Origin of the sequence: Jannaschia marina (assembly GCF_013404595.1) — a bacterium.
Lineage (GTDB): Bacteria > Pseudomonadota > Alphaproteobacteria > Rhodobacterales > Rhodobacteraceae > Jannaschia > Jannaschia marina.
Window position 1 is genome coordinate 1 of record NZ_JABVAX010000013.1, and the last position, 56148, is coordinate 56148.

The 56148-nt window shown below is 66.9% G+C and carries 53 protein-coding genes and 2 pseudogenes (1 of these 55 only partly in view); 34 read left to right on the top strand and 21 right to left on the bottom strand.

Going from position 1 to position 56148, the window contains the following annotated elements; genetic code table 11:
- The first annotated feature begins 148 nt into the window (after nucleotides 1–148).
- Nucleotides 149–1879 (top strand): S8 family peptidase, encoded by a 1731-nt coding sequence (locus HSX43_RS15960; protein WP_179381135.1) that lies wholly within the window; start codon nucleotides 149–151, stop codon nucleotides 1877–1879.
- Nucleotides 1880–1895: 16 nt separating this feature from the next.
- Here the strand turns inward: HSX43_RS15960 and HSX43_RS15965 are convergent, their stop codons facing one another.
- Both HSX43_RS15965 and HSX43_RS15970 read right to left on the bottom strand, forming a co-directional pair.
- Nucleotides 1896–3119 (bottom strand): helix-turn-helix domain-containing protein, encoded by a 1224-nt coding sequence (locus HSX43_RS15965; RefSeq protein WP_179381136.1) that lies wholly within the window; start codon nucleotides 3117–3119, stop codon nucleotides 1896–1898.
- Nucleotides 3107–3427, bottom strand: coding sequence for a type II toxin-antitoxin system HigB family toxin (locus HSX43_RS15970; protein ID WP_208454640.1), 321 nt, complete (start codon nucleotides 3425–3427; stop codon nucleotides 3107–3109). The genes HSX43_RS15965 and HSX43_RS15970 overlap by 13 nt, the downstream gene beginning before the upstream one ends.
- Before the next feature lie 101 nt (nucleotides 3428–3528).
- Here HSX43_RS15970 and HSX43_RS15975 point away from each other — a divergent pair, with 101 nt between their 5' ends.
- The 6 genes and pseudogenes from HSX43_RS15975 (at nucleotide 3529) to HSX43_RS16010 (ending at nucleotide 9739) form a co-directional block, all read left to right on the top strand.
- The gene (locus tag HSX43_RS15975) at nucleotides 3529–4239 is read left to right on the top strand and encodes an HIRAN domain-containing protein (RefSeq protein WP_179381138.1); all 711 of its coding nucleotides are present in this window, start codon (nucleotides 3529–3531) and stop codon (nucleotides 4237–4239) included.
- A 359-nt stretch (nucleotides 4240–4598) separates the two neighbouring features.
- Entirely contained in the window at nucleotides 4599–4940 is a 342-nt protein-coding gene (gene speD, locus HSX43_RS15980; RefSeq protein WP_208454641.1) for an adenosylmethionine decarboxylase, read from the top strand.
- A gap of 95 nt (nucleotides 4941–5035) precedes the next feature.
- Nucleotides 5036–6250: a rhomboid family intramembrane serine protease gene (locus tag HSX43_RS15985; protein WP_179381140.1), complete on the top strand. Its 1215-nt coding sequence runs from the start codon at nucleotides 5036–5038 to the stop codon at nucleotides 6248–6250.
- Nucleotides 6251–6451: 201 nt separating this feature from the next.
- Complete coding sequence (locus HSX43_RS15990; RefSeq protein WP_179381141.1) at nucleotides 6452–6850, top strand: hypothetical protein; 399 nt, start codon at nucleotides 6452–6454, stop codon at nucleotides 6848–6850.
- 76 nt (nucleotides 6851–6926) lie between these two features.
- Nucleotides 6927–8495, top strand: a complete 1569-nt coding sequence (locus tag HSX43_RS15995) for a polyamine aminopropyltransferase (RefSeq protein WP_179381142.1) — start codon at nucleotides 6927–6929, stop codon at nucleotides 8493–8495.
- A gap of 175 nt (nucleotides 8496–8670) precedes the next feature.
- Nucleotides 8671–9739 (top strand): annotated as a pseudogene (locus tag HSX43_RS16010) (LacI family DNA-binding transcriptional regulator).
- 41 nt (nucleotides 9740–9780) lie between these two features.
- Here the strand turns inward: HSX43_RS16010 and HSX43_RS19955 are convergent.
- Complete coding sequence (locus HSX43_RS19955; protein WP_328795454.1) at nucleotides 9781–10002, bottom strand: hypothetical protein; 222 nt, start codon at nucleotides 10000–10002, stop codon at nucleotides 9781–9783.
- Here HSX43_RS19955 and HSX43_RS19960 point away from each other — a divergent pair.
- The 7 genes and pseudogenes from HSX43_RS19960 to HSX43_RS16040 all read left to right on the top strand — a co-directional run.
- Nucleotides 9913–10158 (top strand): annotated as a pseudogene (locus tag HSX43_RS19960) (hypothetical protein); the annotation flags it as partial. The gene HSX43_RS19955 and the pseudogene HSX43_RS19960 overlap by 90 nt on opposite strands.
- Entirely contained in the window at nucleotides 10071–11081 is a 1011-nt protein-coding gene (locus HSX43_RS16015) for an ABC transporter substrate-binding protein (protein ID WP_328795443.1), read from the top strand. The pseudogene HSX43_RS19960 and the gene HSX43_RS16015, both read left to right, overlap by 88 nt.
- A gap of 149 nt (nucleotides 11082–11230) precedes the next feature.
- Entirely contained in the window at nucleotides 11231–12412 is a 1182-nt protein-coding gene (locus tag HSX43_RS19965; RefSeq protein ID WP_328795444.1) for a carbohydrate ABC transporter permease, read from the top strand.
- The gene (locus HSX43_RS16025) at nucleotides 12409–13641 is read left to right on the top strand and encodes a carbohydrate ABC transporter permease (RefSeq protein WP_179381143.1); all 1233 of its coding nucleotides are present in this window, start codon (nucleotides 12409–12411) and stop codon (nucleotides 13639–13641) included. The genes HSX43_RS19965 and HSX43_RS16025 overlap by 4 nt, the downstream gene beginning before the upstream one ends.
- A gap of 5 nt (nucleotides 13642–13646) precedes the next feature.
- Nucleotides 13647–14918: an MGH1-like glycoside hydrolase domain-containing protein gene (locus HSX43_RS16030; RefSeq protein WP_179381144.1), complete on the top strand. Its 1272-nt coding sequence runs from the start codon at nucleotides 13647–13649 to the stop codon at nucleotides 14916–14918.
- 25 nt (nucleotides 14919–14943) lie between these two features.
- Nucleotides 14944–15996, top strand: a complete 1053-nt coding sequence (locus HSX43_RS16035) for an ABC transporter ATP-binding protein (protein ID WP_179381145.1) — start codon at nucleotides 14944–14946, stop codon at nucleotides 15994–15996.
- A 7-nt stretch (nucleotides 15997–16003) separates the two neighbouring features.
- A complete protein-coding gene (locus tag HSX43_RS16040) occupies nucleotides 16004–16690 on the top strand; it encodes a D-lyxose/D-mannose family sugar isomerase (protein ID WP_179381146.1) in 687 nt (228 codons plus the stop codon).
- A 176-nt stretch (nucleotides 16691–16866) separates the two neighbouring features.
- On the opposite strand, the gene HSX43_RS16045 is transcribed toward HSX43_RS16040, so the two are convergent.
- On the bottom strand, nucleotides 16867–19431 hold the full coding sequence (locus HSX43_RS16045) for an HWE histidine kinase domain-containing protein (RefSeq protein WP_179381147.1): 2565 nt from the start codon (nucleotides 19429–19431) through the stop codon (nucleotides 16867–16869).
- The gene (locus HSX43_RS16050) at nucleotides 19428–19973 is read right to left on the bottom strand and encodes a heme oxygenase-like domain-containing protein (RefSeq protein WP_179381148.1); all 546 of its coding nucleotides are present in this window, start codon (nucleotides 19971–19973) and stop codon (nucleotides 19428–19430) included. The genes HSX43_RS16045 and HSX43_RS16050 overlap by 4 nt, the downstream gene beginning before the upstream one ends.
- A 365-nt stretch (nucleotides 19974–20338) precedes the next feature.
- On the opposite strand from HSX43_RS16050, the gene HSX43_RS16055 reads away from it, so the two are divergent.
- The 13 genes from HSX43_RS16055 to HSX43_RS16115 all read left to right on the top strand — a co-directional run bounded on the left by HSX43_RS16055 (nucleotide 20339) and on the right by HSX43_RS16115 (nucleotide 34670).
- Complete coding sequence (locus HSX43_RS16055) at nucleotides 20339–21397, top strand: C4-dicarboxylate TRAP transporter substrate-binding protein (RefSeq protein WP_235962701.1); 1059 nt, start codon at nucleotides 20339–20341, stop codon at nucleotides 21395–21397.
- 62 nt (nucleotides 21398–21459) lie between these two features.
- Nucleotides 21460–21987, top strand: coding sequence for a TRAP transporter small permease (locus HSX43_RS16060; protein ID WP_179381149.1), 528 nt, complete (start codon nucleotides 21460–21462; stop codon nucleotides 21985–21987).
- The gene (locus HSX43_RS16065) at nucleotides 21987–23324 is read left to right on the top strand and encodes a TRAP transporter large permease (protein ID WP_179381150.1); all 1338 of its coding nucleotides are present in this window, start codon (nucleotides 21987–21989) and stop codon (nucleotides 23322–23324) included. Before HSX43_RS16060 ends, HSX43_RS16065 begins: the two co-directional genes overlap by 1 nt.
- Entirely contained in the window at nucleotides 23324–24142 is an 819-nt protein-coding gene (locus HSX43_RS16070; protein WP_179381151.1) for an IclR family transcriptional regulator, read from the top strand. Before HSX43_RS16065 ends, HSX43_RS16070 begins: the two co-directional genes overlap by 1 nt.
- Nucleotides 24143–24152: 10 nt before the next feature.
- A complete protein-coding gene (locus HSX43_RS16075) occupies nucleotides 24153–26231 on the top strand; it encodes a 3-hydroxyacyl-CoA dehydrogenase NAD-binding domain-containing protein (protein ID WP_179381152.1) in 2079 nt (692 codons plus the stop codon).
- Nucleotides 26232–26233: 2 nt separating this feature from the next.
- Nucleotides 26234–27409, top strand: coding sequence for an acetyl-CoA C-acyltransferase (locus HSX43_RS16080; protein WP_179381153.1), 1176 nt, complete (start codon nucleotides 26234–26236; stop codon nucleotides 27407–27409).
- A 12-nt stretch (nucleotides 27410–27421) separates the two neighbouring features.
- Entirely contained in the window at nucleotides 27422–28615 is a 1194-nt protein-coding gene (locus HSX43_RS16085; protein WP_179381154.1) for an acyl-CoA dehydrogenase family protein, read from the top strand.
- A 1-nt stretch (nucleotide 28616) separates the two neighbouring features.
- Nucleotides 28617–29723: an acyl-CoA dehydrogenase family protein gene (locus tag HSX43_RS16090; RefSeq protein ID WP_179381155.1), complete on the top strand. Its 1107-nt coding sequence runs from the start codon at nucleotides 28617–28619 to the stop codon at nucleotides 29721–29723.
- Complete coding sequence (locus tag HSX43_RS16095; RefSeq protein ID WP_179381156.1) at nucleotides 29720–30163, top strand: PaaI family thioesterase; 444 nt, start codon at nucleotides 29720–29722, stop codon at nucleotides 30161–30163. The genes HSX43_RS16090 and HSX43_RS16095 overlap by 4 nt, the downstream gene beginning before the upstream one ends.
- Nucleotides 30160–30951 (top strand): oxepin-CoA hydrolase, alternative type, encoded by a 792-nt coding sequence (locus tag HSX43_RS16100; RefSeq protein WP_179381157.1) that lies wholly within the window; start codon nucleotides 30160–30162, stop codon nucleotides 30949–30951. The genes HSX43_RS16095 and HSX43_RS16100 overlap by 4 nt, the downstream gene beginning before the upstream one ends.
- Nucleotides 30948–31958: an NAD(P)H-dependent flavin oxidoreductase gene (locus HSX43_RS16105; RefSeq protein WP_179381158.1), complete on the top strand. Its 1011-nt coding sequence runs from the start codon at nucleotides 30948–30950 to the stop codon at nucleotides 31956–31958. Before HSX43_RS16100 ends, HSX43_RS16105 begins: the two co-directional genes overlap by 4 nt.
- Entirely contained in the window at nucleotides 31955–33445 is a 1491-nt protein-coding gene (locus HSX43_RS16110) for a class I adenylate-forming enzyme family protein (RefSeq protein ID WP_179381159.1), read from the top strand. The genes HSX43_RS16105 and HSX43_RS16110 overlap by 4 nt, the downstream gene beginning before the upstream one ends.
- A 10-nt stretch (nucleotides 33446–33455) precedes the next feature.
- On the top strand, nucleotides 33456–34670 hold the full coding sequence (locus HSX43_RS16115; RefSeq protein WP_179381160.1) for an acyl-CoA dehydrogenase: 1215 nt from the start codon (nucleotides 33456–33458) through the stop codon (nucleotides 34668–34670).
- A 179-nt stretch (nucleotides 34671–34849) separates the two neighbouring features.
- Here the strand turns inward: HSX43_RS16115 and HSX43_RS16120 are convergent, their stop codons facing one another.
- Complete coding sequence (locus tag HSX43_RS16120) at nucleotides 34850–36529, bottom strand: chloride channel protein (protein ID WP_235962702.1); 1680 nt, start codon at nucleotides 36527–36529, stop codon at nucleotides 34850–34852.
- Nucleotides 36530–36606: 77 nt separating this feature from the next.
- On the opposite strand from HSX43_RS16120, the gene HSX43_RS16125 reads away from it, so the two are divergent.
- Nucleotides 36607–37980, top strand: a complete 1374-nt coding sequence (locus tag HSX43_RS16125) for an FAD-binding oxidoreductase (protein ID WP_179381161.1) — start codon at nucleotides 36607–36609, stop codon at nucleotides 37978–37980.
- A gap of 12 nt (nucleotides 37981–37992) precedes the next feature.
- On the opposite strand, the gene HSX43_RS16130 is transcribed toward HSX43_RS16125, so the two are convergent.
- From HSX43_RS16130 to cobS, 6 genes are all read right to left on the bottom strand, one after another.
- The gene (locus HSX43_RS16130) at nucleotides 37993–38334 is read right to left on the bottom strand and encodes a DUF427 domain-containing protein (RefSeq protein WP_179381162.1); all 342 of its coding nucleotides are present in this window, start codon (nucleotides 38332–38334) and stop codon (nucleotides 37993–37995) included.
- A gap of 55 nt (nucleotides 38335–38389) precedes the next feature.
- Entirely contained in the window at nucleotides 38390–40168 is a 1779-nt protein-coding gene (locus HSX43_RS16135) for an aminopeptidase P family protein (RefSeq protein ID WP_179381163.1), read from the bottom strand.
- Nucleotides 40169–40422: 254 nt separating this feature from the next.
- The gene (gene cobT, locus HSX43_RS16140) at nucleotides 40423–42297 is read right to left on the bottom strand and encodes a cobaltochelatase subunit CobT (protein ID WP_179381164.1); all 1875 of its coding nucleotides are present in this window, start codon (nucleotides 42295–42297) and stop codon (nucleotides 40423–40425) included.
- 48 nt (nucleotides 42298–42345) lie between these two features.
- The gene (locus HSX43_RS16145) at nucleotides 42346–43020 is read right to left on the bottom strand and encodes a hypothetical protein (RefSeq protein ID WP_179381165.1); all 675 of its coding nucleotides are present in this window, start codon (nucleotides 43018–43020) and stop codon (nucleotides 42346–42348) included.
- A gap of 11 nt (nucleotides 43021–43031) precedes the next feature.
- Nucleotides 43032–43487 (bottom strand): hypothetical protein, encoded by a 456-nt coding sequence (locus HSX43_RS16150; RefSeq protein ID WP_179381166.1) that lies wholly within the window; start codon nucleotides 43485–43487, stop codon nucleotides 43032–43034.
- On the bottom strand, nucleotides 43484–44470 hold the full coding sequence (gene cobS / locus HSX43_RS16155; protein WP_179381167.1) for a cobaltochelatase subunit CobS: 987 nt from the start codon (nucleotides 44468–44470) through the stop codon (nucleotides 43484–43486). Before cobS ends, HSX43_RS16150 begins: the two co-directional genes overlap by 4 nt.
- Before the next feature lie 149 nt (nucleotides 44471–44619).
- Between cobS and HSX43_RS16160 the strand changes: the two genes are divergently transcribed.
- Complete coding sequence (locus tag HSX43_RS16160) at nucleotides 44620–45786, top strand: DUF2235 domain-containing protein (protein WP_179381168.1); 1167 nt, start codon at nucleotides 44620–44622, stop codon at nucleotides 45784–45786.
- 9 nt (nucleotides 45787–45795) lie between these two features.
- Here HSX43_RS16160 and HSX43_RS16165 read toward each other — a convergent pair whose 3' ends face one another.
- Nucleotides 45796–46410 (bottom strand): J domain-containing protein, encoded by a 615-nt coding sequence (locus HSX43_RS16165; RefSeq protein ID WP_179381169.1) that lies wholly within the window; start codon nucleotides 46408–46410, stop codon nucleotides 45796–45798.
- 85 nt (nucleotides 46411–46495) lie between these two features.
- Between HSX43_RS16165 and HSX43_RS16170 the strand changes: the two genes are divergently transcribed.
- Nucleotides 46496–46753 (top strand): BolA family protein, encoded by a 258-nt coding sequence (locus HSX43_RS16170; RefSeq protein ID WP_179381170.1) that lies wholly within the window; start codon nucleotides 46496–46498, stop codon nucleotides 46751–46753.
- A gap of 5 nt (nucleotides 46754–46758) precedes the next feature.
- Here HSX43_RS16170 and HSX43_RS16175 read toward each other — a convergent pair whose 3' ends face one another.
- The 5 genes from HSX43_RS16175 to gatB all read right to left on the bottom strand — a co-directional run bounded on the left by HSX43_RS16175 (nucleotide 46759) and on the right by gatB (nucleotide 50164).
- The gene (locus HSX43_RS16175) at nucleotides 46759–47184 is read right to left on the bottom strand and encodes a DUF4177 domain-containing protein (RefSeq protein WP_179381171.1); all 426 of its coding nucleotides are present in this window, start codon (nucleotides 47182–47184) and stop codon (nucleotides 46759–46761) included.
- 83 nt (nucleotides 47185–47267) lie between these two features.
- The gene (locus HSX43_RS16180) at nucleotides 47268–47405 is read right to left on the bottom strand and encodes a hypothetical protein (RefSeq protein WP_179381172.1); all 138 of its coding nucleotides are present in this window, start codon (nucleotides 47403–47405) and stop codon (nucleotides 47268–47270) included.
- A gap of 83 nt (nucleotides 47406–47488) precedes the next feature.
- On the bottom strand, nucleotides 47489–48169 hold the full coding sequence (locus HSX43_RS16185; protein WP_179381173.1) for an alpha/beta hydrolase: 681 nt from the start codon (nucleotides 48167–48169) through the stop codon (nucleotides 47489–47491).
- 65 nt (nucleotides 48170–48234) lie between these two features.
- Nucleotides 48235–48543: a DUF4177 domain-containing protein gene (locus tag HSX43_RS16190; RefSeq protein ID WP_179381174.1), complete on the bottom strand. Its 309-nt coding sequence runs from the start codon at nucleotides 48541–48543 to the stop codon at nucleotides 48235–48237.
- 106 nt (nucleotides 48544–48649) lie between these two features.
- The gene (gatB, locus tag HSX43_RS16195; protein ID WP_179381175.1) at nucleotides 48650–50164 is read right to left on the bottom strand and encodes an Asp-tRNA(Asn)/Glu-tRNA(Gln) amidotransferase subunit GatB; all 1515 of its coding nucleotides are present in this window, start codon (nucleotides 50162–50164) and stop codon (nucleotides 48650–48652) included.
- Between the two features lie 133 nt (nucleotides 50165–50297).
- Here gatB and HSX43_RS16200 point away from each other — a divergent pair, with 133 nt between their 5' ends.
- The 4 genes from HSX43_RS16200 (at nucleotide 50298) to HSX43_RS16215 (ending at nucleotide 52713) form a co-directional block, all read left to right on the top strand.
- Complete coding sequence (locus HSX43_RS16200) at nucleotides 50298–50669, top strand: hypothetical protein (protein ID WP_179381176.1); 372 nt, start codon at nucleotides 50298–50300, stop codon at nucleotides 50667–50669.
- Nucleotides 50666–51181 (top strand): TetR/AcrR family transcriptional regulator, encoded by a 516-nt coding sequence (locus HSX43_RS16205; protein ID WP_179381177.1) that lies wholly within the window; start codon nucleotides 50666–50668, stop codon nucleotides 51179–51181. The genes HSX43_RS16200 and HSX43_RS16205 overlap by 4 nt, the downstream gene beginning before the upstream one ends.
- On the top strand, nucleotides 51178–51702 hold the full coding sequence (locus tag HSX43_RS16210; RefSeq protein WP_179381178.1) for a hypothetical protein: 525 nt from the start codon (nucleotides 51178–51180) through the stop codon (nucleotides 51700–51702). The genes HSX43_RS16205 and HSX43_RS16210 overlap by 4 nt, the downstream gene beginning before the upstream one ends.
- Nucleotides 51703–51840: 138 nt before the next feature.
- Nucleotides 51841–52713, top strand: a complete 873-nt coding sequence (locus HSX43_RS16215; protein ID WP_235962703.1) for a lytic transglycosylase domain-containing protein — start codon at nucleotides 51841–51843, stop codon at nucleotides 52711–52713.
- A gap of 123 nt (nucleotides 52714–52836) precedes the next feature.
- Here the strand turns inward: HSX43_RS16215 and HSX43_RS16220 are convergent, their stop codons facing one another.
- The 3 genes in view from HSX43_RS16220 to HSX43_RS16230 are tightly spaced (at most 57 nt apart) and all read right to left on the bottom strand, a layout consistent with a single transcriptional unit that may run on beyond the window.
- On the bottom strand, nucleotides 52837–53763 hold the full coding sequence (locus HSX43_RS16220) for an AEC family transporter (RefSeq protein WP_179381179.1): 927 nt from the start codon (nucleotides 53761–53763) through the stop codon (nucleotides 52837–52839).
- A 1-nt stretch (nucleotide 53764) separates the two neighbouring features.
- A complete protein-coding gene (locus tag HSX43_RS16225) occupies nucleotides 53765–54559 on the bottom strand; it encodes an MBL fold metallo-hydrolase (RefSeq protein WP_179381180.1) in 795 nt (264 codons plus the stop codon).
- Nucleotides 54560–54616: 57 nt separating this feature from the next.
- Nucleotides 54617–56148, bottom strand: partial view of an SLC13 family permease gene (locus HSX43_RS16230; RefSeq protein ID WP_179381181.1) — the 3' portion only. It continues 247 nt past the right edge of the window; the window shows 1532 of its 1779 coding nt (coding positions 248–1779); the start codon falls outside the window, past its right edge; its stop codon occupies nucleotides 54617–54619.

The window sequence follows — 56148 nt, forward strand, 5'->3', positions numbered from 1 at the left end:
GACGGACAACCACCGGACGTGGTCTACCGCGCCGGCACGACGATCATGCAACCCGACCAGGAGGCCCAGAGAGTAGCTTAGAAAACGCCAGATCCTGTCCAAGGATCGGGGAGCACCTCCAGGAGTCCCAATCGATTTCGTCGAGGGGTTGGAAGCAGAAGAGCAGGCTGAATGGGTTCAGGATGTCCTCGGGCGCACCCAGTATGGTCCAGTCGATCAGCAAGCAGCGTCATATATCACACTTTTGGACACAGGCATCACTTTGGCCCACCCCCTTCTTCAGCAAGCACTGGATGCCGCCGACCGACATGCTGCGGTTCCAGGCTGGGACCTGGAAGACCTTGATGGACACGGCTCCAGGATGGCGGGGGTGGCGCTCTATGGCGATCTGAGATCGCATTTGCAAAGCACCTCGGCCATCCATGTGCCACATCGCCTGGAGTCTGCGAAAGTGATCCCAGATGCGGGACAAAACCCGCACCACCTTCTGGGTGACCGAACTCAGAAAGCCATCAATGCTGTTGAAGTTGAACCGGATCGGCTCAGGACGTTCGCGTTGGCAACGACAACAGATGACGACACACCCCATAGTGGTGCTCCCACGTCGTGGTCAACGGAACTTGACCAGCTTTCTGTTGGTCGTTCGGGTATCGTCAAACAGCAAAGGCTGATTGTTGTGTCTGCGGGGAATCTCTCGCCTCAGCACGACGGGACCAACGATTACCTTTCGAAGTGCGATGATGATGACGAGGCCGAAATCGAGTCTCCTGCCCAAGCTTGGAACACCATTGCCGTCGGTGCGATGACAGAAATGAATGGTGTTGGCGGGCCCACCCATGGCTCCACACTCGCTGCGCAAGGCGACCTGGCCCCGATGTCGCGCACAGCGAGTTGGACCAAGACCTGGCCAATCAAGCCGGACATCGTGCTGGAAGGCGGCAACTGGTTCAACGACGGGTATTCCACCACGCCGAACCAGCACTCTGACTTGATGCTGGTAACTACAAGCCGGAACTACCCAGCCCGTTCATTTACTCACATTGCCGACACAAGTGCCGCGACTGCTCTGGCAGCCCGTGAGATCGCAACTCTGCGCTCCTCATATCCCAACCTTTGGCCGGAAACGATCCGTGCCCTCTATGTCGGATCGGCAAGGTGGACCAATCAGATGTGGTCTTACATCGATCCGGCAGACCGGAAGAAGAAAGGTGCCTACGATGTCATGTTCAGTCGATACGGATATGGCCAACCAAACCTTGAGCGGGCCCTTAGGAGTGCAAGGAGCGCGGTCACACTGATCGCTGAGGACCGCATACGTCCCTATGAAAACAAGGGCTCAGGACGGAAGCTCAACGAAATGCGTTTGTTTGAGTTGCCATGGCCGACCGACGTGTTGCGTGGGATGGTCGGTCAAAGCGTGACCCTTCGCATCGCGCTCAGCACGTTCATCGAACCGAACCCGTCAGAAGTCGCCCGTGGCCGAAAGAACAGATATGCCTCTCACGGGCTCCGCTTCTCCTTGAAGGGCGCAGATGAGGATGTCGAAGCATTCACCCGTCGCGTTGGTCGAACCGCTGTTGATGATCTCCAGGACGACAATGGGCCAGACAGCGGGGAATGGGATTTCGGCTACAATCGCCGCAGCGTCGGGTCGATGCACATTGATACGTTGACCATTGCGGCAAGTGACTTGGCCCAGCGAGGTGTGATTGCTGTCTATCCTGTTGGAGGCTGGTGGAAAGAGAACCGCAACGTAAACCCTGAGCGGTGCGTGGCGCGGTTCTCATTGGTGGTTGAGATCGATGCCGATGAGGCCGACGTTCACCTCTATGCAGAGGTGCAAGCCAAGGTTCCCGTCGCCGCAGCCGTCCAGGTCTGATGCCGATGCCTGTTAGCTAAGGCCGAGCACATCCTAGGGCCTTAGCCACTTCTCCATGTCCGACTAGACTGGAGAAGTGGGTATAGCGTCCTGTCATCATGCGCACCTGACCTGCGATCACTGCACGATGGACATCCGCCCGTTCAGCGTATTGCCGGACCTTGGCTGCCGAAATGTTTCCAGCGATACGGGCCAGTTCATCGCGAATATCGTCAGGGACCAACGCGCTTTGTGCCAGGGTATTCGCCTCCTGTTCCATTTTGGGATCATTGCCGAACGCGCCTGTTGCACCTTCGGTCTCATCCAGGATGATCCGTTCGTCGGCCAGGTGCCGCTCCACGTGAACGCATTCATGCAGCAGCGTGAACCAGAAGTTATCCAACCTGTCGTGTCGGAGACTCACAGCGATTGCGGGTTTGCCACTTGGAAGGCTGAAACATGCACCGTCAATGTAAGTCTTCTTCAAGCACGGAACATAGACTGCTGTGACGCCGACATCGCCCAGTCGTGCAAACGCCCGTTTCGGTCCGTCTGAATACAGGCTGAGCTTTGCTACTTCTCTGCGAAAGCCGTGCCCAACCGCGTCGGCGTCGAAATCTTGATCAACTTCAGCATTAATCGCCTCACCCATAGCCTTCATCAGCCAGGCGTTGACAGAATAGGGGTTAGGCTCTTTGTTCTCTGCACCGCGAAAGCGCACACCAGCAAAGTGCGGAGTATCAACCCGTGCAGCGGACATCAGTTTGCGAATACAAACTTCGAAGTCCTCCGCCTTCGGTTTTATACGGCCCAGCCAGCCCAGTTTGAACATCTCTGCCATCGGAAAAGACTTCCAACTCACATCGGGGCATGGCTCAGGAAGCTTGGCTTCGACCTTCCCCAGAAGCACATCCGCCGGAATGTCGAGATGCTTGTGAAGGGCCCGCATCATATCCAGGGATGGGTTCCGCTTTCCATTCAGGACCTCCGATATACGTGACTTCGGGAAGTCGATGAGTTCGGCAAGCTGGGTGCGATTGACGCCCAGTTGGTCCATGCGGAACTCTATGGCTTCAACGGGCGTGGGTAAGGCGACGGGGAAGTGCTCACGCTCGTATTTTTCAACCAGGATTGCAAAAACCTCCAGAAGGCGGGTCTCGTCCTCGTCGAGTGTATCCTTCAACATCAGCGCATCAATCTGCTCCATGGCCCATGCATGGTCAGTTTCGGTTTTGATGGGTCTGATGTTTAGCTTTTCCATGTGACTGATCCTACGTCGATATCATCGTATTCCTTGTGCGTTCCGATGAACTCGATCTTGATGACTCCAGCTTGATAGTTAATGCGGACTACAAGTCTGAAATGGTTCCCCTTGATGTTGAAGATCGTAACCCCGTTTCCTTTTCCTATTGGGCGGGCTTTGGGATAACTCCTCTTTAAGTCGCCAGGGTTCTTCCAGTCGGCCGCTCTTGCCTCTCGATACCATGCTCGAAGTGCACCAGCGGCTTCCTTCCCTCGCTTGTTCGTGATGACGAAACTCTCGATCCTTTCTATCGATATGACTTTCATCGCTAGGTTACTCATATGGTAATTTTTTCGGATTACCAAAATGGTAACACTGGGCTTCTATCGCTTGTCGTCATACTTAGCAAGCAGGTATGACAACGCCGATGATCAATGATCCCGTCCATACACGTCGTGCGCACCTTGTCTGGCGAAACCCGCACACGGGTGACGGCGAACATCAGTATGTGGTCGGAGAACTAGAGCAGAGACCACATCGCCTGGGCTTTCACTATCTGCGGGAGGACCTGCTGGCCCCCGCCATTGCCGCAGGCTTCGAAGGCTATGTCGGGCTTCCACTTCACTCGACGGAGCTTGATTTCCTTGCATCGAAGGTTTTGATCCGCCGCCTTCCACCAATCGGTCGGAGCGACTTTCCCGAACTGCTTCGCCGTTTCGGTCTGCCAACAGATCAATCCTATCCAGACCTAACTCTCTTGGCATACACGGGTGCAAAGCTATCAAGCGATGGCTTTTCTATCTGTGAAACGTTCGATGGGTTCGAGGGTGCGTTCTCATATGTCTTCGATGTATCGCGGACCCGCAGCTTCCTTGATTTCAATGAACTCGTGATTGGCGAGACCATATTGTTCGAAAATGAACCGACCAATGAAGTGAGCCCAAACGCTGTCCGGCTTTCGCGAGAGGATTGGGAGGCGGTGGGTTACATCAACCAGTTACAAGCAAAGACCGTTTGTTCCTGGTTGCAGAATGGGATCGTAAATGCGACTGTCTTTCGCGTGAACGGTCGCCTTCACTATCCTAGCCTCTTTGTCCGTGCAGACATCGAAACGAATAGCCGCGCTGCTGCGGCTTGACCGCAATTCATCGGGTCAGGAGTGGGACACTTGAGGCCCAGAAATGCTGTCCCTCGCTGTCCCACTTTTCCCTAAGTCATTGAGAAGTATAGTCAGTTAAATCCCGCCCCCGGGCACCACAAGATCCAACTTAAAACCATGGATTTCATGCGGTCCGGTGAAGGTTGCTGTCATACCGGTCGGGCGCACGGCGAGGCGGCGCACGTGTCCGGGCAGGGAGGTCACAGTTGGTCGTTCCACGTCCTCGCGCGGTTGAAAGCCGTCGAGCCCCGTGTCTAGCGTCACGGTCAAACACCCAGGCAATTTCCAAGATGAAACAACTTCCGATTTCTCCGATTGTGACCCCGCAAGGGCGACATTTGCTCGTCGATTTCCATGGCGCGACGAACCTCTATGACAGGGAAGCGGCAGAGCCGGTCTTCCGCGATGCGGCCGAGGCGGCCGGAACGACCGTGCTCGACGTCATCTTCCACGATTTCGGGCAGCGCGCGGGCTTTACCGGTGTGGCCGTGCTGGCGGAGTCGCATATCTCGATCCACACGTGGCCCGAGACCGGCTACGCCGCTATCGACATCTTCATGTGCGGTGACTGCGATCCGACGATCGCCGTGGAACATCTGCGCGGCTACTTTCGCCCCGAGCGTGAAGAGATCGCGCAGCTTGTACGGGGGGTGCCGAACGCGATCTCGGTTTCCGTCTGACCTGTTTCAGCGATACGCCATGGGGCACGCTGATCCTTTGTGGTCTGCTGGCGGTGGGCCATGCGGCGCTCGGGCCTGTCCGCAATCCGGCCGCGTTGGCCGATCTCGGTGACGCGATACTCGGCGTGCTGCGGCACGGCGGGTCGGGGCATCTGCTTTTCAATCTTGTCATGATCGCGGTCGGCGGCGCGCAGACGGAGCGCGCGATCGGTTCCCTTCGGATGCTTGGGCTCGCGGCGCTTTGCGCCGGAGCGGGGACGCTTGCGCAATACGCCGTGACCGGTCCGGCCTTCGTCGGGGCCTCGGGGATCGCCTATGGTCTCGTCTGCCACGGGCTGCTCGCCGCGGCGGGGTCGCGCGCCCGGCTCTGGCTGATCGCGGGGATCATGGCCGTGCTGTTCCTGGAGGCGCTGTTCCTGTTTGACAGGGTCTCGGTCGTCACCCATGCCGTCGGTGCACTGATCGGAGGAAGTAACGTCATGTTCGGATCGCTGTTCGGCTCGAAGGGACCGGTGCTGAAGCCAATGAAGCTCACCCATGCGGGACGGGTCGCCGCGATCATCGAGGAGACCGACGAGGACGACGCGCTCGAGGCGGAGCAGGGGTTTCTCGCCGGCGACCTCGAGGGGATGTTCGTGCTGATGCGTGGCGGCGAGGTCATCGGGGTGACCGGCTACGCACTCGACGAACAGGTGCCGGATGTGGCCTGGCTCTCCTGGACCTATCTGACCGAGGCGGAGACGGGGGCGGGCCTCGGGGGGTGGATGCTCAACGCGCTCCTTGGAAAGCTCAAGGCTCTTGGCATCCGAAAGCTGTTTATCGCGACGAGCGACTATGCCGAGGACGGTGTGCCGATCTATGCAGCCGCACACCGTATGTACGAGGAGTTCGGGGCCGAGATCGAGTTGACCGTGCCGGACTACCACGCCCCGGGCGAGGCCAGGATCGTCTACGGCCTCGAGAATCCCGAATTCGAGCATAAGCCGGAACCCGGGGAGCATCCCGAGATCGGCCTGGCCATCACCGGGGCTGCGCGGGAACCCGAAACCGACGGCACCGCGGGCCTCATCTGGGAGGGGCGGCCGGCCGGCATCGCCGGGCTCGACGACCAGCTGGAGAAGGTGCGGCGCGACGGTGCGCGGATGGCGGTGCTCGTGTTGCCAAGCGACATCTCAGAGGCGAATGCAGCGGCATTTGAGTCACATGCCTTCGGGAAGTGCGGCCGTTTGTCCGATTATTTCGCCCGAGGTCTGCATCAGGACTGGTGGTCATGCTCTTTGGAAGCCGATAGGGCGGCTACGAAAAATTAGAGGAACTTCTGCGTGTTTCAACAACTCAAATAGATTGTTTTCCTGGCTGTCGGTGGTTTCATAGTCTATTCTGTCTTCTTCGCCTCCGAGGGGGAGCAGACGGCCGATCTGGGCCAGGTTCTGGATCGTACCGAATTCGCGCTGTCGAACTATGAGGGCTATCTGACGGAGAAAGGTATCGCCGAGGTCGGGCAGGAGCAGATGGACCAGTTTACGGCCTATTACACCCAGGTTCTGAACGCCGATCCGCGCTTCTATGACCGGCCGCTCGGCCTCGAGGTGCAGCAGGATGCCACCTTCCTGGGCTTCGCCGACGCCAATTCCAACGGCGTGCAAGATGCGGACGAGGGCAAGGTTTTCACCGTCGAGATCGACGAGGAGAACAACCGTCTGATCGCGACCGACGTGGCCGGCAACGCCTCGGGCCTGCGCTTCTCCGGGACGGGCTTCCTTGCCGGCGTTCTGCTCGGCAACCTTCTCAATCGCCAGCGCGCGGCCGGTGTGACCAAGTCGAGTTTCTCAAACCGCAATGTCACGTCGCGCGCCAGCTATCAGGCCCCGTCCTCGGCCCGCTCGGGCGGCCCGCGCACCGGCAAGTAAGCTCTATCGACACGTGGGGCCCGGTCGCACCGCCGGCCGGGCTTCTTTGCGTCAAATCCACCAGCGGAGACCCGCGATGACCGAGGTTCTGACCCCGTCCAACCCCGGAACCGACGATTATTCCGACCTGCCACAGCGACAGGCGGCGATCCTCCTCGGGTCCATTCTCGTCGTTGCGCTCTGCGGGATCGTCTACGAACTCATTATCGGGACGGTGTCGAGCTATTTGATCGGCGACTCCGTTCACCAGTTCTCGCTGACGATCGGGTTCTTCATGTTCGCCATGGGGATCGGTTCCTACGTGTCGCGGTTCCTCCACGGCAACCTGATCCAGATCTTCATCCGGGTGGAGCTCGTCCTTGCCGTGATCGGGGGGCTTTGCAGCATTTCGCTCTTCATGCTCTTCCCCTTCGCGCCCTGGTTCTACCAGACGGGGATGTTTCTTTTCATCTCGACCATCGGCTTCCTCGTCGGACTCGAAATTCCGCTCCTGACGAGGGTGCTCTCACAGCGCTCGAACATGCGGGAGTCGCTCGCCGACGTGCTGTCGCTCGATTACATCGGCGCGCTGATCGGATCGGTCGCCTTTCCGCTGTTGCTGCTGCCGTCGCTCGGCCTGATTACGGCGTCCTTCGCGGTCGGGCTGACCAACGCGCTCGTCGCGCTTCTCAATGTTTTCTGGCTGCGCGACTACCTCGATCGTCCGCGCCGGATGCTCGCCTATGTCGGGCTTACGATCGTGGTGCTCTTCGGGCTGACGCTCGTGGCCTCGCGGATCACGGCCTATGCGCAGGATCATCTTTACTTCGATCAGGTCGTCTGGAAGGCGCAATCCCCCTATCAGTCGCTCGTCGTCACCAACACCTGGCGGACCGACGACGTCCGCCTCTTCATCGACGGGCACCTCCAGTTCGCCGAGGTCGACGAGTACCGCTACCACGAGGCTCTGGTCCATCCGGTTCTTTCGTGGACGCCCGGAGCACCCAAGAGCGTGCTCATCCTCGGTGGGGGGGACGGCCTCGCGGTTCGGGAGGTGCTGCGCCATCCGTCGGTGCAGCGTATCGACCTCGTCGATCTCGACCCCGAGATGACACGGCTCGGCGCGGAATTCCCGCCCGTCCGGCAGCTCAACGGCGACAGCCTCGCCTCTGACAAGGTCCACGTTCACAACCTCGACGCCTTCCGCTACGTGCGCGAGACCGATCGGATCTATGACCGGATCATCATCGACTTTCCGGATCCGCACAACGAGGCGCTGTCGAAGCTCTACTCGGTGGAGTTCTACGCGCTCGTCCACGCGATCCTTGCCGACGACGGAACGCTGGTAACCCAGAGTTCCTCCCCCTTCGCGACGCGCAACACCTACTGGACCGTGGCGCGTACGCTGGAAGAGGTCTTCCCGGAGATCGTGAGCTACCAGACGTCGGTGCCGTCCTTCGGGATCTGGGGCTTCCACATGGCGTCGAAGGTGCCCGACGGGACGCTCGGGGCCCTGCCTGACAGTCTCCGCGCCCTGACACCCGACGCCTTTGAGGCGGCGCGGACGTTTTCGTCCGACCTCATGCCGACGAAGACGCTGGAGGTGAATTCGATCTTCAATCCGACGATTTATCGACGTTACGCGGAAGATCGCAAACGACTCTGACGGATCGATGCGGGATTAGCCCGGCGCGGGGTGGGTCTTGTATCCGGCGCTTGCGCGGGGCCGCGCCCGTGATCTCCAGAGATTCCGAGAAGGGCCGACAGGTTTCGATGTCATTCTGAACATGTGAAAGTTTCGAAATTTTCTCCAATACCGTTTTGGAAGGGAGGACGATTCGGTGGGCGAGAAATCGGTCAATCTGAAGGCTCTGGCGCGCTATCTCGGTCTGACGGTCAGCACGGTCAGTCGAGCGCTCAACAACTATCCCGACATCAGCCCGGCCACGCGCGAGCGGGTCAAGCGCGCCGCGGACCAGCTGGGCTATCGCGCCAATCAGAACGCCCGCCGTCTGTCGATCGGCACCCCTGAAACCGTCTGCTATTTGATGCCGCGCCAGGCGAGCGCGAACGCGCAGCCTTTCGTCGCCCAGCTTCTGGCCGGACTCGGAGAAGCCCTGAACGAAAGAAACTGGGATCTGCTCGTGTGCCAGGCGGATGCCTCGGTCGGGGATCTGTCCAATATCGAGCGGCTCGTGCGCTCGGGTCGGATCGCCGGGCTCGTGATTTCGCGGCCGCTCAAGAACGACCCGCGCGTCAAGCTGATGCAGCAGCTCAAGTGCCCCTTTGTCGTGCACGGCCGGACCGCCGAGAGCACGGACTACGCCTGGTACGACGTTGACGGCGAGGATGCCTTCGTCACGGCGGTCAACCATGTCGCGCGGTTGGGGCACCGACGGATCGGCTTCATCGGGGCCCCGCTCCAGTTCCATTTCGCGCAGGAGCGGCTGGACGGATTCCAGCGAGCGCTGGGCCACAACGGACTTGCGAGCGATCCGGATCTTGTGCAGATCGCGGAGTTCACCGACGGGGGGGGCAGCGGCGGCCGGCATTCTGATGGATCTGACGGATCCGCCGACGGCTCTCGTCTGCGTGACCGACATGATGGCGCTCGGCGCGCTCGAGGCTCTCCATGCGCGCGGCCTCGTGCCGGGGGAGGACGTGTCCGTGATCGGCTACGACGGCCTTCACTTCGGCAAGCATGCCAATCCGCCGCTCACCACGATGGCACAGCCCCAGTCGCATGCGGGACGGCGTCTCGGCGACATGCTCCTGTCGATCATCGACGGAGCCGATCCTACCGGATTTCAGGAATTGCAGCGCGCACATCTCGTGCGCCGGAAGACGGATGGACCCGCGCGGAGGAAGGCGGGTCCGACAGACGTTTCATCAAGGGAGGAAACACAATGAAACGGACAAGAACACTCGTCGCTGGCTTTCTGGCCTCGATGCTACTGGGCGGCGCTGCCTGTGCCGATACGATCCGCTTCTGGACGATGGAGGTACAGCCTGAACGGATCGCCGTGCAGGAAGAGATGGCCGCCGCCTTCGAGGCCGCGACGGGCCACACGGTCGAGGTGATCCCAGTCGAGGAGTCGGACATCCAGACTCGCGCCACCGCGGCTTTTGCCACCGGCGATCTGCCCGATGTGCTCAACCATACCGTCCAGCATCTGCTTCCCTATGCCGAGGCGGGTCTGCTCGACACGCCGCCGCGACCGAAGTCGTCGAGGATCTCGGCGTGGAGAGTTTCGCGGAAGACCCCGTGCGGATGGCGATGTCCGACGGGGAGATCGTTTCGGTGCCGAGCGACGGCTGGACCCAGCTAATCGTCTATCGTGCCGACCTCTTCGAGGAGATGAACCTGGAGGCACCGACGTCCTTCGATGCGATGAAGGTCGCGATGGAGAAGCTGCACAACCCGCCGGAGATGTACGGTTTCGTCGCCGCGACAAAGATCGATGAAGGATACATGATGCAACTGATTGAGCATCTGTCGCTGGCGACAGGCTATTCTCCGATCAACGCGGACGGGTCGATCAACGAGGACACGACCAACCTCGTGCAGTTGCTCGAGCTCTACAAGGCGATGGTCGAGAATTCGCCCGAGGGCGATCTCTACTGGTCGCAATCGCGCGAGCTTTACCTCGATGGCAAGGCCGCGATGGTGATCTGGTCCCCCTCGATCCTCGATGAGCTCGGCGGCCTCCGCGACAGCGCGCCGGTAACGATCTCGGACGATCCGACGACGAAGGAACTGGCGCAGGCGACCGGTTTCTCGACCGTGATCTCGGGCCCCGGAAATTCCGACGGAGCAGCCTATGCCGACGTCCGTTATCTCGGCATCACCGCCGATGCGAACACCTCGGTCGCCCAGGAATGGGTCAAGTTCGTGGTTTCCGAGGGTTATGGCGACTGGTTGAGCCAGGCCCCCGAAGGCAAATTCCCTGTCCGGCGCGGCACCGAGGCCGGCGACACGTCCTACGAGGCGGTCTGGGCGGCGCTCGACGTGGGTGTGGACCGCAAGGCCCCGCTCTCCGACATCTACCCGCAGCAGGTCATCGACGACATCGTCGCGGGCCTCTCGGTGGGCGATCGCTGGGGTGTGGCCGACGGCCAGCTCGTGAACGCATCGACGATCGTGAACAGCCAGATCATGTCCCGCGTCATCCGAGAGATGACCGATGGCGAGCTGACGGTGGAGGAGGCCGCCGACAAGATCGTGGCCGAACATAAGGCACTCGGCCTCTGATCGAAGCCGATGCGGCACGGATATCCCCCGCGCCGCATATCCCCCGAGCGGACCAAAGCCATGACGCAGAATACACCCCCGAAAGGTCTCGGCCCCCTGGCCAGGCGCGAGATGCGCTTCTGCTGCCGACATTTCTGATCGTCCTGTCGGTGGTCCTCTTCCCGCTCTTCGCCAATGTCTGGATCAGTTTCAAACCCGTGACACTGGGCGATCTGCGCGCGCCGTCGATCCTTGCGAACGAGCGTCTGATGGGCGACCTGGAAGTCGTCGGCGACGAGGCCGAGATCCGCTACCGTCTTCGCAATTCCTCACGCAAGAGTGGTATTGACGACGTTGTGATGGCCGATGTCCTGCCGCGTGATCTGGAGATCGTGTCGGTCGACGCGCGATGCACGCTCGCGGACCGTACGATCCGATGCGACCTCGGCGACTACGCGCCCGGACAGCGCGAGGACGTCCTCGTCGGGGTCGCGGCCACGTCGGCCTTTCTCGACGCGCCCGAGGACGTGAAGGACACCGATCCGGTTTTCGACTATGTGCCGGAAAATATCCTGACGAACGACGATTTCACGCTCGAGAACTTCCGCCGCGTCTTCAACGCCTCGGATTTCTGGACCGTCCTCTGGGCCTCCATGTACTATACCGTCGCGGGCACTGTCGGCGCGCTGGTCATGGGTCTCTTCGCGGCGCAGCTCATGAACATGGCATTCCCCGGACGCAGCGTCCTGCGCGGGCTGTTCCTGTCGCCCTATGTGGCCCCGGTCATCGCGGTGGCGCTGGCCTGGGTGCTTCTCCTCGATCCGGGGCCGGGCGGCACGCTGAACGCCCTGCTCGTGCAGCTCGGCGTGACGGATGGCCCGATCAACTTCCTTGGACAGCGGGCCGTCGATATCCGGTTTTTCGGGCTGACCTTCGAGTTTCCCGTCGCCCTGACCGTGGTCATCATCTTCGAGATCTGGCGTTATTTCCCTCTGGCGATGCTCTTCATCCTGGCGCGGATGCAGTCGATGTCGACCGACATATACGAGGCGGCCGAGATCGACGGCGCGACGCCACTGCAGCAGTTTCGCTTCATCTCCCTGCCGCAGCTGATGGGGATTATGGCCGTGCTCTTCCTGCTGCGCTTCATCTGGACCTTCAACAAGTTCGACGACATCTTTCTGCTGACCGGCGGTGCCGCGGGCACGCGGACGCTGACGGTGAACGTCTACGAACAGGCCTTCGCCGTCTCGAACCTCGGTGCGGGTGCGGCCGTCGCGGTCGTGGTGTTTCTCGTGCTCCTCTGCTTTTCGGTCATCTTCTTCAAGTTCTCGCCGGAGGACGAAGCATGACCCGTCCCGGCAATATCTTCTTTCTCTGTCTCGGCTTCGGCGCGCTCTGGGGGGCGATCTGGACGATCATCGTGACGCTGCTCGCGCTCTTTGTGTCGGGGATCGCGTTCCAGCCGCAGGTGACGTCGGGGGCGCTGGCGGGCCTCGTCGCCGCGATTCTCCTCGTATGGCACAGGCCAGCGCGCCGCACGCCGGCGCTGCGGATGCTGTCGGGGCTCGCCTTCGTGCTGGTGCTCGCTGCCGTGTCCGGCGCGGAGCCGCTTGGCCAGCCGCTGGGTCGATACGCCTTCGGTCAGCTCCTCTTCGTCGTGATCCTCGCCGCAGCGGTGGTGCAGTCTCTCCACATCACCGCCCGCGACCTCGGGCCGGGTCGGGAGAAGCGCTACAATGTCGAGGTTCTCTGCCTGCGGTTCCTCAAGGGCGGTGGGCTGGTCGCCTTTACCATCGCCGTCGCCTTGCCGTTTTTCGTCATGGTGATGATGAGCCTGAAGAATCAGCAACTCCTGCTCTCGAATCCGCTCGATTTCTCGATCGACTTCGGACTGGGGGCCGGCACGCTCCTGAGATCCTACATCGAGCTCTTCTCCGAGTATCGCTTCGGCACCTACCTGCTCAATTCGACGCTCGTTTCCATCGCGACGGTGGCGATTACGCTCTTCTTCGCAGTGCCCGGGGCCTACGCTGTCGCGCGTCTGCGCTTTCCGGGGCAGAAGTTCCTCAGCCGCTCTATCCTGCTGATCTACATGGTGCCGATGATCGTGCTGGTGATCCCGCTTTATGCGATCTTCTCGCAGCTGGGCCTGCGTAACACGCTCTGGGGTCTGCTCTTCGTCTATCCGGCCACGACGATCCCGGTAGCGCTCTACATGTTGCAGGGCTACTTCCGCGGCATTCCCGCCGAGCTTGAGGAGGCCGGTCTGATGGACGGGCTCGGCCGGTTCGACGTGATCCGCAAGATCACTTTGCCGCTGGCGCTTCCGGCGCTCGCTTCGGTCGCCCTCTACGTCTTCATGATCGCGTGGAACGAGTTCCTCTTCGCCTTCATGTTCCTCGACAACGTCGATCTCTACACCCTGTCGCGGGGGATCGCCGAGTTGAACTCCTCGGAAGTACCGCGCCAGCACCTGATGGCCGGGGCGGTGATCGCGACGGTCCCGGTGCTGGCCCTGTTTCTGTGGTTCGAACGGTTTCTCGTGGCCGGCCTGACGGCTGGTAGCGTGAAAGGCTGACCCCCATGATCCTGACCGAAAGAGCGATCGAGATCCTGAACCGGAACGACCGCGGCGGGTTCACCATCCCGACCGAGGGCCTCTATCCCTATCAGTGGAACTGGGACAGTGCCTTCGTCGCGCTGGGGATCGCGACCTACGACCCCGACCGCGCCTGGGCCGAGATCACCTCCCTCCTCGCAGGGCAATGGCCCGACGGGATGATCCCGTCCATCATCTTCCGCAGCAACGATCCCGACTACTTCCCCGGCCCCTCACGCTGGGGCAGCACACCCGGGCCGATCCCCTCGACGGGGATTTCGCAGCCGCCCGTGCTGGCGACCATCGTGCGCAAGCTCACCGGAGGGGCACAGGGACGCGCGCGACGGGCGGAGGTCTTCGACGCGATCCTGGCCTGGCATCGGTGGTTCCACGCGGCGCGCACTGTCGCCGGCATCGCCACCACGGTTCATCCTTGGGAAACCGGACGCGACAATTGTCCCGAATGGAACATCGGTCTTGACGGAATGGCGGCCGCCCCGGACCTCGAGCCCTATACGCGGATGGACAACAAGCATGTCGATCCTAAGTTTCGTCCAAGTCAGACGCAGTACGACAAGTACCTCACGATCGTACAGTTCGGCGCGAGCGTCGGTTGGGACCAGCGGCGACTGACCGACGAGGGTCCGTTCCTGATGGCGGATCCGAACATCCATTTCGTGCTCCTGCGCGCCGACAAGGATCTGCGGGCCATGGCCGTCGCCCTTGGTCTGCCACAGGCGACGCTCGATGAGATCGACGGCTGGATCGCAAAGGGCGAGGCTGCCACAGATACCCTCTGGAACGAAGAGATCGGGGCCTTCACCGCACGCGATATGCGCTCGGGCCGCTTCTCGCGGGGGTTCAGCAATTGCAGTGCGCTTTGCTTCTACGCCGGCACCGGCACGGTCGAACAGCGCGCGCGCACTCTCGCCCATATAAAGCGGATCGCCGCGCGGGTGGACCATATGCTGCCGAGCTGGGATCCCGATGCGCCCGACTTCGAGGCGCAGCGCTACTGGTGCGGCCCGCTCTGGCCCCAGATGAACTACATGACCGCACAGGGTCTTGCCGAGCAGGGAGAGGCAGGTATGGCGGCGCGCGTGCAGGACGACCTATGCCGGGTCATAGAGAAATCCGGGTTCTGGGAGTGCTTCAACCCGCTCACGGGCGAAGGCTGCGTCGGCAATCGCTTCTCTTGGACGGCGGCGATCTGGCTCTCTTGGCAGCACGAAAAGAAACTGAAGGGAGCCGCCTGAGCGGCTCGGCAAAGAGGACAGACCAGTGGGTGCGATAAGTCTCAAGGCCGTCGAGAAATGGTTCGGCGACGTGGAGGTCATCAAGGGCATCGACCTCGACATCCGCGACGGGGAACTGATTATCTTCGTCGGGCCGTCCGGCTGCGGGAAATCCACGCTCCTGCGGATGATCGCCGGCCTCGAGGAGACGAGCCGGGGCCGGATCCTGCTCGACGGTGCGGACGTGACCCACAAGGTTCCTTCCGAGCGCGAGTTGTCGATGGTGTTTCAGTCCTATGCGCTCTACCCGCATCTCTCCGTCGCGGAGAACATGGGGTTCGCGCTCAAGACGGCTGGCGCGTCGAAGGGGGAGATCGCCGAGAAGGTCGGGAATGCCGCCGACATCCTGAAGCTCGATGAATATCTGGAACGCCGGCCCAAGGATCTCTCGGGCGGGCAGCGGCAACGCGTGGCGATCGGCCGTGCCATCGTGCGCAAGGCCAAGGGGTTTCTCTTTGACGAGCCGCTGTCGAACCTCGACGCCGCCCTGCGGGTCGACATGCGCTTCGAGATCGCCCGCCTGCACAGGACGCTCGAGAGCACGATGGTCTACGTGACCCACGATCAGGTCGAGGCGATGACGCTCGCCGATCGCATTGTGGTGCTGAAGGGCGGCCGTATCATGCAGGTCGGCAGTCCGCGCGAATTGTACGAGGCCCCCGATAATGTCTTCGTGGCGCAGTTCATCGGGTCGCCCAAAATGAACCTCGTGTCCTGCACGACCGAAGGGGAGAACTTTTTTCTCGGAGATGGCGGCACCGGCCCGTTGCCCGGCCCGCACCAGTGCGGAGCTGTCCGGCTGGGCGTGCGTCCCGAACATATCGAGGTCGTAGCGCCAGGGCAGGGGCAGTGCGGCGGCGTGGTGCAGATGAGCGAATACGTCGGCGCGGATTACTTCCACTACGTCGATTGCGGCGAACTCGGCCGGATCACCGTCCGCTTGCCCGGGTCTGCGGCAGAGATCGAAGGGCAGCGGGTGGGCTTGCGGTTCGACACCGACCGGCTGCATTTCTTCGGGGCCGATGGACAGCGGATGTGAGGATCAGATGAAACGCTCCGAGATCAATACAATCCTGGCGCAGGCCGACGAGATGATGCGTCGCTTCGGGTTCGTGCTGCCGCCCTTCGCTCGCTGGAGCCCGGCGACCTTCGAGGCGAAGGCCGATCGTGCGCGCCACGTGATCGACGCGCGCTGCGGCTGGGATATCACCGACTACGGCGCGGGCGATTTCGGCCGGATGGGACTCTTTCTCTTCACGCTGCGCAACGGTCTCCTCTCCGACCTGACGCGGGGCGGCGGCATGTGCTACGCCGAGAAGCTCCTGATCTCGCGGCAGGATCAGCTGTCGCCGATGCATACGCATGTGTTGAAGGCCGAGGATATCATCAATCGCGGCGGCGCGACGCTCGTGGTGGAATTGTTCGGCAGCGACGACGGCGGGAATTTCGCCGAGGATCGCGGCGGGCAGGTCATGTGCGACGGCATCCTGCGGGATTTCGCGCCGGGCGAGAGGCTGGCCTTGGCACCTGGGGAGAGCGTGACGCTGCGGCCGGGCGACTGGCACGCCTTCTGGGGCGAGGGCGGGGACGTGCTCATCGGCGAGGTCTCGACCGTGAACGACGACGAGACCGACAACATCTTCCGCGATCCCATCGGACGCTTCGCGACCATCGAGGAGGACGAGCCCCCGATGCACCTCCTCGTCAGCGACTATGCGACCTGGCTCGGCTGACCGTCTGAGCCGCAGCGCAGATGCTTGGGGCGCGGGCCAAACGCTCCGGGCACGAAGGTGTGTTCGAGAAATCCGGTCGATCCCCGTCGATCCCGTTCGGCGCGCGATCGCCGAGAGAACACATCCCCAAAACCGCCCGCTGACCGTAGCAGCGGCAGGTAACGTATGCCTGAACGTCAGTCGCGCTCCATCGCGCGCGCGGCCTCGCGCATGAGGCTCTCGGCGGTGAAGGGTTTCTTGACGACGGGGGCCTCGGGGTAGCTTTCGAGGACCGAGGCGACATCGCCGTAGCCGGTCGCGAGAACGAAGGGGACGCCTTTCGACCGCAGGTGCTCGGCGACGGGCAGGGAGGTATGCCCCCCGAGGTTGACGTCGAGCACCGCGAAGGTGACCTCCACCTCCTCGAGGAGCCGCAGCGCCTCCTCCGCCGAGGCCGCCAGGCGGACATCCTCCGCGCCGGCGTCCGCCAGGATGTCCGAGGCGTCGAGCCCGATCACCATGTTGTCCTCGAGGACGAGGACGTTCCCCGAAAGCTGCGCCACCGGTGCGTCGTCCGCCTGGGCGGGGGCGGTGTCCGTCTCCGTGTCCTCATCGGCCGCCGAGACGAAGCGCGCGGGCACGAGGATATCCGCCTCGAAGCCGCTGACCTTGAAGCGCGTCTCGATCTTGCCCTTGAGCTCGAAGGGGATCGTCCGCTCGATGATGGTCGTGCCGAAACCGCGCCGCTTCGGGGCCTGCACGGGCGGTCCGCCGCGCTCGGTCCAGCCGATGGCCAGTGTGCCGTCCTCTTCGATCCGCAGGTCGATGAGAACCTGGCCCGTCGGCTCGGAGAGGGCTCCGTACTTCGCGGAATTCGTGACCAGTTCGTGGACCACGAGCGTGAGCGTCGAGAAGGCCTCGGGCACGAGGAGCGGGGCATCGCCGGTGATCTCGACACGTCCCGTGGGCGTCCCGGCATAGGCGTCGGCCTCGAGCCTGATGAGGTCGCGCAAGGAGCAGGCGGACCAGTCCGTCGATGTCAGCTGGTCGTGCGCGCGTGCAAGGGCCTGGATCCGTCCGTCGAGGACGGAGGTATAGCTCGCCACGTCAGACGCGCCGTCCTTGCTCTGGGACACGAGGCCCTGGATCAGGTTCAGGATATTGCGGACACGGTGGTTCAGTTCAGCGATCAGCACTTCCTGCTTTTCGGCGGCGGTCTGGCGTTCGAGGTTCGCTTCGTCGGCGAGCTTCAGGACGATCTCGATCAGTGACACGCGCAGCGCCTCCGCCGCGCGCCTCTCGCGGTCGCTCCAGGGTTCGGACGTGCCGCGCACGACCTCGTTCCAGGCGTCGAAACTCTTGCGCGGGGTCAGGCGGATGCCGTTCGGTCCGACCTCGACCGGCTTTTCCGGATTACCCGCCCACCGCACGGAGCGCGCGATCTCCTTGCGGAAGAAGATGATGTAGTCCCGCGGCGTCCGGGAAATCGGAACCGCCAGAAGTCCGGCCGCGCGATCGCCGAAGGTCTCGGCCGCGGGATAGCGGGCGAGGATGTTGTTGGTCGCATAGACCGTTCCCGTCGGTGCGGTGTTGAGGAAACGGGCCAGCCCCCTGAATTCCTCCCCGGTCGGCGTCGCGCCCCGCATCCGGATCTTGCCGCCGGAATACACGGCGACCCCGTCGCTGCGCACGATCTGTCCGAGTTCCTCGGCGATGGTGTCGAAGCTGTCGACGAGGTCGCCGCCCGAGGACAGCCGGACCATCAGCCGGTCGTGCAGCTCCCGCGCGGCGATCTCGTCCGCGTGGGCACGTGCCTCGATCAGACCCGACAGCTCGTAGGAGAAGAATTGCGCGAAGAGTTCGATCGCCGTGCGCCGCTCGTAGTCGATGTAATGGGCGCTGCGGTGGTGGCAGGCGAAGAGCCCCCAGAGCGCGCCATCCTTGATGATCGAGACCGACATGGAGGCCGCGACGCCCATGTTGCGCAGATACTCGAGATGAATGAGCGACACCGCCCGCGTCACGGCCAGCGACAGATCCAGCGGCTCGCCGCTCGCGCTCTCGGCCGGCAGAATCGGCGCAACCGGGGCATTGACGTCGGCGATGAGCCGCAGCGGGCTGCGCAGGTAGAGCGCCCGCGCCTGCTGGGGGATGTCGCTCGCCGGGTAGCGGAGCCCGAGGTAAGGCTCCATTCCCGTCGAGCAGGTCTCGGCGATCACCTCTCCCGAACCGTCGTCGGCGAAGCGATAGACCATGACCCGGTCGAACCCCGACAGCGCCTTCAGGCCCCGCGCCGCCTCCCGCGCGGCTTCGAGGATGGTCTCGCCCCGGCGCACCCGGGCGATCAGCGGTTGCACCATCGACAGGTCGTCGCGGCCGCGGGGTTCGGCCTTCGGTTCGAATTCGAAGACGAAGGAGGAGCCGGAGATATGGATCGAGATGTCGAAGAGCGTCCCGGTCTTGAGCACGTCATAGCCGAAGAGCCGCGCCACCCCGCTGCCCGATGCGCTGATCTGCAGTTTGGTGCGCAGGTCGTGGACGGTCTGTTCCGGCAGAAGGTCGGGCATCCGCCGGCCGATGGCGGCCTCGGGATCGAAGCCGAGCAGTGTCTCGCAGTTCGACGAGACGTGGTTGACCATGAGATCCGCGGAGGTCGAGATCAGGCAGCCGTACCCCTGGACGTTGCCGAGGATGTGGATCGGCTCGCGGTCGCAATTCGTCAGATCGACCTTGGTATCGGCGGGAAGGGGACGTTGGGTCATGGGGCCGGCGCGGCCTCCCTTGTGGCTTGGGCGTCGATGGCCTTGACCGCCCGGTGGAAGAGATCGAAGAGCCGTTTGGTGTCGTGGACCAGGGTCTCCGCCTCTGCGCTGTCCACCGGTACGGCGGAGAGCGCGGCACAGACCGTCCGCCAGCGTCCCGATTCGCTGGGGGCGGTGAAATAGTTGCGGGCCCGGGCGACCGCGGGGTCGCGTGTCTCGGCCCAGCGGCGCGCCAGCAGGCGCGTGCCCATCCGCGATCCCTCGAGGACGTAGTCGAGCGCGAGCGGCCCGAGCGGCCCGGGCGGCGGAAGGCACAGATGCGACCGGGCAGCACCAAGAACCGCGAGATCGGCGCGCAGGGCGCGGCGCGTTCGGGCGAGGAGACGGTCGGCGGAGGTGCCGCGTTCCGCACAGGTTTGCATGGCATCGAAACACGCCAGATGGATCTGCAGGAAACGCGACAGGTCCGGCCGCACGGCCGGATCCAGAGGGGAAAGCAGGGCATCGACCCGGTCGTGGTCGACGCGCGTTCTGGCTCTCAAAGCCTTTCGAAAGTCACGGTCCAACGCAAGAAACTCGTCTTTAACGTGAGTGGTGAAACGACCCGTGTCAGGGTCGACCTGTTTGCAGTGAGCCTGATGCTACATGTTTTCGAAATTCATTCAACGGGATGTGCCGGGGCGCCGGGTATTTTCCCGACGTCAGGCCGCCAGGTCGGGCGCGACTCAAGTCAATCCCGATTCGCGCAATTGGTGTTGCCGGCACGGTTTTCCTCCACTTTGCAAAGACGCCCTCCGTGCGAAACCGCGCGAAGGGCGCGCGCATGGGTTGCGCGACTCGGCGGAGGTCCGTACATTCCATTTATCAGAATGTAGTTCTGCATAGTGGAATTAAGGGAGGAAAGACCATGGTATCCGGAGGTTTCAAGCGGATGATGCTGACATCTGCCGCGCTTTGCCTTGCGACGGCAGGGGCGGCGATCGCCGAGACGCGGTTGATCCTGGGGGAGGCAGGGCCGAACCGCGGGGCGCGCGCCGCCTCGCTGCAGCATTTCGTCGACGAGGTGACGGCGCGCACCGACGGGGAGGTCGTCATCGACGTTCAGTGGGGCGGGGCGCTCTTCAAGGCGAACGCGGCCGTGGGCTCCATCGCCGACGGTGTCGCCGATCTCGGCACGATCATCTCGGTCTACTTCCCGCAGGAGATGGTGGGTTACGGCATCGCCGACCTGCCCGTTCTGAACTCGGACGCCTGGGTGGGCATGCGCGCGACCGACGAGCTGATGCGCAACTCGGAAGCCATCCAGGCCAGCCTCGCCGATCAGAACCTCGTCTACCTGGGCACCTTCACGACCTCCGCGGTCAACATCGGCTGCAAGGATGCCGCGATCCGCTCGGTCGAGGACATCGAGGGCCTGAAGGTGCGTGGCGTCGGGGCCTATGGCGACACGTTCCGCGACTTCGGGGCGAACATGGTGCCGATGTCGATCTATGATGCCTACCAGGGCCTCGACACCGGGCTCCTCGACTGCTCGCAGGGCTATTCCTATGCCGTCGGCGCGCTCAAGCAGGAAGAGGTGATGACCTCCTACACGCTCCTCAACTGGGGACAGGTCGGCGCGCTCGGCATCTTCATCAACAAGGACGTCTACGACGGTCTTTTGCCCGAGGTGCAGACCGCGATGGGCGAGGCCGGCGTCGCCATGGCCGACAAGCTGGGCGAACTCATCACCGCCGACAACGAGGCGGCCATCGAGAAGATGCGGGAAGCCGGTGTCGAGATCATCGAGCTCGACGAAGCCGAACGCGATCAACTGGTGGAGAAGGGCGCGGCCTACGTCGAAGCCTGGGCCGAACGTGCGGGTGGCGTCGGTCTCGACGGGGCGGCGCTCCTCGAGGAATACGACGCGCTGATCGCCAAATACACCGCCGAGCGGGACGAGCAGGGCTACCCCTGGACCCGCTGATCGCCTGAAACCGTGACGGCGCGCGGCCCGAAACGCCGCGCGCCACGACAGCCGAGGCCCCCATGCTCCAGCGTATCGAACGCCTCCTCCTCGACCTCGCGGCCTTTGCCGTGGCGGGCCTGTGCCTCCTGATCACGGTCAGCGTCCTGCTGCGTGCGACGGTCAACTCCGGCATCCCCGACACGATCGTGATGGTGGCCGAGTTGATGGTCGCGGCCATCGTCCTGCCGCTCGCCGCCGCGACGACGGCGCGCGCCCATATCGTGGTCGAGTTCCTTTCCAAGATGCTCGCCCCCCGCACGCAGGACTGGCTCATCCTCTTCGGCAGCATCGTCGGCCTTCTGGCGCTCGCCCCCCTGATCTACGCGGGCTGGAACGAGGTGTCGAAGACCGTGGGCTCCGGCTCCTTCTACTTTGGGGAGTTGAGCCTGCCGAAATGGCCCGGCCGCGTCATCTTCCTCGTCGGGCTCTCCTTCTGCTGGCTGCGCCTTCTGCTGATGGCTCTCGGGGATCTGCGCACCATCCGGACGGGCGGGCACATCGACGCCTCGGGCGGCAAGACCACCGATCTCATGGCGGAGCAGGACTGATGGACGGAACTCTCGTCGGCCTCGTCGCCTTCGCCAGCGTGATCGGCCTCCTGGCGATCCGGGTGCCCATCGCCTTTGCGCTGGCCCTCGTCGCCGCCGTCGGCAGCTTCGTGATGTTCGCCTTCCGCACGGGCGACTTCACGCCCCTGCGCGCGATCCGGCCGACCACGTCGATGGTGTTCTCGAATTCCTTCGACCTGATCCATTCCTACGACCTCTCGATGATCCCGCTCTTCGTGGCGCTCGGCCACATCGCCTATCGCGCCGAGATCACGACCAAGATCTACCACGCCGCCCGCGTCTGGCTGGCCAGCGTGCCGGGCGGGGTCGCCATGGCCTCGGTCGTCGGCTGCGGCGGGTTCTCGGCGATAACCGGATCCTCCATCGCCTGCGCCTCGACGATGGGGCGCATCTGCTCGCCCGAGATGCTGCGGATGGGCTACGACAAGCGGCTTGCGACGGCTTCGGTCGCGGCGGGCGGCACGCTCGGCTCGCTCATCCCGCCGTCGGTTCTCTTCATCATTTACGGCATCTTCACCGAGACCTCGATCTCCGCGCTCTTCCTTGCCGGTATCCTGCCGGGCCTGATCTCGCTTCTGGGGTTCGTCCTCGTCATCTGGATCTGGGTCTGGCGTGACCCCTCGGCGGCCCCGGCCTTCGACGAGACGATCACCGGCCGCGACCGCGCGCGCGCCGCCTTCGACGCCTGGCCGGCGGTCGCGCTCTTCGTGATCATCGTGGGGGGTATCTACGGGGGCATCTTCACCGCGACCGAAGCGGCGGCGATCTGCGTCTCGGCCGCCGTCCTGATCGGATTCGCGCAACGCAAGCTCACCCTTGCCGGCCTCTGGGAGAGCCTGCGCGAGACCTGCGTGCAGACCGCCAGCATCTTCCTCATCGCGGCGGCGGCCAAGATCTTCGTCGCCTTCATCGCGCTCACGGGCGTGGCTCCCGCCATCGTCGGCGCGGTCACGGATGCACAGCTGTCGCCGGTAATCCTCCTCCTTGCCATCGCGCTCATCTACCTGCTCCTCGGCATGTTCCTCGACCCGATCGGCATCATGGTCCTGACGCTGCCGCTGATGATCCCGCTCGTGGAGGGCTACGGCTTCGACCTGATCTGGTTCGGCGTCGTCGTCATCAAGCTGCTCGAGATCGGGCTCATCACGCCGCCCGTCGGCCTCAACGTCTTCGTCATCGCCAACGTCGTCGGCCGTGACGTGCCGATCGACCGCATCTTCGCGGGTATCCTGCGCTTCCTCTCGGTCGACGTGATCGTGCTGGGCCTCATCATGGCCTTCCCGATCATCTCGCTGCTCATTCCGGGGAGCATGTGATGGGCGAGACACGACAGATCGACACCACCGACCGCCGCTTCGCGACAACCCTCGCGCGGGGCCTGAGCGTGCTGCGCGCCTTCCGGCCCTCCGACGACGGCCTCAGCAACGCGGAGATTTCCGAGCGGACGGGGCTGCCGAAGTCCACCGTATCGCGGCTCACCTTCACGCTGCAGTCGCTGGGATACCTCACCCACGCACGCCACCATGACCGCTATCGCCCCGGTCCCGCGCTGCTCGTGCTCGGCAACACGGCGGCCAGCACGATCAGCTTCATCGACATGGCCGGCCCCCTGATGCAGCGGCTCGCCGACGAGACCGGGACGCTCTCGCTCCTTCTGGTCCGCGACGGTGCGAAGATGCTCGTGGTCAAGACCTGGCGCCCCCGTGCCGTGGCCTCGCTCTGGCTCGAGGTCGGACACCGGCTGCCGTTCAACGGCTCGTCCTCGGGGCAGACGCTGCTCGCGGCGCTCTCGCCCCCGGCCTTCGCCCGGGTCGTCGAGGAGGCCGGGGAGGACCGCGGCCTCACCCCCGCCCGCGCCGAGGAGATCCGCCGCGAGACCGGCGGGCAGCTCTTTGCGCAGGGGTTCGCCATCGCCGACCCCGCGCACTATTTCGCAAGCCAGATCCACGCCGTCGCAACCCCGTTCCACCCGCGCGACCTGTCGGAGCCGGTGATCTTCACCTGCGGTGCCATGCCCGAGATGCTGACCGTCGCGCGGATGCAGGAGGAGGTCGGGCCGCGCCTGCGGGCGACCGTCGCCGAACTCGAACGGATCATGGGGCAGGGCTCCGGTGGCCCGCGCGGCGACCTCTAGGGAGAATTCGATGACACCCGTCACCTATTCCGTCACCGATGGCATCGCCGTCATCACCGTCGACAACCCGCCGGTCAACGCGCTCGGCCATGCCGTGCGTGCTGGGCTGTCCGAAGCGATCGCGACCTTCACCGCCGACGCGGACGCGCAGATCGCCGTGCTGCGCGGGGGCGGCAAGCTTTTCCTCGGCGGGGCCGACATCTCGGAGTTCGGCAAGCCGCTGCAGGAGCCGGGCCTGCCCACGGTCGTCAACGAGATCGAGGCCTGCCCGAAACCCGTGGTCGCCGCGATCCACGGTGTCGCGCTCGGCGGCGGGCTCGAGGTGGCGCTCGGCTGCCACTACCGGCTCGCCATGCCGGGCACGAAACTTGGCCTGCCCGAGACGACGCTCGGCATCCTGCCCGGGGCAGGCGGCACGCAGCGCGCGCCGCGCCTCGTGGGGCTCGACGCGGCGGCCGAGATGATCACGGGCGCGAAGCCCGTAACGGCGGAGAAGGCCGTTGAAATCGGTCTCGTGGACCGTCTGGGCGACGGCGGGGATGTTGCGGCCGCCGGCCGTGCCTACGCCGGCGACCTGCTGGCCGAGGGTGCGGGCCCGCGCCCGACCCGCGACATCCCCGCGCCCGAAGGCACCCTTGCGCAGAAGCGCGCGGAGGCCGAGTGGAAGTTCAAGGGACAGGTCGCGCAGGTCACGGCGCTCGACGCCATCGCTGCGGGGCTCGACCGCCCGTTCGACGAGGGCCTCGCCGAGGAGCGCCGGCTGTTCCAGACCCTGATCGAGACGCCGCAGCGCGCGGGCCTGATCCACGCCTTCTTCTCCGAGCGCGCGGTGACGAAACTGCCCGAGCTGAAGGGTGTGAGCCCGCGCAACCTCAGTCACGTCGGCGTCATCGGTGGCGGCACCATGGGGGCAGGGATCGCCACCTCCGCACTTCTTGCGGGTCTCGTGGTCACGCTGGTCGAACGTGACGAGGCGGCCGCCGGCAAGGCCCGGGAAACGATCGGCCGCAACCTCGATGCCGCCGTGAAGCGCGGCAAGCTGACCGACGAACGCCGGCAGACGAGCCTCGCCTCTCTGGCAACCGTCACGGGCTACGACGCGCTGGCCGAGGCCGATCTCGCCATCGAGGCCGTCTTCGAGGACATGGAGGTCAAGAAAGGGGTCTTCGCGCGGCTCGACGCGGCGATGAAGCCCGGTGCGGTGCTGGCAACGAATACCTCCTACCTCGACATCAACGAGATCGCGCGGGCGACGTCCCGTCCGGCGGATGTGATCGGGCTGCACTTCTTCTCGCCCGCGCACATCATGAAACTCCTCGAGATCGTGGTCGCCGACGACACGGCCCCGGAGGTCACCGCCACCGCCTTCGCGCTGGCCAAGCGCCTCGGCAAGACGCCGGTGCGTGCCGGTGTTTGCGACGGCTTCATCGGCAACCGCATCCTGTCGCACTACCGAGCGGCGGCCGACCACATGGTCCTCGACGGGGCCAGCCCCTACGACGTGGACCGTGCGCTGGTGGCATTCGGTTTCGCCATGGGCCCCTACCAGGTCAGCGACCTCGCCGGTCTCGACATCGGCTACGCCACGCGCGAGCGCAAGGCGGCCACAGCCCATCCCCGCGACCGGAGTCCCACCTTCGCCGACGCGCTCTACCATGCCGGACGGCTCGGGCAGAAGACGGGCAAGGGGTACTACGACTATTCCGAGGATCGGCGCGGCGCGCAGGATCCGGAGGTCCTCGACCTCGTGGCCGAGGCTCGCGCGGGTTCTCAGCGCCGGTTCACGCCCGAGGAGATCCAGCGCCGCTACATGGCCGCCATGGTGAACGAGGCCGCGCAGGTCGTGGACGAAGGCATCGCCCGTCGTCCGCTCGATGTCGACGTGGTCTTCCTCCACGGCTACGGGTTCCCGCGGCATCTCGGCGGGCCGATGCATTGGGCCGATGCCCAGGGTCACGACCGCATCCTCGCCGACATCACGGAATTCGCGAAGACCGACGATCACTTCTGGCAGCCCGCGCCTCTTCTGCAGCGGCTGTTGGCCGAGGGCCGCAGCTTCGCCGACCTCAACGCGACCCGAAAGGACTGACCATGCCCGACCCCGTCATCGTCTCCCTCGCGCGCACCCCCATCGGCAAGGCCGGTCGCGGCGCGTTCAATATGACCCACGGGGCCGTCATGGGCGGCCACGTCGCGGGCGAGGCCGTCAAGCGCGCGGAGATCGACCCCGCCCTGATCGAGGACAGCATCTGGGGCTGCGGCTACCCGGAGTATGTCACCGGCGGCAACATCGCCCGCCAGATCGTCATCCACGCGGGTCTGCCCGACAGCGTCGCGGGAACCACCGTCAACCGCTTCTGTGCGAGCGGGCTGCAGGCCATCGCGATGGGGGGGCACATGATCGCCGCCGAAGGTGCCAAGGCGGTGCTCGTCGGCGGGGTGGAAAGCATCTCGATGGTGCAGCCGCCCGCCCGCCACTCCCGCGAGGCGCACCTCGAAGAGACACGGCCCGATCTCTACCTGCCGATGATCGAGACGGCCGACATCGTCGCGGCCCGCTACGGCGTGACCCGCGCCGCCCAGGACGCGCTCGGGCTCGAAAGCCAGCAGCGGACGGCGGCCGCGCAGGAGGCCGGGCGCTTCGATGCCGAGATCGTGCCGATCACCGTCACCAAGGCCGTGAAGGACAAGGAGACGGGCGAGGTTTCGGAGCAGGAGGTGACGATCGACCGGGACGAATGCAACCGCCCGTCGACGACACTCGAAGGGCTCGAAAAGCTCCAGCCCGTGCGCGGAGAGGACCAGTTCATCACCGCCGGGAACGCCTCGCAGCTCTCCGACGGCGCCGCGGCGCTCGTGATGATGGACGCCAAGGAGGCCGCGCGGCAGGGGCTCACCCCGCTCGGGGCCTTCCGTGGCTTCGCCGTCGCCGGATGCGCGCCCGACGAGATGGGCATCGGCCCGGTCTTCGCTGTACCCCGCCTGCTGGAGCGGCACGGCCTCAAGGTCTCCGACATCGACCTCTGGGAGCTCAACGAGGCCTTCGCCTCCCAGGCGCTCTACTGCCGCGACACGCTCGGCATCGACCCGGAGGTCTGCAACGTCGACGGCGGCTCCATCTCCGTCGGTCACCCCTTCGGCATGACGGGCGCGCGGATGACCGGGCACCTGATGGTCGAGGGCCATCGCCGGGGTGCGAAACTCGGCGTCGTGACCATGTGCATCGGCGGTGGCCAGGGGGCCGCCGGCCTCTTCGAGATCTTCTGAAAGGAGCGAGACATGAACCTCGACTACACCGACGACCAGAAGGCTTTCCGCGACGAGGTCCGCGCTTTTCTGGACGAGAAGCTGCCTGAGCGTCTGACCGAGAAGGGGCGCGGTACGCGCGCGCTCACCAAGGCGGATCACGAGGAATGGCACGCCATCCTGAACGAGAAGGGCTGGCTCGCCGGCAACTGGCCCGAGGCGTTCGGCGGGGCCGGATTCGACGCCGTTCAGCGCCACATCCTCGAGATGGAGATGACCCGCGCCGGGGCCCCCCGCATCGTGCCCTTCGGCATCGCCATGCTGGGGCCGGTGCTGCAGAAGTTCGGATCGAAGGAACAGCAGGACCACTACCTGCCGCGCATCCTGAACGGCGACGACTGGTGGTGCCAGGGCTACTCCGAGCCGGGGGCCGGCTCGGACCTTGCCAGCCTGCGCTGCGAGGCCGTGCGCGACGGCGACCACTACGTCGTCAACGGACAGAAGACCTGGACGACGCTGGGGCAGCACGCGAACATGATCTTCTGCCTCGTGCGCACCTCCAAGGAGGGCAAGCCGCAGGAAGGCATCAGCTTCCTTCTGATCGACATGGAGACACCCGGTGTCGAGGTCCGGCCCATCGTCCTCATCGACGGCGGGGCCGAGGTGAACGAGGTCTGGTTCTCGGATGTCCGCGTCCCGGTCGAGAACCTCGTGGGCGATGAGAACAAGGGCTGGACCTATGCCAAGTACCTGCTGACGCACGAGCGCACGAACATCGCCGGCGTGGGCTTCGCCAGCGCCGGTCTCGACAGCCTGAAGCGCATCGCGCGGGCCGAGCAGGACGGCGATCGCAAGCTGATCGACAACCCCCATTTCGCCGCCCGCATGGCCCGGATCGAGATCGACCTGATGGCCATGGCCACGACCAACCTGCGCGTCGTCTCGGCCGCCGCCGCCGGGCAGGCACCCGGCGCGGAATCTTCGATGCTCAAGGTGAAGGGCACGATCATCCGGCAGGAGATCAACGCGCTCACCCGCACCGCCGTCGGCCCCTACGCGATGCCCTTCCAGTCCGAGGCCGTGGAGGGCGCGAACGAGGCACCGATCGGCCCGGACTACGCCGCCAAGGCGACCGGGGCCTACCTCAACAACCGCAAGCTCTCGATCTACGGCGGCTCGAACGAGGTGCAGCGCACGATCATCGCCAAATCCATGCTGGAGCTCTGACATGAACTTCGACCTCTCCGACGAAGCCCGGATGCTGCAGGACGGCCTGCGCCGCTATCTGGCCGAGGCCTATACACCCGCCGCCCGCAAGGACGCCGTGGAGCATGGGTTTTCGGGCGACATCTGGGCCGGGCTGGCCGAGATGGGCGTGATCGGTGCCCTCTTCCCGGAGGAGCAGGGCGGCTTCGGCGGCACGGGCTTCGACATCGCGCTCGTCTTCGAGGAGCTGGGGCGCGCTGGCGCGGTCGATCCGCTCATCGACACGGGGCTTCTCGGCGGCGGGCTGCTGGCGGCAGCGGGTCGTGACGATCTGCTGGAGGCGGTCATCGCGGGCGAGATGCAGCTGGCACTGGCGCATACGGAACCGGGCGGGCGCTACGACCTCGCCCGCGTCGCGACGACAGCGCAGGAGGACGGCGACGGCTGGACGCTCTCGGGGCGCAAGGCCGTCGTGGTGAACGCGCCCAGGGCCGACCGGATCATCGTCAGCGCCCGCACCTCCGGCGCGGCGGGCGACACCGACGGCCTGAGCCTCTTTCTCGTCGATCCGGAGCGTCTCACGCTCGCGCCCTATCCGCTCGTCGGCGGGGGGCTCGCCTCCGAAATCACGTTCGACGGGGTGACGCTCCCGCCCGACGCGCTTCTGGGCGAGGCGGGGCAGGCCTACGCTGCGCTCGAAGCCGCGCAGGCCCGTGCCACGCTCGCGCTCTCGGCCGAGGCGCTGGGTCTCATGGAGGCGATCCGCGCGCTCACCACCGACTACCTGAAGACCCGCAAGCAGTTCGGCCAGCCCATCGGCAAGTTCCAGGTCCTGCAACACCGCATGGCCGACGTCCTGATCGAGATCGAGCAGGCACGCTCGGCCGTCATCAACCTGGCCGGGCACATCGACACCGACGACCGGGATCTTCACCTGCACGCCACGAAGAACCTCATCGGCAACGTCGCCAAGCTGGTGGTCGAGGAGTCGATCCAGATGCACGGCGGCATCGGCGTGACCGAGGAATACGACCTCGGCCATCTGGCCAAGCGCCTCACCATGGTCGATCACCGCTTCGGCGATGCGCTCTGGCATCTCGAGCGTTTCATCGCGCTGCGGGCCGCATGAGCCGCCTGCCGCCAGACGGTCCCGGCCTCATCCGGGGCGAAACGGGGACACAGCGCCTTCTGGGCTACGTCCTCGACGTGCGGGGCGGGCAGGGTGGATCGGCGCGCTGCCACATGGAGATCACCGACGATCACACCAACCGTCACGGCGTCTTGCATGGCGGCATCACGACGTCGATCCTCGACAACGCCATGGGCGCGACGGCCAGCCTGACCGTCGACGGCAGCGGCACGGCCCCCTTCCTGACCGTCTCGATGACGGTGAACTTCATGGCACCGGCGCACAGTGGTCAGCTTCTGATAGCGACCGGGCGCAAAACGGGCGGCGGGCGCTCCACGCTCTTCGTGGAGGGCGACCTCGAAGCCGACGACGGCACGCGCATCGCGACCGCCAGCGGTGTTTTTCGAAAGGTGCCGACGCACCGTCTGGAGGGCAGATGACACGCGCCAAGCTCGAAGACTTCGGCGACCGCCTGATCGTGACCGCCACCAACGGGGCGCGCCGCAACGCGCTGACGCCCGACTACTATGCGACGCTGGCCGAGGCGCTGGAGCAGGCGCGCGACCCGCGCATCGCCGCCGTCATCCTGTGCGGGGAGGGCGGCTACTTCTGTGCCGGCGGCGACCTGACGCAGCTCGCGACCCGCCGGGAGCTGCCCGAGCCAGAGCGCCTTGCGCGGATCGAGGCGCTGCACGACCTCATCCGCGGTGTCATCGCCTGCCCCGCGCCGGTCATCGCTGCGGTCGAGGGCGGAGCGGCGGGAGCCGGGGCCTCGCTCGCCTTCGCCTGCGACCTCGTCGTGGCCGACCGCGCGGCAAGCTTCTCGGCCGCCTATGTCAAGGCCGGCCTCGTTCCCGACGGCGGCCTGACGACCAGCCTCGCCCGGCTCGTCCCCCGCGCGACGCTCATGCGCATGGCGCTCTTCGGCGAGAAGATCCCGGCCACGCGCCTCCACGAGCTCGGCGTCGTCTCGCAACTCGAAGATGCGGCGGATGTCTTTCCCGCCGCCCTGGCCCTCGCCGACCGTCTGGCCGACGGGCCGACCGGCGCGCAGACGGCGATCAAGCGTCTCGTCACCTCGGCCTACGATAGCGACGCGGCCACGCAACTCGACCGGGAGCGCGACGCCATGGCCGCCGCCGTCGCCGCCCCCGAGGCGGCGGAGGGCATAGGGGCCTTCCTCGACAAGCGCACCCCCGACTTCCGCACGGCGAGGGAGGGCCGATGATCGTGCCCGTCTTCGACACCGCCGTCACCCGCACCTACGGTACGCGTCTCCCCATCGTCGCGGGCGGGCTCATGTGGCTGTCGGATGCCGACTACGTCGCCGCCTGCGCCCAAGCCGGCATCATCGGTTTCATCACCGCCGCAAGCTTCAAGGAGCCGGGCACCCTCGAGGCCGAGATCGCCCGCGCCCGCGCGCTCTGCGGCGACCGACCCTTCGGCGTGAACGTCTCGATGCTGCCGAAGCTCGTCGAGGGCGAGACCGTGGCCGAGACCTTCCGCCTGATCGCGGGCGAGGGCGTGCGCTTCGTCGAAACCTCGGGCCGCAACCCGGAGGCCTTCCTGCCGATCCTGAAGGACGCCGGCATCCATGTCCTGCACAAGGTTCCGTCGGCCCGCTACGCCCGCAAGGCCGAGGCCGTGGGCGTCGATGTCGTCGCCATCGTGGGTGCGGAATGCGGCGGCCACCCGGGCCTCGACATGATCGGGACAGTCGTGAACCAGGCACTGGCCGAGCGCGACCTCACGATCCCTTTCCTCATCGGCGGCGGCATCGGCACCGGCGGTCAGATGGTGGGCGCGCTGGCATCGGGGGCGGCCGGGGTCGTCATGGGCACCCGGCTTCTCGTGGCCGAGGAGCTGAACGCGCATCCCGGCTACAAGGCAGCCCTCGTGGAAGCGAGCGAGCGGGATACCGAGCTCACCATGTCGAGCGTCCGTAACACGATCCGCACGCTCGCCAACGAGACCTCAGCGACCGTCGCGCGCCTCGAACGGGCGGACCCCGACATCGGGATCGAGGCCCTGATGCCCCATGTCGCGGGCACGATCGGCCGGCGGGCGTATCAGACGGGCGATGTCTCGAAGGGCATGCTCTCGGCGGGGCAATCGCTCGGCCTGACCGACGCCGTCGCCCCCATGGCCGAGATCGTCGCGCGGATCGAGGCGGAGGCGGGGCGCGCGCTGGCGCGGCTCCATGCCCTCACGACACCGGAGGCATTGCGCGCATGAAGATCCACGAGCTTGTCACCCGTGCCGCCGCGGCCCGACCCGAGGCCCGGGCCATCCTCGACGTGGATGGCCGCGCGGTCTCCTACGCCGCGCACGTCGAGGCCATCGAGGCGGCGGCGACGCTCCTGAACGAGCGGGGCTTCGGCGCGGGCGACCGGCTGATGATCGCGGCCGAAAACTGCCACGCCACCGCCGTCCTCATCTTCGCCGCCTCGCGTGCCGGCGGCGTCGCAGTGCCGGTCAATGCCCGTATGACGGCGGCCGAGATCGCGCGCATCGCCGATCACGCCGCGCCGCGGCTCTTGGCCTATACCACCGGCGTCTCGCCAGAGGCCGCGCGCCATGCCGAGGCCGTGGGGGCCGAGACGGTGGAGACTGGCTTCGGGGAGATCGCGCTTTTACAGCCGCAAACCGTCGAAGGCGAAGCGGCCACGGCCGACACCGCCGTCATCCTCTATACCACGGGCACGACGGGTGCCCCGAAGGGCGTCATGCTGACCCATGGCAACCTGACATACGCCGGCGAGGCCTCTGCCAACCTGCGCGACATCGGGCCCGATGACCTGATCTACGGTGCTCTGCCGATGACCCATGTCTTCGGTCTCGCCTCCATGCTCATGGCCGCCAGCACCAAGGGCGCAGCGATCCAGTTCGAGGCCCGCTTCCGGCCCGATCGCCTCTATGCGGCGCTGCGCGGTGGCGCGACCGTCTTCCCCGGCGTGCCGCAGATGCACGCGCTCCTGATGAGCCATGTCGCCGAGAACGACCTGCCGGGCCTGCGTGACGTGCCGCTGCACTACGTCAGCTCCGGCGGCGCGCCCCTCGACCCGGCCTGGAAGCGCAAGGCGGAGGCCTTCTACGGCCTGGCCCTCCAGAACGGCTACGGCATGACCGAGACGACGGCCGGCATCTGCGCCACGAAGAACCCGATTGGAACCGCCGACGTCAGCTGCGGCCCGCCGCTGCCGGGCGTCGAGATCCGCCTCGACACCTCCGTGCCCGCCGCGACCGATGCCGGCGTGGGCGAGGTGCTGACCCGCGGACCGCACGTCATGGACGGCTATTTCCGCAACACGGAGGTCACGGCCGAGGTGCTGCAGGACGGCTGGCTGCGCACGGGGGATCTGGGGCGGATCGACGCGGACGGGTTCCTGCATATAGTCGGACGCGCTAAGGAGCTCATCATCCGTGGCGGCTTCAACGTCTATCCGCCCGAGGTGGAAGCGGCGTTCAACGACCATCCGGACGTGATACAATGTGCCGTGGTCGGACGGGCGGCGGGGGGCGACGAGGAGGTGCTCGCCTTCGTGCAATGCGCCGACCCCGACGCGCTCGACCTCGATGCGCTTCGCGCGTTCACCGCCGAGCGCCTGACGGCCTACAAGCGCCCGACCCGCATCGTCGCGGCACGGACACTGCCGGCGGCCCCGTCGGGCAAGATATTGAAACACCAGCTGATCGCGGCCTTCGCCGAGCAGCTCGACTGAGGAGAAAGAGATGCCCAAGGACACACAGCACGGCCACGGCCCCGATCTTGCCGCCTTCGACTGGGCGGATGCCTTCCGCCTCGAGGATCAGCTGAGCGAAGACGAGCGGATGCTGCGCGATGCGGCCCGCGCCTTCGCCGATGCGGAGCTCGCGCCCATCGTGCGCGAAGCCTACGCGGAGGAGACGTCGAACCCCGGCATCTTCCGGAAGATGGGCGAGGCGGGTCTCCTCGGGGTGACCGTCCCCGAGGAATACGGCGGCCTCGGCGCGGGCTACGTCACCTACGGCCTCGTCGCGCGGGAGATCGAGCGGATCGACAGCGGCTACCGCTCGATGATGTCGGTCCAGTCGAGCCTCGTGATGTATCCGATTCACGCCTATGGATCTGAAGAGCAAAGGAAAAAGTATCTGCCCGGTCTCGCCGCAGGCGAGCTCATCGGCTGCTTCGGCCTCACCGAACCCGACGCGGGCTCCGACCCCGCCGGCATGAAGACGCGGGCCGAGAAGACCGACGGCGGGTATCGCATCACCGGGTCCAAGATGTGGATCTCGAACGCGCCCTTCGCGGATGTCTTCGTCGTCTGGGCGAAGTCCGACGCGCACGACGGCAAGATCCGCGGCTTCGTCCTCGAGAAGGGTATGAAAGGGCTTACATCCCCTGTCATCAAGGGCAAGCAGAGCCTGCGCGCCTCGACGACCGGCGAGATCGTGATGGACGGTGTCGAGGTCGGGGAGGAGGCGCTTCTGCCGGGTGTGCAGGGATTGAAGGGGCCGTTCGGGTGCCTCAACCGGGCGCGCTACGGGATCGGCTGGGGTGTGCTCGGCGCGGCGGAGTTCTGCTGGCACGCGGCGCGGCAATACGGGCTCGACCGCAAGCAGTTCGGCCGCCCGCTGGCGCAGACGCAGCTCTTCCAGAAGAAGCTGGCCGATATGCAGACCGAGATTTCCTTTGGTTTGCAAGGGGTTCTGCGGGTCGGGCGGCTGATGGACGAGGGGATGGCGGCGCCGGAGATGATCTCGCTCGTGAAGCGCAACAATTGCGGCAAGGCGCTCGACGTGGCGCGGCTGGCGCGGGACATGCATGGTGGCAACGGGATTTCCGAGGAATATCAAGTCATTCGCCACATGATGAACCTCGAGACTGTGAACACCTACGAGGGGACGCACGACGTCCATGCCCTGATCCTCGGACGGGCGCAGACGGGGCTGCAGGCGTTCTTTTGAACGTTTTGTACAAACTGCGAGGGGGCATTTGGGCGTTTTGTACACGTTCAGATGTCGCGAAAGGTCATCCCCGGGCTTGACCCGGGGGGCGCTTCGTTCTCGGAGATGGTCGGGTCAAGCCCGACCATGACGGCGGGATGGGGAGATGGTCGGGTCGGGCCCGACCATGACGTCGAAGGTCAGGAGTGCTCCTCGGCGGCGGTGTCGGCGAGGGCGCGGTTGTAGACCCGGAGCGCATCGACGTGGAGGAGGACGCCCAGCACTTCGGGCGGGCCATCGCCGCCGGTGAGACGGGTCACGGCGAGGAAGTCGGAGCTCGACCGCTCGAACAGGGGCATCGCCGCTTCGAGCGTATCGCCCGGCGCGACGAAAAGCCCCTCGTTCAGAGCGCGGCGCACGCGGTCTTCCTTGGGGGCCTTCGGGTGGTCGGGTGATTTCATCACCGCCGAGACCTTGAACATCGCCAAGAGATACGCCTGCGGTCCGGCGGCGAGGTGGATGCCGCGCCGCTCCAGCTGTGTCAGGAAGAAGGACCGGTCGACGAGCCGCCCCGAAAGCGCCGAGGCGATGGAGACGGCGACCATGACGGCGAGACCGGTCTGCCAGTCGCCCGTCAGCTCGAAGACGATGAGCGTCGTGGAAATCGGCGCGCCGAGGACGGCCCCGGCGACCGCCCCCATGCCAGCTAGCGCATAGAGCGTCTCGGAGCCGGAGATGTCGGGGAAGATCGAGGTGGCGACGCCGCCGAAGGCGAGCCCGGACAGCGCGCCGATCATCAGCGCGGGCGAGAAGATGCCCCCGCCCATGCGCCCGCCCATGGTGATCGAGACGGCGACGACCTTCAGGACGGTGAAGACCACCGCCTCGCGCAGCAGGAGGTCGCCCGAGAGCGCGGCGGAGGTGGTCTCGTATCCGACGCCGATGATGTGGGGAAAGAAGATTGCGATGCCACCGAGCATCAGGCCTGCGACGGCGGGGCGGATCATCGGGGGCATTCGGAGCTTGCCCTGGATCTCGTTGGCGACGTCTTCGGCGAAGAAGACGGAGCGCATCAGGACGAAGGCGATGACGCCGGAGGTCAGCCCGAGCAGCAGGAAGGCCGGCAGTTCGACGTAGAAGGCCAGCTCGCCCGCCTCGGGCAGCATGAATTCGGTCACGTCGCCGAAGTGGATGCGGCTGATGACCGAGCCCGAGACGGCGGCGATGGTGATGGGGGCGAAGGCGTGGATGGCGAAGTGGCGCAGCACCACCTCCATCGCGAAGAGCGCCCCGGCGAGGGGGGCGTTGAAGCTGGCGGCGACGCCGGCGGCGACGGCGCATCCGAGAAGGTCGCGCCCGGTCACGCCGTCGGCGTTCAGCTTGTTCGACACCCAGCCCGCGATCATGCCGACCATGTGGACGACCGGGCCCTCCCGCCCCGTCGAGCCGCCCGAGGAGAGGGTGATGAGCGAGGCCGCGATAGAGGCGAGGCCGGCGCGCCGCTCCACCCGACCCTCCTTCATGGCTGAGGCCTGGATGACCTCGGCCGGACCGCGCACGCGGCCGTCCGGCGTGAAGCGCGTCAGGATGTAGCCCGTCAGGAGCCCGCCGAGACAGGGCAGGATCAGGATCCAGAACCAGGGCAGCGTTGCCACGAAGCTATGCAGCTTGCGGGGGTCGTCGGTGCCGTAAAGGAACGTCTGGAGGTTCTGGATCGCCATCATGAAGCCGACGGCGGCATAGCCCGAGGCGATCCCGAGGAGGAGGGCGATGAACCAGAACTGCACCTTGGAGGGCCCGCGGTCGCGAATGAGCGCCCAGGTGCGGCGCAGCGATCCGACGAGAGGCGCGGCGGGGCGGGGCGAGGGCGCGTCGGTCAAAGGCCCCGTTCCTTCACGGCACTTGTCCTTCCGACGGCCCTGTCGCACCAAGGGCGCGTCGAAGGAGGGAGGGGCCGATGATCCCGGGAGACGCGCTGAACGAACTCGACGCGATGCTAGGCGAACGGCTGTCGACGGGAAAGAGCGATCTGGCCCTACACGGACGCTCGGAGACCTATCACGGCGAGATGCCGCCCGATGCGGTGGTCTACCCCGACACCACCGAGGAGGTGGCGCGGATCGTCGAGATCTGCGCGCGCCATGGCCTGCCGGTGATCGGCTGGGGCACGGGCACCGCGCTCGAAGGCCATGCGAGCGCGCCGCGGGGCGGCGTGACGGTGGATTTCCGGCGGATGGACAGGGTGCTGGAGGTCGTGCCCGAGGACATGCTCGTGCGGGTGCAGCCCGGGGTGACGCGCGAGGCGCTGAACACGGAGCTGCGGGCGACGGGGCTGTTCTTTCCGGTCGATCCCGGCGCGAATGCCTCGCTCGGAGGCATGGCGGCGACGCGGGCGTCCGGCACGACGGCGGTGCGCTACGGCACGATGCGCGATCAGGTGCGGGGCCTCGAGGTCGTGCTGGCCGACGGGCGGGTGATCCGGACGGGGACGCGGGCGAGGAAGTCTTCGGCCGGCTACGACCTGACGGGGCTTTTCGTCGGCTCTGAAGGGACGCTCGGGCTGATGACGGAGTTGACCCTTCGGCTCTGGGGACAGCCCGAGGCGATCTCGGCGGCCGTCTGCGGCTTCGAGACCACCGAGGGTGCGATCGCGGCGGTGATCCTGGCGATGCAGATGGGGCTTGCGCCGGCGCGGATCGAATACGTCGACGTGGCGACCGTGCGGATCCTGAACGCGATCGACGGCGCGGACCTGCCGGAGCGGCCGCATCTCCTCCTCGAGTTCCACGGCAGCGATGCGGCGGTGGCCGAGGAGGCCGCGCGCTTCGGCGAGATCGCGGCCGAGCATGGCGGCGGCGACTACGCCTGGGCCACGCGGGCGGAGGAGCGCAGCCGGCTCTGGTCGATGCGGCACCGGGCCTACCACACGATCCTCGCATCGCGGCCGGGGGCGACGGCGGTCGTCACGGACGTCTGCGTGCCGATCTCGCGTCTGGGCGAGGCGTTGGGGCGGGCGGCGGAGGCGGTGGCGGCCTCGCCGCTTGAAGGACCGATCCTCGGGCACGTGGGCGACGGCAATTACCACGCGATCCTGATGGTCGACCGCGACGATGCGGGCGAGGCGGCCGAGGCCAAGCGGCTGTCGGATGCGATGGTGGCCCATGCGCTGGAGCTTGGCGGCACGGCGACGGGGGAGCATGGCGTGGGCTTCGGCAAGCTGCACCTGATGGAGGCGGAACACGGGGCCGCCTGGGACGTGATGGGCGCGGTGAAGCGGGCGCTCGACCCCGAGGGGGTGATGAACCCCGGCAAGCTGGTGCGGGGGAACTGACGGCCGTGGCGGTCAGATCTGCTCCACCGTGACCTTGCCGGCGTAGAAGGCGAGGTGGCCCTCGATGGCCTTGGCGTCCTCGTTGATGACGTTCTCGTAGGTCCAGGCGACATCGGTGATCGTGCCCGACTGGCCCACGTAGCTGTAGTAGGCGGCATCGCCCTTGTGGGGGCAATGGGTGGTCGTCTGCGTCCGCTCGAAGAGGGCCATGGCGATGTCCTCGCGCGGGAAATAGACGACGAAGGGCCGGTCGCCCTCGACGAGGGACAGCGCGTTGCGGCTCTCGACGATGACGCCGTCGTCGCTGCGGACGGACCAGGTGCCGGTGGCCGGTTTGATGGTGATCTTCGTCATGTCGCTCTCCCGCTTGGTTGTGCGAGCCTAGTGGCCATTCGTGACAGTTGAAAGGTCAGAGCGGTGCGCACATCGCGTCGAGCCAGGCCCGATCCGCACCGTCGAGGCGCGGGCCGATCTTCGCCGCGACGTCGGCATGGTAGGCGTCGAGCCAGGCGCGCTCGTCCCGGCTGAGGAGGTCGACCAAGACGAGGCGGCGGTCGATGGGCACGTGGGTCAGCGTGACGAAGTGCAGCATGTCGCGGTCGTCGCCGTCCGCGGGGCGCGGGGCCGGGGCGACGTGGATCAGGTTCTCGATGCGGATGCCGTAGGCCCCCTCGCGGTAGTAGCCCGGCTCGTTTGACAGGATCATGCCGGGTTTCAGCGGAACCTGGCTCACGCGCGAGATGCGGGCCGGGCCGTCGTGGACGCCGAGGTAGACGCCGACGCCGTGGCCGGTGCCGTGGTCGTAGTCGCGGTGCTCCATCCAAAGGGGCGCGCGGGCGAGCGCGTCGAGATGCGCACCGGCGACGCCCCGGGGGAAGCGCGCGCGGCTCACGGCGATCATGCCCTGCAGGACGCGGGTGAAGGCGTGGGCCACGTCGGCGGGCGGCGTGCCCAGGGGAACGGTGCGGGTGATGTCGGTCGTGCCGTCCTCGTATTGTCCGCCGCTGTCGACGAGGATCACGCTGTCGGTGTCGAGCCTCCGGTTCGTCTCCTCGTTGACACGGTAGTGGACGATCGCCCCGTTCGGACCCGAGCCGGCGATGGTCTCGAAACTGATGTCGCGCAGCTGGTTGGTGTCGCGGCGGAAGCCCTCCAGCGCCTGCACGACGTCGATCTCGGTCGCCTGCGGCCCGCGGTCCTCGTCGAGCCAGCGCAGGAAGCGCACCATTGCGACCCCGTCGCGCAGATGCGCCTCGGTGGTCGCGGCGAGTTCCGCTTCGGTCTTGATCGCGCGGGGCAGGGCGAAGGGGTCGTCGATCTGCCGCCCGTCGCGCAGCATTTCGGCGAGGGCGACGGGGCAGGTCGCCGGGTCGTAACCCACCGGCGCGTCGATCCCCCGCAGGAGCGCGGCCATGTTTTCGGGCGCGGTGACGTGCACCTCGGGGCCGAGGTGGTCGGCGACGGGCGCGGCCTTCTGCGGCTCGCAGATCAGATCGACCGATGCGTCGGCATGGAGGACGGCGAAGCACTGCGGGATCGGCGTGCGGGGAATGTCGTTGCCGCGGATGTTCAGGAGCCAGGCCACCGCCTCGGGAAGATTGGTCAGCACCGCGGCGACGCCGTGATCCGCCAGCGTCGCCGCGATCTCGGCGCGTTTGTCGGCGGCGGATTTCCCGGCGAGCGCCTCGGGGTAGGGACGCATCGGCTCCGAGGGGCGGGGCGGGCGGTCGTCTCGGATGGCGTCGACGGCGTTCTCACCGGCGACGAAGGTGATGCCCTCGAGTTTCGAGAGCTTCTCCATCTGCGCGACCGGGTGCAGCATCGGGTCGAAGCCCACGCGCCCCCCGTCGGGCAGCGCGCCGGGGAGCCAGTCGGCGAGGCCGATCGCGGGCCAGTCGACGGTCTCGAAGATCGCCGCATCCGTCTGCGCACGGACCTGCACCGTGTAGCGCCCGTCGGTGAAGACGGCCGCGCGCTCGCGCAGGACGACGACGAACCCCGCCGATCCCGTGAAGCCCGAGATCCAGGCCATGCGTTCGTCGGCGGGGGCCACGTATTCGCCCTGATGCGCATCGGCGCGCGGGACGAGATAGGCGTCGAGGTCGCGTGCGGCCATCCAGTCGCGCAGCTTGGCGACGCGCGGCGCGGCGGCCTCGGGGCGGGCGGTGACGTCGAAGGTCTGGAACATCGAAGCCTCGTTCTGGCGTGGCGCGGGTCGCGCGCGGAGTGTCGTGGATATTTATGAAACAGAGAAGTCGGAAACGGTTTCTTAGGGCGGGACGGCTATCGCGGAGGGGCGGAACAGGCTGGGAAGCCGATGGCCGTAAACGGAGAAGCCCCGTCCCCACCCGATGATGTCGGCGGGGGATAGGGCGGACCGTCTTCTTCGTTTTCCAAATATCCCCGCCGGAGGCGACGCGACGTTGCAGCCTCGACCGGCCCTCACGATGCGCGGCGCATTCCCATCACGCGGGCGCGGGCGCGCGGGTCGCTGTCGAAGAGGGCGGCGAGCTGCTCCGTCATCGCGCCGGCGAGCTGCTCGACATCCGTGATGGTGACCGCGCGGTCGTAGTAGCGGGTGACGTCGTGGCCGATGCCGATGGCCAGGAGCTCCACGGCCTTGCGCTTCTCGACCATGGCGATGACGTCGCGCAGGTGCTTTTCGAGGTAGTTCGCGGGGTTCACGCTGAGGGTGCTGTCGTCCACCGGCGCGCCGTCTGAGATGACCATGAGGATCTTGCGGGCCTCGGGGCGGGCGGTCGCGCGGCGGTGGGCCCATTCGAGCGCCTCGCCGTCGATGTTCTCCTTCAGGAGGCCTTCCTTCATCATCAGCCCGAGGTTCGGGCGGACGCGCCGCCAGGGCGCGTCGGCGGACTTGTAGACGATGTGGCGCAGGTCGTTGAGGCGGCCCGGCGTGGCGGGGCGACCGTCCTTCAGCCAGGCTTCGCGGGCGAGTCCGCCTTTCCAGGCGCGGGTGGTGAAGCCCAGGATCTCGACCTTCACGCCGCATCGTTCGAGCGTGCGGGCCAGCACGTCGGCGCAGATCGCCGCGATGGAGATCGGGCGGCCGCGCATGGAGCCGGAATTGTCGAGAAGCAGCGTGACGCAGGTGTCGCGGAACTCGGTGTCGCGCTCCATCTTGAAGCTGAGCGGCGTGGTCGGGTTGGCGACGACGCGGGCGAGGCGGCCGGCGTCGAGGAGGCCCTCTTCCAGGTCGAATTCCCACGACCGGTTCTGTTGCGCCTGAAGCCGGCGCTGCAGCTTGTTGGCGAGGCGCGAGACGGCCCCCTTCAGGGGCTCCAGCTGCTGATCGAGATAGGCGCGCAGGCGCTCGAGCTCGGCCGGTTCGGCCAGGTCCTCCGCGCCCACGACCTCGTCGTTGGCGTCGGTGTAGACGGTATAGTTCGGGTCGGCATCGGAGACGGGCGGGGGCGCGGGCGGCTCACTCTCCTGATCGGCGTCGGGCATCTCGGTCTCTTCGCCCATCTCCTCGTCGGCCATGTCGTCCATGGAGACCTGCGCCTGGGAGGGATCGTCCTGCTGCTCCTGGCTCTGCTCGGGGCTGGCCTCGTCGTCCTGCTCCTGATCGTCGTCGTCGCCGGTCGAATCGGGCTCCTGCTCGTCTTCGTCGGTCTCGCCCTCGTCCTCCTGCTCCTCGTCCTCCATGTCGGGGTCGTCGCCGAGCTGGTCGCCGTAGCCCAGGTCGTCGATGAGCTGACGGGCGAGGCGGGCGAAGGCGGCCTGGTCGGCGAGGATGTCGTCGAGGTTCTCGAGCCGGTCGCCGGTCGATTCCTCGATGAAGCCGCGCCAGAGGTCGAGCGCGTTCTCGGCCCCCTTGGGCAGATCGCGGCCGGTCGCCATCTGGCGCACCCAGTAGCCGATGGCGGTGGCGAGCGGGATCTGCGCCTTGTCGGTGACGTCACCATAGCCCTTGCGGGTGGCTTCGGTGGCGATCTTGGCGTCGATGTTGCCGGCGGTGCCCGGCATGGTGCGGGCGCCGACGGCTTCGCAACGGGCGGTCTCCATCGCCTCGTAGAGGTCGCGGGCCATGTTGCCCTGCGGCATGTATTTCGCGTTGACGCCGGCGTCGTGGTGGCGGTGGCGCAGGGCGAAGGCGTCGGCGGTGCCGCGGGCGAGCAGCACCTCGTCGCGGGTCATGCGGCGCGAGACCTGCGGCAGGCGCAGGCTGTCGTTCGTCTGGCCCGGCGGGTCGACCGAGTAGCTGACGGCCAGCTCCGTGTCGTCGGCCATGGTCTTGGTGGCTTCGGCCAGGGCCTTCTTGAACGGATCGGCGGGGTTGTCGTTCGGTTTGCTCATGGTGTCACAGATGATGCAGGCGGGGGCCGAGGGCAAGCGGCGCGGGGGTCACTCGGGCGCCTCGACCTCGGAAAGCTCGCGGAGGCGCGCAAACATCGCGTCGCAGACCTCGGGGCCGCCGCCGGTGCCGACGGTCTCGGCCCATTCGCCGACGCCGCGCAGGTCGCGGGCACCCTTGCCGCGCGCCATCTCGGGCGGGTCGTCGCGCGCGCCGATGCCCGTCTCGATCTCCCAGTCGCCGGAGAGGAGGTTCACGTCGCAGGTGCCGTAGGCCGTGTTGAGCCGGTCGCGCGTGGAATAGGTGTAGCCGGCGACGACGAAAGCGCCGTCCCGGTGCGCGATGGTCAGCCGCTGGCTCCAGGCGCTGCGGCTCACGCCGATGTTCTCGGAGGCGAGGGCGAGGCTGTCGGGGCGGTCCGGGCCGGTGTCAATGCGTTCGAGCCCCGGGGCCTGCCCCCAGAGGGGGCCGTCCCAGGCGATGGAGCGGGCCACGGCCAGCGTCTCGACCGGGCCGTCGCGGCGGTCGGAGAGGATGACGAGATCGACGTCGAGCGGATCGTCCTCGGAGGCGAGGAGAAGCGCGGTCTCGCAGCCGGTGCGGTCGGGCACGAGGTCGAGGCAAAGGCTGTCGATCAGGCGCGGCAAGACGCCGGTTTCGGCGGGCGTGAGCTCCTCCGCCGAAAGCGGCGCGGCGAGAAGGGCGAGGGGCAGGGCAAGGCGCATGGAGCCTCCGGTCAGTCGAGGGTCAGGCCGTTGTCGAGGGCCCAGCGGACGCGCTCCCCGATGGCGTCGAGTTGCCGGTCGCAGCCCTCGGTCACGCCGTTGAGATAGTCGAGCGAAGGGTCGTCGATGGGGGTGCCGTTCTTCATCGCGTCCGCGAATGCCGCGGCCCGCTCGCGGAAGGCGGGCAGTTCGGCGGCCACCTCGGCGCGCAGCACGTCCCCGGGGACGTCGGTGTGCAGGTAGATGTTCGTCGCGTCCACGCCGAATTCGAGATAGCCCGGTCCGTCGCGGTAGCTGTAGAGCCCGCGTTCGATGAGCGCTTCGGCGCGGGCAACCTCCCAGGCGGTGCAGGTGGCCCCGCCGGCGCGGATTTCGGCGTCCCAGCGGGCGAGGGCGGCCTCTTGGTCAGGCGTGAAGGCCAGCGCGGGGCCGGCCAGGAGGAGAAAGGCGAGGGCGGCCGCCCTCATCCCAAACTCAGGCTGGCCGCGCTTTCGGGGAGTTCCTCGTCGAAGCAGCGCTGGTAGAACTCGGCGACGGTCTGACGCTCAAGCTCGTCGCACTTGTTGAGGAACGTCAGGCGGAAGGCGTAGCCCACGTCGCGGAAGATCTCGGCGTTCTGGGCCCAGGCGAGGACCGTGCGGGGCGACATCACGGTCGAGAGATCGCCGTTCATGAAGGCGGTCCGCGTCAGGTCGGCGACGGTGACCATGCGCGACAGGGTCTGGCGGCCCTCGTCGGTGTTGTAGTGCGGGTTCTTGGCCAGGACGATCGCGGCCTCGGCGTCGTGCTCGAGATAGTTGAGCGTCGCCACGAGGGACCAGCGGTCCATCTGCGCCTGGTTGATCTGCTGCGTGCCGTGGTAGAGGCCGGTCGTATCGCCGAGGCCCACGGTGTTCGCCGTCGCGAAGAGGCGGAAGGAGGGGTGCGGCTCGATGATCTGGTTCTGATCCATCAGGGTCAGCTTGCCGTCCGTCTCCAGCACGCGCTGGATCACGAACATCACGTCGGCGCGGCCGGCGTCGTATTCGTCGAAGACGATGGCGACGGGGTTGCGCAGGGCCCAGGGCAGGATTCCCTCGTGGAATTCCGTCACCTGGACGCCGTCCTTCAGGCGGATCGCGTCCTTGCCGATCAGGTCGATGCGGGAGATGTGGCTGTCGAGGTTGACGCGCACGGCGGGCCAGTTGAGGCGGGCGGCGACCTGTTCGATGTGGGTCGACTTGCCGGTGCCGTGGTAGCCCTGGATCATCACCCGGCGGTTCCAGCCGAAGCCGGCGAGAATGGCGAGCGTGGTGTCGGGATCGAACTTGTAGGTCGTGTCGATGGCGGGGACCCGGTCGCTCGCGTCCTCGAAGCCCTTGACGACCATGTCGCTGTCGATGCCGAAGGCTTCGCGCACGGAGATGTCCTTGGTCGGAACCGCGTTCATGTCCGTCGAACCGTCTGCCATGTCTCGTCTCCTTGCAATCACGTGCCCGGATGCAACATTGGCGGGCGGATCGCAAGGGAAAGGCGGGCCTGCGGCACCGTGCGGCAGGCCGGCGGACCCTCGGGTGCGAAACTGCTGCGCGCGTGGCCGCCGACGTGTTAGAACGGGGCATGAAGCGCATTGTTATCCTGTGTGACGGTACCTGGAACGCGGCCGAGGCCGCACATCCGACAAACGTGGTGCGCCTCGGCCAGGCGCTTTCGGGGACGGGGGGCGACGGGCAGGTTCAGGTGCCCGTCTACATCGAAGGCGTGGGCACCGGGCGGCGTGGCGTCACGCGCACGACGCGGGCGGTCGACCGTCTGCTCGGCGGGGCGCTCGGCTTCGGGCTCATCGACAACGTGGTCGAGGCCTATCGGCATCTCGTCTTTCTCTACGAGCCTGGGGACGAGATCTTCGTCTTCGGCTTCTCGCGCGGGGCCTTCACGGCCCGGTCGCTCGTCGGGTTCCTGCGGTTCACGGGGCTTCTGGCGCGGTCCGAGCTGCAACGTCTGCCCGAGGCCGTGCGACGCTATTCCGAACGCCGGATCGAGACGCCGGAGCGGCGGCAGCGGCGCAATGCGGAGTGGCGCGCGCGGTTCGCGCCCTGGTATCTCGTCGATCCGGAGGATGCGGCGGTCTATGCGGAGTTCGACGCGAAGGAGCCGGTGCCGCTCGACGTGGCCTACCTCGGCATCTGGGACACGGTCGGCGCGCTGGGCGTGCCGGGGCATTTCACGGCCGCGCCCTTCCTCAACCGGAAGTACGCCTTCCACGACACGGCGCTGAGTCCCATGGTCCGCGCCGCGCGCCATGCCGTCGCCATCGACGAGCGGCGCAAGTCGTTCCGGCCGACGCTCTGGTCGAACCTCGAGGCGCTGAACGCCGGGCGCGCGGACGATCCGCCCTACCGGCAGCAGCATTTCGCGGGGGATCACGGCTCGGTCGGCGGGGGCGGCGACCTGACGGGGCTGAGTGCGATCGCGCTCGACTGGATCATGGTCGGGGCGGCGGCGGCGGGGCTCGACTTCGACCCTCTGGTGCGGGCCGCGATCCGGGCCGAGGCCGACCCGATCGCGCCCCTGCACAACCACAGCCTCCCGAGCGGCGGTGTCGTCGCCGGGGCCATGCGCCGCTTCGGTGCGGCGCGCGACCCGGTCGGGCGGTTCGCGGATGTCAGCCTGCCGGCGCGGCGGCGGTGGATCTTCGAGACGAAGGACACGGCGACGCCGCCCTACCGGCCCGATCCGTTGCGGCCGCTCTCGGCGGAGCTCAACGCGTGGCGCGACGACGGGTGAGGCCGGGCGTCACTTGAAGTTGCGGCTGTCCTTGAGCTGATCCCAGGCCCAGACGACCTCGGCGAGCTGCTCCTCCTGGCTGCGGTCGCCGCCGTTCATGTCGGGGTGCAGCACCTTGATGAGCGACTTGTAGGCCTTGCGGATCTGGGCCTTGTCCCAGTCGTCCTTGGCCTCGAGGATCTCGATCGCCTTGCGCTCGGTCGGGGGCAGCTTGCGGCCGACGACGCCCCGGCCGGGGTTGCGCGTGGCGTTGCCGCCGAGCACCTGATGGGCGTCCTCGATCCCGAGCCGGGCCCAGGCGCGCTCCTCGATGGTCTTCTTGAAGGCCTGCGTGGGGCGTTCGTCCGCCTGCGCCTGCCGGGCGAGCTCGGCCTCGGTCGCGCCGTCGAAGAAGGACCACTTGGAATTATACTCGCGCACATGCTCCTTGCAGAACCAGTAGTAGTCGTCCTTCGTGTCCCGCGACTTCGGCGCGCGGTAGAGGCCGCGTTCCTCGCAGCCGTCGTGGTCGCAGACGCGCGTAGAGGTTTCGACGGCACCGGACATGCCGCGCTTGCCCCGGGGGTTGCGCTTCTTCGCCGTCGACACCCGCATGTCGAAGTTGAACGGGTCGTTCTTGGTCATAGCACCCCCTTCCGGCCTGAGGCGTCAGAGATTAGTCATTGCCGCGGGAGAGGGAAGACCCTCGCGCGCTTTTGGAGGAAAAATCATGGGGCTTGAGGCAGTGATCCGCGCACGGCTGGAAGAGGGGCTCGCGCCGTCGCACCTGGAGGTGCGCAACGAGAGCCACCGGCACGCGGGCCACGCGGGCGACGACGGGTCGGGCGAGAGCCATTGGCATGTGGTGATCGCCACCCCGGCCTTCGCGGGCAAGTCGCGGGTGGCGCGGCATCGGATGGTCCACGGCGCGCTCGGCGATCTGATGGAGCGCATCCACGCGCTGTCGATGGAGCTGTCCGAGGGGTAGCGCGGCTATTCCGCGGCGTGTCCGCGGCGCGCGGCGAGGAGGTCGACGACAGTGCTGTCTGCCACCTCCTGCTCCTCGAAGCCTTGCCACTCCGGCGCGCTCAGCAGGAGCGGGGCCTTCGGCGGTTCGATGACCTGCTGGATCACCTGCGGCGCGACGGGGGCGAGCGCCCGGCGGAAGACGAGCAGGGCGTGGTAGCGCAGCTCCGTCCCGGTCAGGCCAACGCGTTCCTCCGCCGGGAGCGTGTCGGCCCGGACGTATTCCCAGCCCTGCGCGCCCATGTGGTTGAAGAGCCGCGACAGGGCGAGGGCGAAGCGCGCCTCGCCCGAGCGCACGCCCCGGGCCTTCTCGCCCTTTCGGGGCGCGGGCACGACGCGGTACTCATACGTCTGCTGCGGCGCGTCGCCGGTCGTGTCGTCGGGCCCGTCCATGGTCGCGCGAGAATGAGCCGTGGCCGGGCCGGAGTCACGGGCGGCCGTGGAAACGGGGTGTTTCCGGCCCGGGAACGGGCGGATCATGTCAGAAGCCGTTGATCGCCGTCCGCGAACCTCTGTCGTGTGGGCATGGCGGTGTCGGGCGTACCGGCGAGGGTAAGCGCCACGTCGCGGACGAAGCCCGGGTTGTCGAACCACCAGCCATGGGACAGCACCATTTCGCCAACGTCGTCCCCCGCGGTGCCCCGCGCGTCGCGGACGTATTGCGCGCGGGCGTTGACGTCGTGATGCCGGCTGTGCGTCAGGCCGTCGAGCCCGCGCGCGCCCGACCGCGGTGGATGACGCGGCCCGGCACGGCGAGCACCTCGTCGAGACGGTTGTAGTAATGCGTGAACCGCGCCGCCCGGTTGGCCAGCAGGCGCGCGCCCGGCTGGCCCTTCCGCATCATGCGGTGGTCCACGTCGCAGGCGGTGAAGAGCACCTGATCGAACCACCGCTCGCCCAGACCCTCACCGAACTGCGCGAGGGCATGGAGCGTGACGTAGCATCCCATGGAATGCGCCATGAGGTGCAGCCGGTGACCGGGCAGATGGTGGCGCAGCGGCGCGATGCCGTGATCGACGAGGCTCCGCGCGGTCGTCGTGGCCGTTGCCCGGTCGGTCGTGTAGCGCAGCGCGCCCTTGACGCTCGGCCAGTCGAAACCGACGAGCGCGCCGTTGAAGCCCGCGTCGCGCAGCCGGCCTTCCAGATCGAGGAGCCGGGCGAGGAAGCGGGGCTGCGGCGTGTTGTAGCCATGGACCGTCAGGAGGATGGTGCCGTCGCCCGATTGCGCGCGGATCGCGTCGATCCAGTCGTCCGGGCGTTGCAGCGAGAGGCGGATGGTGCCGCCCGCGCGGTCGACGCGCCCATGGGTGATGCGGTCGGAGATCCCGTCGGTGACGGAGCCGCGTACGAACCTGCGGCGGGAAAAGACGAGCGGCACAACAATGCTCCTGCAAACGGAGCCAGCCTATGCCGCCGTTTCCGATCCGCCAAGCGGCGCGTGCGTCAGGCGATGCGCTTGTCGAGGACGAGGGGCTGCCCCTGCGCCGGTGGCAGGGCGAGGGGACGGCGGAAGACGAGCATCGTATGCGTCGTCGGCAGGTTGCCCGAGATGCCGGTCACGTTGTCGATCGGGATGCGGTCGGCGCGGACGTACTCCCAGCCCTCGACCGCCATGTCGTTGAAGAGCTCGCCCAGCTCGTAGGCCACGCGCTCGTTTTCCTTGGTGATACCCGGGACGCGCATGGGCTTCGTGGGGGCGGGCACGACGTCGTATTCGTAGAGGACGTCGGTGATCTGCGGCATCTGGCTCATGCGCCCTGTCTGGCGGTGGCGCGTGGCGAGAATGTGGAGACAACCCGGAGATGTACGGACAATTTTCGGCAAACGGCCCCGCTGTCGTGCGGGGCCGAGTTCCGCGTCAGAGACCCAGTTTCGCCGCCACGATCTCGTTGACGGCCTTGGGGTTCGCCTTGCCGCCGGTGGCCTTCATCACCTGGCCCACGAACCAGCCGGCGAGCTTCGGGTTCTCGCGGGCCTTCTCGACCTGTGCGGGGTTGGCGGCGATGATCTCGTCCACCGCCGTCTCGATCGCGCCGGTGTCGGTGACCTGTTTCATCCCGCGCGCCTCGACCACCTCGGCCGGGTCGCCGCCCTCGGCGTAGACGATCTCGAACAGCTCCTTGGCGATCTTGCCCGAGATGTCGCCCGCTTCGATCAGCCTGAGAATGCCGCCCAGCTGCGCAGGCGTCATCGGGCTCTCCTCGATGTCCTTCTCGTCTTCCTTGAGCTTGCCGAAGAGGTTGTTGATGACCCAGTTCGCGCTGGCCTTGCCGTTGCCCGAGACCTCGGCGACGGCCTCGAAGAAGCGGGCGGCGTCGGTGTCCGCGGTCAGGACGCTGGCATCGTAGTCCGACAGGCCGAAGTCGCCCACGAAACGCGCCTTCTTGGCGTCGGGCAGTTCGGGCAGGCTGGCCGCGATGTCGTCGACCCAGCCCTGCTCGATTTCCAGCGGCAGAAGGTCGGGGTCGGGGAAGTAGCGGTAGTCGTGCGCCTCTTCCTTCGAGCGCATGGACCGCGTCTCGCCCTTGTCGGCGTCGTAGAGGCGGGTCTCCTGCACGACCGTTTCGCCGCGCTCGATGAGGGCGATCTGGCGGCGGGCCTCGTAGTCGATGGCGGCCTGGATGAAGCGCAGGGAGTTCATGTTCTTGATCTCGCAGCGAGTGCCGAGATGAGAGAAGTCCTGCGTCTCCTGGTACTTCTCGTACTGGCCCGGACGGCAGACCGAGACGTTCACGTCAGCGCGCAGGTTGCCGTTCTGCATGTTGCCGTCGCAGGTGCCGAGGTAGCGCATGATCTGACGCAGCTTGGTGACATAGGCGGCCGCTTCCTCGGGGCCGCGGATGTCGGGGCGGCTGACGATCTCCATCAGCGCGACGCCGGTGCGGTTCAGATCGACGAAGGACATCGAGGGGTCCATGTCGTGGATCGACTTGCCCGCGTCCTGTTCCAGGTGGATGCGCTCGATGCGGACCACGCGGGCGGTGCCGTCGCCCATCTCGACGAGCACCTCGCCCTCGCCCACGATCGGCTCGTAGAGCTGGCTGATCTGATAGCCCTGCGGCAGATCGGGGTAGAAGTAGTTCTTGCGGTCGAAGGCCGATTTCAGGTGGATCTCGGCCTTGAGCCCAAGGCCCGTGCGCACCGCCTGCGCGACGCAGTACTCGTTGATGACCGGGAGCATCCCGGGCATCCCCGCGTCGAAGAAGGCCACGTTGGCGTTGGGCTCGGCCCCGAAGCGCGTGGAGGCTCCGGAGAAGAGCTTGGCTTTCGAGGCGACCTGCGCGTGCACCTCCATCCCGATCACGAGTTCCCAGTCGTGCTTTTCGCCGGCGATGACGCGCGGTGTCGGGGTGGGCATCTGGGTGTCGAGCATGGGGGCCTCCGGGCAGGGTCGCCCGGGGTTTAAGGCGCGGGGCGCGGCGGGGCAAGCCGGGGTGCGACACTGCGGCCATGGACCCGCACGGATCTACATACCATACTGTTTGGTATGTAGATCGGAGGTGACCATGAACATCTGGTATCTCGCGGCCGGGATCGGCCTTCTGGTGGACGGGGCGATCCATCTCTTCCTGGGCGGACGGGAGATCGCGATGCCGCTGCGACGGTGCTTTGCGCTCGAGCCGGTGCAGCGGTGGGTACTCTGGTATTGCTGGCACGGGGTCACGCTTCTCTTTGCGGTGCTGGGCGGTGCGCTCGTCTGGGCCGCCGTCACACCGGGCAGCGCCGATCTGGCGGTGGCCGTCGGTCTTCTGGTCGTTGGGTTCGGAGCGCTCGGTCTCGCCTTGCCGGGACGGGTGGGACTGTCGCTGCGCGAGATGCCGCAGGGCCTTCTCGTGACCCCGCCCGGGCTTCTGGCCCTGATCGGTGCAATGGCATGAGCCGGTTCCGTCGGGCGGATTGGCTCGATCTGGGGTTGCGACAGCTGGGCAAGGCGGGATTCGACGGGCTGACGCTCGAGACGCTCTGCCGTGCGTCGGGGCGGACGCGAGGGTCATTCTATCATCATTTCAAGGATATGAAGACCTTTGTTCATGCGCTCGTCGAGATCTGGGCGGAGCGGCAGACGGAGGCCGTCATCGCCAAGGCGGAGGCAGCGGAACCGGGGGCGCGGGGAGCGGCGTTGCAGGCGGCGGTCGGCGGTCTCGATCAAGGGCTCGAACTGGCCATCCGCCTCGCCGCGCGGCGTGACCCGGTCTTCGCGGCGGCACAGGCCCGGGTCGACCGGCGGCGGCTCGACTATCTCGCGGCGCTCATCGCCGAGGAGCGGGGCCTCGTGCCTGACACCGCCCGACGCATGGCCGAAACGGAATACGCCGCGCTCGTCGGCAGCGGCCTGCTCTTTCCCGGAGAGGCCCCGCGCAGCCTCTTCGATCTCCGGGTGCCGGCATGAGGGTCACCCCGGTGCCGTTGCCCGACTGGTCCTCGCTCGCGCCCGCGGCGGCCGCGCCGGGGGCCTACGCCGATTGCTTCGCCTGCGATCTGCCGGGGCAGGTCGCGCTCGTCGCCTATGTGGCGGCCTTCTACGACACGCCGCTCTTCCGACTGGAGCGCGCGGTTCTGCAACTCTTGCTGCGCCGCCGGATCGGGGTGGCGGAGACGAGCGCGCTGGCCGAGGGGCGCAGCGATCGCTTTGCGGTCTGGCGGGTGGCGCAGCGGGACGATCGGCAGATCCTGTTGCGACAGACGGGCGGACATACGATGTCCTGGCTCGCGGTCGTCCCCGACGGTGCCGGGACGACGCGGCTTCTGTTCGGATCGCAGGTCGCCGCCCGACGCGGGCATCTGCCGCCGGTTCTGCGCCTGTGCCTTCCGGTCCACCGCCTTTATGCGCGGGCGCTTTTGCGAGCGGCCGCCCGCCGGCTGGCGGCGCGGCGGGGAGGCGCGCTTTGCGGCGGGGGGCAAAAATGCTAGGCGCTGCGCAGGTTGCGTGCCGGGCTGCCACCCGGAGATGCCATCGCGGCCAACAAGATATTGCGCGCATGGCGGGGTTGCCCACCAGCGCTGGTTGAGTGCGATGGCATGACGTCATCCACCGGGGGACGAGGTTTGATGACGAATCGGTTTGCGCGGACAGCCCGGGTGTTTGCCGCGGTGCTGGGTGTGGTCTCGGCTGTCGGCGGAAGCCTCGCGCTTGCGCAGGACACCTCGGATGTTCCGCGTCTGCAAACGGTGCCGAGTTCGATGACGCTCACGCGCCGGACCGTTTCGCCCCATGCGCCCGAAATCTCGATGTTGCCGGTCGTGCGGCCGCGGGTCGTGGAGATGCCGGATCTGCGGTGGGACCATATCCGCGGCTCCTCGCGCTGGACGCGGGCGGCGATGCAGGCCCTCGACAGTCATGGAAGCCGCCTCGTCGACACCGTTCCGCACGATATCGCGCAATGGTGCCCGGCTTACCCCGAGGCCGGAGAATGGGAGCGCAAGGCGTTCTGGGCCGGGCTTCTCTCGACGCTCTCGAAGCATGAGAGCACCTACCGACCCTCCGCCGTCGGCGGAGGCGGGCTCTGGTACGGGCTCGTGCAGATCCTGCCGGCGACCGCGCGCGGCTACGGCTGCCAGGCGCGCTCGGGCGAGGCGCTGAAGGACGGCGCGCTCAACATGGCCTGCGCGGTGCGCATCCTCAACGTGACGGTGCCGCGCGACAACGTGGTCAGCCACGGGATGCGCGGCGTCGCGGCCGATTGGGGCCCGTTCCACTCCTCGCGCAAGCGGGAGGACATGCGCCGCTGGCTCGTCCGGCAGCCGTTCTGCAACGGCCTGCACGCCTCGATGCGCCCGGTCGAGCGGCCCGACTGGCTGGGCGAGCCGGCCGGCGAAACCGAGCAGGTTCCGCTCTTCGTGAGCTGGGAGCTGGACAAGGAGTTCTACAACCGGACTCCGGACTGGGACGCCTTCAGCGCATCCGCGCCGCGCGATGGCTGACCGTTCGCCGACGTCCGGCTGCTGTCGGCGCGCGTGATCTTCGGCAGCGGTCCGGTCCTGCTGCCTCGATCATCTCGTATTTTAGCCAAGACGACTGCGGCCACGGCCAGAAAGCGTTTACGCTCACAGCACGAGCAGCCAGCCCGACACCGTGACGACCGAGACCGCCGTGCCGATCAGGACGGACGACGCGCTAATGCGCACGGCGCGCCCGTGCATCGCCGCGAAGAGGTAGGAGTTGACTCCGGGGGCCATCGCCGCGGTCAGGACGGCGGCGCGCACGGGGCCTTGCCCGAGGTCGAGGAGCGCGGCCATGCCCCAGGTCCAGGCTGGATGCAGCAGCAGCGCGATCCCGCAGCAGAGGGCGATGCCCCGCGCGTCGCCCTCGGGGCGGTACTGGACGAGGACGCCGCCGAGCCCGAAGAGCGCCGCCGGCAGGGCGGCGCGGGCGATGAGGTCCACCGCTTCCACGACGGGGGCGGGCAGGGTGAGGCCGGTGAGGTTGACCAGTAGTCCGAGGGCCACGCCGATCATCAGGGAGTTCGTGGACATCTTGCGCGCGACGGTCGCCATGCCGCCGAAGAAGCCGCTGCCGCCGGCGCGGACGGTCTCCATCGCCGAGATGCCGACGAGATAGCAGAAGGCCGCGTGGAAGGCGATGATGGTGAAGTTCGGGGCGAGGCTCTCCGCGCCATAGGCCCGCTCGGCGATCGGCAGGCCGAGGAGGACGGTGTTGGCGAACATGGCGGCGAAGCCGACCGCGACCGCGTCCTCCGCCCCGCGCTTCAGCCACAGGAGCGTACCCAGGATGCCGGCGGCGAAGCAGACGAGGGAGCCGGAGTAGTAGCTCAGGAGGAGCCGCCAGTCGAAACCCGCCGCCAGATCGAGGCGCATCATCGCGAGGAAGAGCAGGCAGGGGATGGCGAACCGCTGGGTGAAGACCATGAGGCCGTCGACCTGCCCTTGCGTGAAGAGCGACCGCCAGACCGCCAGATAGCCCGCCCCGATGATGAGGAAGACAGGGACGGTGACGGCGAGGACGTCGAGCATCTCAGCCGTCGAGCTCGATCACCATGCCGTCGAAGGCGGCGTCGACGTGCTCCGGGGTCTCGGCCTGCACGGTTGCCCAGTCGAGGTCCACGTGCATGTTCGTCAAGACGCCGTGTGACGGGCGCATCCGCTCGAACCAGGCGAGCGCCTCAGAGAGTGACAGGTGCGACGGATGCGGCGTGCGGCGCAGCGCGTCGAGCACCCAGACGTCGAGGCCCGAGAGGGGGAACTCGGCCTCGGGCGGGATGGTGTTGACGTCGGGCATGTAGCAGAGGCCGCCGACGCGGAAGCCGAGCGCCTGGATGTCGCCGTGGCCCACCTCGATCGGGTGGAGGGTGATCGGGCCGCCCGCGCCCTCGACCGTCACGGCCCCGTCGATCGGGTGCCGCGTCAGGATCGGGGGGTAGGAGGAGCCGGCGGGAGCCTCGAAGGCATAGCCGAAGCGCTGCGACAGGTCGGCCCAGGTGGGCGCGTCGGCCCAGACGTCGAGCCGCGCGCGCTGGTTGAAGACGATCATCCGCAGGTCGTCGATGCCATGGCAGTGGTCGGCGTGGGCATGGGTGAAGACGACCCCGTCGAGCGCGCCGACGCCGGCGTCGAGAAGCTGCGCGCGCATGTCGGGGGAGGTGTCGATCAGGACGCGGGTGGTGCCCTCCGCCCCGATCCGCTCCACCAACATCGAGCAGCGGCGGCGGCGATTCCTGGGCTCCTCCGGGTCGCAGTCGCCCCAGTGGCCCCCGAGGCGCGGCACGCCGCCGGAGGATCCGCAGCCGAGGATGGTGAAGCGCAGGGTCATGGCGACTTCATGCGCCCCGGCGCGGTCGGGGGCAAGGGCAGGCGGGCGTCGCGGACGTCAGAGCGGCCAGAACGTCATGATCGCGGGTGTGGCCACGGCGACGACGAGGATCTGCAGGGGCAGCCCCATGCGCCAGTAGTCGCCGAAGCGGTAGCCGCCGGGGCCGAGGATGAGCGTGTTGTTCTTGTGCCCGATGGGCGTGAGGAACGCGCAGGAGGCGGCGACGGCCACCGCCATGAGGAACGGGTCGGGGCTTGCATCGAGGGTGCGGGCCATCTGGATGCCGACCGGGGCCGCGACGATGGCCGTCGCCGTGTTGTTGAGCACGTCGGAGAGCGTCATGGTCACCACCATCAACACCAGAAGCGCGACCCAGGCCGGCTGGCCCGTGGTCAGGTCGGTGAGGAGCCGGGCGATGAGTTCGGTGCCGCCCGAGGTCTCGAGCGCGGCCCCGAGCGGGATCATCGAGCCGAGGAGGACGACGACGGGCCACTCGATGTGGTCGTAGAGTTCGCCCAGGGGGACGATCCGGCTCAGTACGTAGCCCACGACGACGAGGCCGAGCGCGACCGTCAGGTCGATGAACCCGAAGCTCGCCGCCGCGACGGCCGCGCCGAAGAGAAGCGTCGCGGGCCAGATCTTCTTGTTCTCGGTCACCGCGAGACCCCGGTCGGCGAGCGGGAGCGCCCCGAGCCAGGTCACCACGTCTTCCGAAGTCTCGGCCGGGGTCAGGAGCAGAAGGATGTCGCCGGTCTGCACCGTCTCGCGGCGCAAGCGGTCGGTGATCCGCCGCCCCCGCCGCGAGATGCCCAGAAGCACCGTGCGCTGCCGCCAGGCGAGGCCGATGGATTGCGCCGACTTGCCCTTGATGCGGCTCGTCTCGGGGACGACGACCTCCACGAGAGCGAGGCCCTGTTCGGCCGCTTCGAGGAGCGTCATGCGGCGGTCGTCGGCGAATTCGAGCTTCTCGCCCGCGCGGAACTCGTCGAGCGCTTCGGGCGCGGCTTCGATGATGACGGCATCGCCCGGCTTCAGGCTCACGTGCCGCGCGCTGCCGAACATGCGCCGGCCGTCGCGGATGAGGCCGATGACCTGAACGCCGGTCTCGTCGGCGGTGTCGGAGAGATCGGAGAGCGTGTCGCCGATGCGGGGGTGGCCTTCGGGCACGGTCAGCTCGGCCACGAAGTTCGCCGCTTCGGGGCCTGCGCCCGATTGTGCGCCGGCTTCGACCCGCGGAATGAGCCGCCAGCCGATGAGTGCCACGAAGAGGAGCCCCGAGAGCGACACGACGAGGCCCACGGGCGCGAAATCGAACATCGAGAAGCTCTGCCCGAGCTGATCGCCGCGGATGCCGGCGATGATGATGTTGGGCGGCGTGCCGATGAGGGTGATCATGCCACCGAGGATCGTCGCGAAGGAGAGCGGCATGAGAGACGCGGCGGGCATCCGTCCGGCCTTGCGCGCGGTGGCGATGTCGACGGGCATGAGGAGCGCGAGCGCGGCAACGTTGTTCATGAACGCCGAGAGCACGCCGCCGATCGCGCCCATGATGGCGATATGCGCCCCGAGCTTGCGCGAGCTGTCGATGA

Bases quoted from the DNA above. Each gene is read 5' to 3' on its own strand.
- HSX43_RS15965 (WP_179381136.1), bottom strand. From the start codon at position 3,119: ATGGAAAAGCTAAACATCAGACCCATCAAAACCGAAACTGACCATGCA.
- HSX43_RS15970 (WP_208454640.1), bottom strand. From the start codon at position 3,427: ATGAAAGTCATATCGATAGAAAGGATCGAGAGTTTCGTCATCACGAAC.
- HSX43_RS15975 (WP_179381138.1), top strand. From the start codon at position 3,529: ATGATCAATGATCCCGTCCATACACGTCGTGCGCACCTTGTCTGGCGA.
- HSX43_RS15990 (WP_179381141.1), top strand. From the start codon at position 6,452: ATGGACCAGTTTACGGCCTATTACACCCAGGTTCTGAACGCCGATCCG.
- HSX43_RS15995 (WP_179381142.1), top strand. From the start codon at position 6,927: ATGACCGAGGTTCTGACCCCGTCCAACCCCGGAACCGACGATTATTCC.
- HSX43_RS19955 (WP_328795454.1), bottom strand. From the start codon at position 10,002: ATGCTGGACGGTATGGTTGAGCACATCGGGCAGATCGCCGGTGGCAAA.
- HSX43_RS16025 (WP_179381143.1), top strand. From the start codon at position 12,409: ATGACCCGTCCCGGCAATATCTTCTTTCTCTGTCTCGGCTTCGGCGCG.
- HSX43_RS16030 (WP_179381144.1), top strand. From the start codon at position 13,647: ATGATCCTGACCGAAAGAGCGATCGAGATCCTGAACCGGAACGACCGC.
- HSX43_RS16040 (WP_179381146.1), top strand. From the start codon at position 16,004: ATGAAACGCTCCGAGATCAATACAATCCTGGCGCAGGCCGACGAGATG.
- HSX43_RS16045 (WP_179381147.1), bottom strand. From the start codon at position 19,431: ATGACCCAACGTCCCCTTCCCGCCGATACCAAGGTCGATCTGACGAAT.
- HSX43_RS16055 (WP_235962701.1), top strand. From the start codon at position 20,339: ATGGTATCCGGAGGTTTCAAGCGGATGATGCTGACATCTGCCGCGCTT.
- HSX43_RS16060 (WP_179381149.1), top strand. From the start codon at position 21,460: ATGCTCCAGCGTATCGAACGCCTCCTCCTCGACCTCGCGGCCTTTGCC.
- HSX43_RS16065 (WP_179381150.1), top strand. From the start codon at position 21,987: ATGGACGGAACTCTCGTCGGCCTCGTCGCCTTCGCCAGCGTGATCGGC.
- HSX43_RS16070 (WP_179381151.1), top strand. From the start codon at position 23,324: ATGGGCGAGACACGACAGATCGACACCACCGACCGCCGCTTCGCGACA.
- HSX43_RS16075 (WP_179381152.1), top strand. From the start codon at position 24,153: ATGACACCCGTCACCTATTCCGTCACCGATGGCATCGCCGTCATCACC.
- HSX43_RS16080 (WP_179381153.1), top strand. From the start codon at position 26,234: ATGCCCGACCCCGTCATCGTCTCCCTCGCGCGCACCCCCATCGGCAAG.
- HSX43_RS16085 (WP_179381154.1), top strand. From the start codon at position 27,422: ATGAACCTCGACTACACCGACGACCAGAAGGCTTTCCGCGACGAGGTC.
- HSX43_RS16090 (WP_179381155.1), top strand. From the start codon at position 28,617: ATGAACTTCGACCTCTCCGACGAAGCCCGGATGCTGCAGGACGGCCTG.
- HSX43_RS16095 (WP_179381156.1), top strand. From the start codon at position 29,720: ATGAGCCGCCTGCCGCCAGACGGTCCCGGCCTCATCCGGGGCGAAACG.
- HSX43_RS16100 (WP_179381157.1), top strand. From the start codon at position 30,160: ATGACACGCGCCAAGCTCGAAGACTTCGGCGACCGCCTGATCGTGACC.
- HSX43_RS16105 (WP_179381158.1), top strand. From the start codon at position 30,948: ATGATCGTGCCCGTCTTCGACACCGCCGTCACCCGCACCTACGGTACG.
- HSX43_RS16110 (WP_179381159.1), top strand. From the start codon at position 31,955: ATGAAGATCCACGAGCTTGTCACCCGTGCCGCCGCGGCCCGACCCGAG.
- HSX43_RS16115 (WP_179381160.1), top strand. From the start codon at position 33,456: ATGCCCAAGGACACACAGCACGGCCACGGCCCCGATCTTGCCGCCTTC.
- HSX43_RS16125 (WP_179381161.1), top strand. From the start codon at position 36,607: ATGATCCCGGGAGACGCGCTGAACGAACTCGACGCGATGCTAGGCGAA.
- HSX43_RS16130 (WP_179381162.1), bottom strand. From the start codon at position 38,334: ATGACGAAGATCACCATCAAACCGGCCACCGGCACCTGGTCCGTCCGC.
- HSX43_RS16135 (WP_179381163.1), bottom strand. From the start codon at position 40,168: ATGTTCCAGACCTTCGACGTCACCGCCCGCCCCGAGGCCGCCGCGCCG.
- cobT (WP_179381164.1), bottom strand. From the start codon at position 42,297: ATGAGCAAACCGAACGACAACCCCGCCGATCCGTTCAAGAAGGCCCTG.
- HSX43_RS16145 (WP_179381165.1), bottom strand. From the start codon at position 43,020: ATGCGCCTTGCCCTGCCCCTCGCCCTTCTCGCCGCGCCGCTTTCGGCG.
- HSX43_RS16150 (WP_179381166.1), bottom strand. From the start codon at position 43,487: ATGAGGGCGGCCGCCCTCGCCTTTCTCCTCCTGGCCGGCCCCGCGCTG.
- cobS (WP_179381167.1), bottom strand. From the start codon at position 44,470: ATGGCAGACGGTTCGACGGACATGAACGCGGTTCCGACCAAGGACATC.
- HSX43_RS16160 (WP_179381168.1), top strand. From the start codon at position 44,620: ATGAAGCGCATTGTTATCCTGTGTGACGGTACCTGGAACGCGGCCGAG.
- HSX43_RS16165 (WP_179381169.1), bottom strand. From the start codon at position 46,410: ATGACCAAGAACGACCCGTTCAACTTCGACATGCGGGTGTCGACGGCG.
- HSX43_RS16170 (WP_179381170.1), top strand. From the start codon at position 46,496: ATGGGGCTTGAGGCAGTGATCCGCGCACGGCTGGAAGAGGGGCTCGCG.
- HSX43_RS16175 (WP_179381171.1), bottom strand. From the start codon at position 47,184: ATGGACGGGCCCGACGACACGACCGGCGACGCGCCGCAGCAGACGTAT.
- HSX43_RS16180 (WP_179381172.1), bottom strand. From the start codon at position 47,405: ATGGTGCTGTCCCATGGCTGGTGGTTCGACAACCCGGGCTTCGTCCGC.
- HSX43_RS16190 (WP_179381174.1), bottom strand. From the start codon at position 48,543: ATGAGCCAGATGCCGCAGATCACCGACGTCCTCTACGAATACGACGTC.
- gatB (WP_179381175.1), bottom strand. From the start codon at position 50,164: ATGCTCGACACCCAGATGCCCACCCCGACACCGCGCGTCATCGCCGGC.
- HSX43_RS16200 (WP_179381176.1), top strand. From the start codon at position 50,298: ATGAACATCTGGTATCTCGCGGCCGGGATCGGCCTTCTGGTGGACGGG.
- HSX43_RS16205 (WP_179381177.1), top strand. From the start codon at position 50,666: ATGAGCCGGTTCCGTCGGGCGGATTGGCTCGATCTGGGGTTGCGACAG.
- HSX43_RS16210 (WP_179381178.1), top strand. From the start codon at position 51,178: ATGAGGGTCACCCCGGTGCCGTTGCCCGACTGGTCCTCGCTCGCGCCC.
- HSX43_RS16215 (WP_235962703.1), top strand. From the start codon at position 51,841: ATGACGAATCGGTTTGCGCGGACAGCCCGGGTGTTTGCCGCGGTGCTG.
- HSX43_RS16220 (WP_179381179.1), bottom strand. From the start codon at position 53,763: ATGCTCGACGTCCTCGCCGTCACCGTCCCTGTCTTCCTCATCATCGGG.
- HSX43_RS16225 (WP_179381180.1), bottom strand. From the start codon at position 54,559: ATGACCCTGCGCTTCACCATCCTCGGCTGCGGATCCTCCGGCGGCGTG.